This is a genomic window from Xanthomonas bonasiae (assembly GCF_017163705.1).
Classification (GTDB): Bacteria; Pseudomonadota; Gammaproteobacteria; order Xanthomonadales; family Xanthomonadaceae; genus Xanthomonas_A; species Xanthomonas_A bonasiae.
Map to the genome: position 1 here is coordinate 1 of NZ_JAFIWB010000030.1, position 57,671 is coordinate 57,671.

42 protein-coding genes, 1 tRNA gene and 2 pseudogenes (1 of these 45 running past the window's edge) are annotated in these 57,671 nt (G+C 67.3%); 18 read left to right on the forward strand and 27 right to left on the reverse strand.

Annotation, left to right across the window (positions count from 1 at the left end; all coding sequences use genetic code 11):
- From JR064_RS19805 to JR064_RS19825, 5 genes and pseudogenes are all read right to left on the reverse strand, one after another.
- Positions 1-549 (reverse strand): annotated as a pseudogene (locus tag JR064_RS19805) (hemolysin secretion protein D); the annotation flags it as partial.
- Positions 546-2,714 (reverse strand): type I secretion system permease/ATPase, encoded by a 2,169-nt coding sequence (locus JR064_RS19810; RefSeq protein ID WP_206230858.1) that lies wholly within the window; start codon positions 2,712-2,714, stop codon positions 546-548. The gene JR064_RS19810 and the pseudogene JR064_RS19805, both read right to left, overlap by 4 nt.
- A 252-nt stretch (positions 2,715-2,966) precedes the next feature.
- Positions 2,967-3,605: a hypothetical protein gene (locus JR064_RS19815; protein WP_206230859.1), complete on the reverse strand. Its 639-nt coding sequence runs from the start codon at positions 3,603-3,605 to the stop codon at positions 2,967-2,969.
- A 279-nt stretch (positions 3,606-3,884) separates the two neighbouring features.
- On the reverse strand, positions 3,885-4,106 hold the full coding sequence (locus tag JR064_RS19820; protein WP_206230860.1) for a hypothetical protein: 222 nt from the start codon (positions 4,104-4,106) through the stop codon (positions 3,885-3,887).
- A gap of 27 nt (positions 4,107-4,133) precedes the next feature.
- Positions 4,134-4,805: a J domain-containing protein gene (locus tag JR064_RS19825; RefSeq protein ID WP_206230861.1), complete on the reverse strand. Its 672-nt coding sequence runs from the start codon at positions 4,803-4,805 to the stop codon at positions 4,134-4,136.
- A 276-nt stretch (positions 4,806-5,081) separates the two neighbouring features.
- Here JR064_RS19825 and JR064_RS19830 point away from each other — a divergent pair, with 276 nt between their 5' ends.
- On the forward strand, positions 5,082-5,279 hold the full coding sequence (locus tag JR064_RS19830) for a helix-turn-helix domain-containing protein (protein ID WP_225209973.1): 198 nt from the start codon (positions 5,082-5,084) through the stop codon (positions 5,277-5,279).
- 118 nt (positions 5,280-5,397) lie between these two features.
- Here JR064_RS19830 and JR064_RS19835 read toward each other — a convergent pair whose 3' ends face one another.
- Positions 5,398-5,898, reverse strand: a complete 501-nt coding sequence (locus tag JR064_RS19835; RefSeq protein WP_206230862.1) for a JAB domain-containing protein — start codon at positions 5,896-5,898, stop codon at positions 5,398-5,400.
- Positions 5,898-6,854: a DUF932 domain-containing protein gene (locus JR064_RS19840; RefSeq protein ID WP_206230863.1), complete on the reverse strand. Its 957-nt coding sequence runs from the start codon at positions 6,852-6,854 to the stop codon at positions 5,898-5,900. The genes JR064_RS19835 and JR064_RS19840 overlap by 1 nt, the downstream gene beginning before the upstream one ends.
- 672 nt (positions 6,855-7,526) lie before the next feature.
- Here JR064_RS19840 and JR064_RS19845 point away from each other — a divergent pair.
- From JR064_RS19845 to JR064_RS19860, 4 genes are all read left to right on the forward strand, one after another.
- Positions 7,527-8,156 carry an imm11 family protein gene (locus JR064_RS19845; RefSeq protein WP_206230864.1) on the forward strand — a complete coding sequence of 210 codons (630 nt, stop codon included), beginning with the start codon at positions 7,527-7,529 and terminating at the stop codon, positions 8,154-8,156.
- Between the two features lie 322 nt (positions 8,157-8,478).
- Positions 8,479-12,318, forward strand: a complete 3,840-nt coding sequence (locus JR064_RS19850; RefSeq protein WP_206230895.1) for a hypothetical protein — start codon at positions 8,479-8,481, stop codon at positions 12,316-12,318.
- 45 nt (positions 12,319-12,363) lie between these two features.
- Positions 12,364-12,999, forward strand: a complete 636-nt coding sequence (locus JR064_RS19855; RefSeq protein WP_206230865.1) for a hypothetical protein — start codon at positions 12,364-12,366, stop codon at positions 12,997-12,999.
- Positions 13,000-13,099: 100 nt separating this feature from the next.
- A complete protein-coding gene (locus tag JR064_RS19860) occupies positions 13,100-13,525 on the forward strand; it encodes a hypothetical protein (protein WP_206230866.1) in 426 nt (141 codons plus the stop codon).
- Here the strand turns inward: JR064_RS19860 and JR064_RS19865 are convergent.
- Positions 13,509-15,023: an MASE1 domain-containing protein gene (locus JR064_RS19865; RefSeq protein WP_206230867.1), complete on the reverse strand. Its 1,515-nt coding sequence runs from the start codon at positions 15,021-15,023 to the stop codon at positions 13,509-13,511. The two genes, JR064_RS19860 and JR064_RS19865, sit on opposite strands and share 17 nt — an antisense overlap.
- A 138-nt stretch (positions 15,024-15,161) precedes the next feature.
- Here JR064_RS19865 and JR064_RS19870 point away from each other — a divergent pair, with 138 nt between their 5' ends.
- On the forward strand, positions 15,162-15,290 hold the full coding sequence (locus JR064_RS19870) for an IncC plasmid conjugative DNA transfer DtrJ family protein (protein WP_206230868.1): 129 nt from the start codon (positions 15,162-15,164) through the stop codon (positions 15,288-15,290).
- A 113-nt stretch (positions 15,291-15,403) separates the two neighbouring features.
- Here the strand turns inward: JR064_RS19870 and JR064_RS19875 are convergent, their stop codons facing one another.
- Together JR064_RS19875 and JR064_RS19880 are read right to left on the reverse strand one after the other, a co-directional pair.
- Positions 15,404-16,057 carry a hypothetical protein gene (locus tag JR064_RS19875; protein WP_206230869.1) on the reverse strand — a complete coding sequence of 218 codons (654 nt, stop codon included), beginning with the start codon at positions 16,055-16,057 and terminating at the stop codon, positions 15,404-15,406.
- 1,188 nt (positions 16,058-17,245) lie between these two features.
- Complete coding sequence (locus JR064_RS19880; RefSeq protein ID WP_206230870.1) at positions 17,246-18,157, reverse strand: HNH endonuclease; 912 nt, start codon at positions 18,155-18,157, stop codon at positions 17,246-17,248.
- A gap of 345 nt (positions 18,158-18,502) precedes the next feature.
- On the opposite strand from JR064_RS19880, the gene JR064_RS19885 reads away from it, so the two are divergent.
- A complete protein-coding gene (locus tag JR064_RS19885; protein ID WP_206230871.1) occupies positions 18,503-18,712 on the forward strand; it encodes a hypothetical protein in 210 nt (69 codons plus the stop codon).
- Entirely contained in the window at positions 18,709-19,119 is a 411-nt protein-coding gene (locus JR064_RS19890; RefSeq protein ID WP_206230872.1) for a SymE family type I addiction module toxin, read from the forward strand. The genes JR064_RS19885 and JR064_RS19890 overlap by 4 nt, the downstream gene beginning before the upstream one ends.
- A gap of 564 nt (positions 19,120-19,683) precedes the next feature.
- Here JR064_RS19890 and JR064_RS19895 read toward each other — a convergent pair.
- Positions 19,684-19,935 (reverse strand): annotated as a pseudogene (locus JR064_RS19895) (formyltransferase family protein); the annotation flags it as partial.
- Positions 19,936-20,103: 168 nt separating this feature from the next.
- Between JR064_RS19895 and JR064_RS19900 the strand changes: the two are divergent.
- Positions 20,104-21,303, forward strand: a complete 1,200-nt coding sequence (locus tag JR064_RS19900) for a toll/interleukin-1 receptor domain-containing protein (protein ID WP_206230873.1) — start codon at positions 20,104-20,106, stop codon at positions 21,301-21,303.
- Positions 21,304-21,585: 282 nt separating this feature from the next.
- Positions 21,586-23,910: a hypothetical protein gene (locus tag JR064_RS19905; protein ID WP_179567612.1), complete on the forward strand. Its 2,325-nt coding sequence runs from the start codon at positions 21,586-21,588 to the stop codon at positions 23,908-23,910.
- A gap of 416 nt (positions 23,911-24,326) precedes the next feature.
- On the opposite strand, the gene JR064_RS19910 is transcribed toward JR064_RS19905, so the two are convergent.
- The 5 genes from JR064_RS19910 to JR064_RS19930 all read right to left on the reverse strand — a co-directional run bounded on the left by JR064_RS19910 (position 24,327) and on the right by JR064_RS19930 (position 36,291).
- Positions 24,327-24,402 (reverse strand) — tRNA-Ile (locus JR064_RS19910).
- Positions 24,403-24,760: 358 nt separating this feature from the next.
- Entirely contained in the window at positions 24,761-26,947 is a 2,187-nt protein-coding gene (glgB, locus tag JR064_RS19915) for a 1,4-alpha-glucan branching protein GlgB (protein ID WP_206230874.1), read from the reverse strand.
- Positions 26,944-30,303, reverse strand: coding sequence for a maltose alpha-D-glucosyltransferase (gene treS, locus JR064_RS19920; RefSeq protein ID WP_206230875.1), 3,360 nt, complete (start codon positions 30,301-30,303; stop codon positions 26,944-26,946). The genes glgB and treS overlap by 4 nt, the downstream gene beginning before the upstream one ends.
- Positions 30,300-33,431 (reverse strand): maltotransferase domain-containing protein, encoded by a 3,132-nt coding sequence (locus JR064_RS19925; protein WP_206230876.1) that lies wholly within the window; start codon positions 33,429-33,431, stop codon positions 30,300-30,302. The genes treS and JR064_RS19925 overlap by 4 nt, the downstream gene beginning before the upstream one ends.
- 496 nt (positions 33,432-33,927) lie before the next feature.
- Entirely contained in the window at positions 33,928-36,291 is a 2,364-nt protein-coding gene (locus tag JR064_RS19930; protein WP_206230877.1) for a GH92 family glycosyl hydrolase, read from the reverse strand.
- Positions 36,292-36,424: 133 nt separating this feature from the next.
- On the opposite strand from JR064_RS19930, the gene JR064_RS19935 reads away from it, so the two are divergent.
- From JR064_RS19935 to JR064_RS19945, 3 genes are all read left to right on the forward strand, one after another.
- Entirely contained in the window at positions 36,425-37,474 is a 1,050-nt protein-coding gene (locus JR064_RS19935; protein WP_191825144.1) for a LacI family DNA-binding transcriptional regulator, read from the forward strand.
- On the forward strand, positions 37,471-38,775 hold the full coding sequence (locus JR064_RS19940) for a sugar MFS transporter (RefSeq protein ID WP_179567662.1): 1,305 nt from the start codon (positions 37,471-37,473) through the stop codon (positions 38,773-38,775). Before JR064_RS19935 ends, JR064_RS19940 begins: the two co-directional genes overlap by 4 nt.
- 91 nt (positions 38,776-38,866) lie before the next feature.
- Positions 38,867-40,153, forward strand: coding sequence for an AGE family epimerase/isomerase (locus JR064_RS19945; protein ID WP_206230878.1), 1,287 nt, complete (start codon positions 38,867-38,869; stop codon positions 40,151-40,153).
- A 227-nt stretch (positions 40,154-40,380) separates the two neighbouring features.
- Here JR064_RS19945 and rpoD read toward each other — a convergent pair whose 3' ends face one another.
- Both rpoD and dtd read right to left on the reverse strand, forming a co-directional pair.
- Positions 40,381-42,240, reverse strand: coding sequence for an RNA polymerase sigma factor RpoD (rpoD, locus tag JR064_RS19950; protein ID WP_206230879.1), 1,860 nt, complete (start codon positions 42,238-42,240; stop codon positions 40,381-40,383).
- Positions 42,241-42,351: 111 nt separating this feature from the next.
- Positions 42,352-42,792, reverse strand: a complete 441-nt coding sequence (gene dtd, locus JR064_RS19955) for a D-aminoacyl-tRNA deacylase (protein ID WP_206230880.1) — start codon at positions 42,790-42,792, stop codon at positions 42,352-42,354.
- 200 nt (positions 42,793-42,992) lie between these two features.
- On the opposite strand from dtd, the gene JR064_RS19960 reads away from it, so the two are divergent.
- Complete coding sequence (locus JR064_RS19960) at positions 42,993-43,907, forward strand: lauroyl acyltransferase (protein WP_206230881.1); 915 nt, start codon at positions 42,993-42,995, stop codon at positions 43,905-43,907.
- A 25-nt stretch (positions 43,908-43,932) separates the two neighbouring features.
- Here JR064_RS19960 and JR064_RS19965 read toward each other — a convergent pair whose 3' ends face one another.
- A complete protein-coding gene (locus JR064_RS19965; RefSeq protein WP_206230882.1) occupies positions 43,933-44,454 on the reverse strand; it encodes a GNAT family N-acetyltransferase in 522 nt (173 codons plus the stop codon).
- A gap of 310 nt (positions 44,455-44,764) precedes the next feature.
- Between JR064_RS19965 and ribA the strand changes: the two genes are divergently transcribed.
- From ribA to JR064_RS19980, 3 genes are all read left to right on the forward strand, one after another.
- Positions 44,765-45,886: a GTP cyclohydrolase II RibA gene (gene ribA, locus JR064_RS19970; RefSeq protein WP_179567674.1), complete on the forward strand. Its 1,122-nt coding sequence runs from the start codon at positions 44,765-44,767 to the stop codon at positions 45,884-45,886.
- A 181-nt stretch (positions 45,887-46,067) separates the two neighbouring features.
- Complete coding sequence (locus JR064_RS19975) at positions 46,068-46,616, forward strand: PH domain-containing protein (protein WP_206230883.1); 549 nt, start codon at positions 46,068-46,070, stop codon at positions 46,614-46,616.
- On the forward strand, positions 46,613-48,127 hold the full coding sequence (locus JR064_RS19980; protein WP_206230884.1) for a PH domain-containing protein: 1,515 nt from the start codon (positions 46,613-46,615) through the stop codon (positions 48,125-48,127). Before JR064_RS19975 ends, JR064_RS19980 begins: the two co-directional genes overlap by 4 nt.
- 31 nt (positions 48,128-48,158) lie before the next feature.
- Here JR064_RS19980 and JR064_RS19985 read toward each other — a convergent pair whose 3' ends face one another.
- From JR064_RS19985 to def, 8 genes are all read right to left on the reverse strand, one after another.
- Positions 48,159-49,193, reverse strand: coding sequence for a CDP-glycerol glycerophosphotransferase family protein (locus JR064_RS19985; RefSeq protein ID WP_206230885.1), 1,035 nt, complete (start codon positions 49,191-49,193; stop codon positions 48,159-48,161).
- Positions 49,193-50,026, reverse strand: coding sequence for a glycosyltransferase family 2 protein (locus JR064_RS19990; protein ID WP_206230886.1), 834 nt, complete (start codon positions 50,024-50,026; stop codon positions 49,193-49,195). The genes JR064_RS19985 and JR064_RS19990 overlap by 1 nt, the downstream gene beginning before the upstream one ends.
- Positions 50,027-50,110: 84 nt before the next feature.
- Positions 50,111-51,409, reverse strand: a complete 1,299-nt coding sequence (locus tag JR064_RS19995; RefSeq protein ID WP_206230887.1) for an O-antigen ligase family protein — start codon at positions 51,407-51,409, stop codon at positions 50,111-50,113.
- A 53-nt stretch (positions 51,410-51,462) separates the two neighbouring features.
- A complete protein-coding gene (locus JR064_RS20000) occupies positions 51,463-52,500 on the reverse strand; it encodes a glycosyltransferase (RefSeq protein WP_206230888.1) in 1,038 nt (345 codons plus the stop codon).
- A 58-nt stretch (positions 52,501-52,558) separates the two neighbouring features.
- The gene (locus JR064_RS20005; protein ID WP_191825136.1) at positions 52,559-54,274 is read right to left on the reverse strand and encodes an ArnT family glycosyltransferase; all 1,716 of its coding nucleotides are present in this window, start codon (positions 54,272-54,274) and stop codon (positions 52,559-52,561) included.
- Between the two features lie 25 nt (positions 54,275-54,299).
- On the reverse strand, positions 54,300-55,640 hold the full coding sequence (gene rsmB, locus JR064_RS20010) for a 16S rRNA (cytosine(967)-C(5))-methyltransferase RsmB (RefSeq protein ID WP_206230889.1): 1,341 nt from the start codon (positions 55,638-55,640) through the stop codon (positions 54,300-54,302).
- Between the two features lie 16 nt (positions 55,641-55,656).
- Positions 55,657-56,580, reverse strand: a complete 924-nt coding sequence (gene fmt, locus JR064_RS20015; RefSeq protein ID WP_206230890.1) for a methionyl-tRNA formyltransferase — start codon at positions 56,578-56,580, stop codon at positions 55,657-55,659.
- 114 nt (positions 56,581-56,694) lie between these two features.
- Positions 56,695-57,207, reverse strand: a complete 513-nt coding sequence (gene def / locus JR064_RS20020) for a peptide deformylase (RefSeq protein WP_206230891.1) — start codon at positions 57,205-57,207, stop codon at positions 56,695-56,697.
- Positions 57,208-57,344: 137 nt separating this feature from the next.
- Here def and JR064_RS20025 point away from each other — a divergent pair, with 137 nt between their 5' ends.
- Positions 57,345-57,671: the 5' portion of a LysM peptidoglycan-binding domain-containing protein gene (locus JR064_RS20025; RefSeq protein ID WP_206230892.1), read on the forward strand. Its footprint extends 810 nt past the window's final position; 327 of the gene's 1,137 nt are visible here — the first part of the coding sequence; its start codon is at positions 57,345-57,347; its stop codon lies off the right edge, out of view.

Here is a 57,671-nt window from a genome sequence, read left to right on the forward strand (position 1 = left end):
CTGCTCGGCGGCGAAGCGTCCGGCCGGCACGTCCGCTGCCGAGGCCAAACGCGGGGCCAGACCGCTGTCGATGGCAATGGCCAGGGCGGTCAGGCGCAACGCCGCCAGACGCGCCTCGATCAGCGTCTCGCCAGCCTGGGTCAACTCGGCGCCCGTGGTGGTGGCATCCAGCTCGATCAGCGCTTCGCCGGCCATCACCCGCTGGCCATCGCGCACCAGAATGCGCCGCACAACGGCCGTCTCGGCCGGCTGGATGATCTTGGTACGCGAATCGGCGACGGTCTTGCCCGGCGCCACTGCGACGATGTCCAGTTTGCCTAGGCATGCCCAGAGCAGGGCGATACAGAAGAACGCGACGATGGTCCGCATCGTCCAGCGCACCGTGGGCGAGACCGGAGTCTCGATCAGCTCCAGGTGGGCCGGCAGGAATGCCCGCTCGTCGTCGCTGCGCTCGGGCGAGTCCAGCTCGCGGCGCGAGGCCCAGGCGGAGCGAAACACGCCCACGTAGCGCTGCGCGAATGCACGGACCCCCTCGATGACGTGCTTCATGCCACCCCCGCCTGCAACCGGTGTAGCCGTGCGTAATGCCCGTCTGGGCGGTCGACCAGTTCGGCATGGGTGCCGGTCTCGACGATCTGCCCCTTCTCCACCACCACGATCCGGTTCGCGCGCCGCACCGTCGATAGCCGATGGGCGATGATCAACACGGTGCGGCCCTTGCAGATGGAGTGCATGTTGGCCATCACCGCATGCTCGGACTCGTAGTCCAGTGCGCTGGTGGCCTCGTCGAGGATCAGGATGCGCGGATCGGTGATCAGCGCCCGGGCGATGGCGATGCGCTGGCGCTGCCCGCCGGAAAGGCCGGTGCCGTGTTCGCCCACCGAGGTGTCGTAGCCTTCGGACAATTCGGTGATGAAGTCGTGCGCGCCCGCCAGCTTCGCGGCGCGGATGACCCGCTCCAGCGGCATCCCGGGATCGGCCAGCGCGATGTTCTCGCGGATGCTGCGGTTGAACAGGAAGTTCTCCTGCAGCACGACGCCGAGCTGGCGGCGCAGCCAAGCCGGATCGGCCAGGGCCAGATCATGGCCGTCGATCAGCACGCGGCCGCGCTCGGGGGTGTAGAGCCGCTGCACCAGCTTGGTCAGCGTGCTCTTGCCCGAGCCGGAGCGCCCGACGATCCCGATCACCTCACCGGGCTTGATGTCCAACTCGACGCCGGCCAGGACCTCCGGCGCCTCCGGACGGTAGCGGAAGTGCACGCGTTCGAAACCGATCCGGCCCTGGATGGGCGGCAGCGCCATCTTGCTGCCGGGCAGCTCGGTACGCGTGTTGAGGATGTCACCCAGCCGCTCGACCGAGATGCCGACCTGCTGGAAGTCCTGCCACAGCTGTGCCAGGCGGATGATCGGGGCCGACACCTGGCCGGAAAGCATGTTGAAGGCAATCAGCTGGCCCAGCGAAAGCCTGCCGTCGATCACCAATTTGGCGCCAAAGAAGAGGATCGCCACGCCCACCAGCTTCTGCACCAGTTGCACGCTTTGCTGGCCGATGGTTGCCACGCGGGTCACGCCGAAGCCGGCGCTGACATAGCCGGCCAGCTGGTTGTCCCAGGTGCGCGTTGCGCGTGGATCGACCGCCATAGCCTTGACGGTGCCGATGCCGCTGACGGTCTCAACCAGGAACGACTGGTTGTCCGCACCGCGCGCGAACTTGTCCTGCAGGCGCTTGCGCAGCACCGGCGTGATCGCGCCGGAGATCAGCGCGTACAACGGCAACGAAATCACCACCACCAAGGTCAGCCAGCCGCTGTACCAGAACATCACCGCCAGGAAGACCACGGTGAACAGCAGGTCCAGTACTGAGGTCAGTGCCTGCCCGGTCAGGAAACTTCGGATGTTCTCCAGCTCGCGCACGCGGGCGATGGTGTCGCCGACGCGCCGCGACTCGAAGTACGCCAGCGGCAGCGCCAATACGTGACGAAACAAACGCGCCCCCAGCTCCACGTCGATCTTGCTGCTGGTGTGGGCGAAGACGTAGGTGCGCAGCCCCGTCAGCACCACCTCGAACACCGCCATGCAGACCAGGCCGATGGCGATCACGTCCAGGGTGGTGAGGCCGTTGTGGACCAGCACCTTGTCCATCACCACCTGGAAGAACAGGGGCGTGACCAGCGCGAACAACTGGATGAAGAGCGAGACGACGAACACTTCCAGCAGCATCCGCCGGTACTTGACGATGGCCGGGATGAACCAGGTGAAGTCGAACTTGGCCAGTTGGCCCAGCACCGACGCGCGCGAGGCGACCTGCAGCAGGCGCCCGCCATACCGACGCTCCAACTCCTCCACTGCAATCTGGCGCGGACGCCGCTCGGCGAGATCGTGGATCAGCGCCTGGTCGCCTTGAATGCGGGCAATCAGAAAGGCTTCGCCCGTCGTTCCCCAAGCCAGCGCTGGAAAGTTCGCCATGGACAGGCGACCGGCCGGCACCCGGGAGATCTTGGCTTTCAGGCCAAGCTTGCGGGCAGCCAATAGCAGAGTGACTTCGTCGAAGGCCTCTCCGCTCCTGCCGAACTCATGGGCAAGCTGGGACGCATCGGCAGCGATTCCATGGAACTGCGCCAACAGCACAAGGCCACGCAACGCCAGATCCGGCGGCGGATCTGCCGCAGGCACTTCTTCCCCAACGAGCGCTAACGCGACTCCCCCCTGTTGCATAACGTCCCTGCTATGCGGCCCTCAATGGCCTTGATGGCGCGGAGCATTGCGGGAAGTTCACGTAATGTCAACAGTCTTGCCGATCCCGGGGGAACGCCGGAGGGTCCCCCGCCTACCCGCACTTTGACTCGGCCGACTCGCGACCTCATCGCTCGTCCCCTCTTATGTGCATACCACCTGTTGACCGAAGAAAAAGAGAGGCCACCATAGGAGGAGAGCCTAAGGCTCTCCTCCTATGGTGGCAGTTTGGGACTAGGATCGCGGCTGCACCTGTATCCATTTTCCGTTGTGAACCACGTATGCAGCCTCTTCCTCGGTCGAAGGGCAGCAATCCGGATCATTCGGCCCCTGGACCAACACCTTCAGGCGAACCATGCCATCCCGTACATCCATGCCTTGAATCGCGTTTCCGAAGCCGCCAACTGGTTGGTTATCCATGAGCTTCAGTCGTTCCGCTTCCCGCGAAAAGACAGCCAGGTAGGTTGTATGGCCATTGCCACCGCCGGCTCCCTCCAAGGTGTACAACACCACGACCTCAGGCCGACCATCGCCTGTGAGATCTTCGACAGCCGATTTACGGGCGTCCTTATATTCGCTTGCGCCACCGTCCTTCACCGCCTGCTCGGTGATCATCGCGGCGATGACCTCCTCGTCGGGCACTGCAGGCGCCACGGGAACCGTAGATGCAGCTTCCGCTGGCTTGGCACCAGCAACAACCTGTTCCTGCTTGGCACATTGGACCTTCTCGGCTTCCGCGCGGGACAGGCCCGCGGGCACCGCACAGCCTGCCAGATTGATCTCGCCAGCACTGGTTGGTGCCCCTTCTTTGTTGCACCCCGCAAGTGCCAGTGCGGTGATCAGGATAGTCGATGCGATATGGATTTGCTTCATGTCAGTTCCTTGATTGTTTTCTGCATTGTTGTGCCGCGTCGGCGAGTCGATCGGGGAAGTCCGGAGGTGGGTAACCACGTTCCTCGATGGCGACCAGTCCCTTCTCTCCGTACCTTTCCTGTAACTCATCGATGGCACACGTGCACGTGGACCGAGAGGCACCACTGCCTACACAGCTGGCGATGAACTGATCGCGCACCTTGTCCAGCTTGCTGCTGCAGCCGCCCACGAGGAGCAGGACCACGAGCCACACTGCTGCGTTATTCACCACTCTCCGGTTCATCTGCGCCCCCTGGACCTGAGCGAGAGGACGGACAGGATCACCAACAGCCAGATGACGCCGCTCAGCAGCTTCCCGAAGGACGGGAACACGACGGCGGGCCATACCAGCGCCTGCCCCAGGTTGTAGAAGAACCCCTTGTAGGCGTACTGCCCCCAGATATCGAAGCAAATCGCAGCTATCAGCACCGTTGCACCGTAGATTCCAACCAAATACTTCATCACCGCTCCTTCTTGATGGATTTTTGTTCAAGCAGATTCCTGCAGGTATCGGGTGACGGCCTTGAACAACGTTCTAAGATCGTCCCGGTTTGGTATGTTCAATTCGGCGTACCGTTCGCCGTTGATGTAGACGTACTTGCCTTCGGCAGTAATCTCCTCCAGGCATCCCAACAGCCGGGTATCAACCGGCTGAAACGCGCCCTTGAACCGGATCTCTGATTCCGTCATCAGGATTCCTTCCCTTGCGCCGCCAAACAGCGTGTCGTCGATCAGGGCCACGACGTCTTTGGGACGGATCCCTTCGCCATAGCTGTCGATCGCACCACCAAGCTTCTTTCTTGGAATGTGCGGGGACACGAACACTCTTTCGAAGGGTTCATCGTCGAACACCAGGTGTCCCAGAGCCTCCTTTAGGCTTGGGGCGGGCGCCGCGTCCGGACGCCGCGGATGTGCTGCGGATCCGGAGGCCTGGGACTGGCGGACATGGTCGAACAGAGCGCGCTCCGCCGGATCCTTGAGTATCGCGTAAGCCCCGATGACCTCCTGCATCCTGCTGGTGGCCCAGGCCTGGGTTTCCCCATCTGCATTGGCGTAGCGATCCGGGTGGTACTGGCTTCGCCGACCCCGGTATGCCAGCTCGATCTCTTCCGGCCCGGCATTGGGACGGATCCCGAGTACTTCGTAGTAGTCCTTCCCCAATTTAGATCTCCTACTTCTCTTCGATTTGAACGCGCCAATGTGCGCAAGCCCGGGGCGGCCGCCACTCACCGCCCCCGTCCAGGAAGGCAGATGTCGGCATCACGCGGGCAGGAGTCGCTTTTTTCATTCATCCCCCTTGCTTTTGATCTGCCACCCAGATGGCCTGGCACTGCCAAACCCGGCTCCAGCGCGGAATTATGCTAATCGTAGTATGTCGAATAGTAGTATTCAAACCGAGACCATCCCGCGATGGCTCGGGCAGCTCACGAAACTCGGTTGGTCACCGTCTTTGCCGGCAACGTCCGGCGATTGAGGAAGGAGCGCGGGCTGTCGCAGGAAGAGCTTGCCGAGGCTGCAGGCGTCCACAGGACCTACATCGGCATGCTTGAGCGTGGCGAGAAGAATGTGACGATCTACAACATCGAGCGCATCGCACTGGCGCTCCGGGTTCGCCCCGGGTCACTTCTTGACTGACGTCAATCCTGTGGCCGGCCCCTTGGGGCTCGGCCACTGCTCATGAAACAGGACGAGTCGATGCCCGGCCTTTGCCGGGCGTACCATGCCGAGACCGGCCCCAAAGCGGATACCAGCCCTACAGCAATCCCTGGGCAGCCATCGAGACCGCCTGATCGGCGGTGACCACGAAGTGGTCCAGCAACCGGATATCCACCAGCCGCAGGACGTTCTTCAACTGTGCTGTGACCGCCCGATCAGCTGCGGAGACCTCGGCAAGGCCGCTGGGGTGGTTGTGGGCCACCATGACTGCTGCCGCGTTCAAGACCAGCGCGCGCTGGACCACGATGCGTGGATGCACCTCCGCCCCGTCCAACGAGCCGGAGAACAACCGCTCCACCGCGACCAGCCTGTGCCGGGTATCCAGAAAGGCCACCTCGAAATGCTCCCGAACCTCGTCGCCCAGCCGCAATCGGAAGAACCGCCCGCACGTGCCGGGATCGTTCATCAGCATGTCGGACTTGTTGGCCCGGTTCTCAAGGATGCGCAGCGCACGAGCGATCACCTTGTCCTGGCGAACACGGTCTGGTTCATCGCCTGACGTGCCGGCCGATGGCGTTTGATCCATTGGTGTCGTCATCAGGCCACCAGCGTCATCATTTCGTCCCAGGCCCGTTGCTTGATCGCCGCCCCTTGACCGAACCAGGCCGCGTCGCGGCGGTGATCGTCGCTGCGCGCGCGGCGATGGTGATCGATGAACTCGGTCACGCTGTTGAGCAAGCCCCAGGCCGTACCGCGGCTTGAGGCCATCAGTGCACCGCGCCCACCGCCCTCGTACAGAGAGCGCACGTTGGCCAACGCTTGCTCGTTCACTACCGCGGCCTTGCCGTCAGGTGCGGCGTAGGTCAGCACCCGGCGCAGCAGCACTTCCACCGAGTCCGGATCCACCGGTCTCTCCACCAGTGCCTTCATCCGGGCCACGAACCCATCCCAGGACGAGACGGTGATGCCCAACTGGCGCTTCACCACGTCCGGGTCGAACTGGCTGCGGTGCGGCACCTTGATGGCTCCGGATGCGTTGCCCAGTGCGATGGACAGGGTGTTGTTGCAGACCACCCGGACCGACGTGAACTGCGCCGTGGTCGCCAACGTGCCGTCGCAGGCGGTAGCCAGCAGCAGGTAGCCATTTACCTTGTCCCGTCCTTTCAGCGTCGCGCTCTGTCCAGTCCGGGCCAGCGCCCAAAACTTGCGGCCCTCGCGCAGCACCCCTGCCGTTTCCAGTTCGAAGCCGTTGCTGGAGGTCAGATCCCGATAAAACTCCAGGATCTGGCCCGGCTGCACGACCTGGAAGCGCTTGGACACCACCGACAGGGGCAAACGCGTATCCGAGCGGTAAAGCACCTTCTGCTCCGGGAAGGCATGGATCACGCCAAGGTTGTGGCTACCCGCAACGTAGCGCACCTCCGCCTCCTCTATCTTCCAGTCCATGCCCGCCTGACGCTTCCATACGTCGATGGGCTGCCGCGGTGCCAGCCGGTTACCCAAGCCGTGCCAGGGTATCTCTCCGGCGTAGGCCATCGTTTCGATCAAGTGCATTTCTGTCTCCTCGTTGTTGACGGCACAAACGCACAAGGCCCGGACGATGCCGGGCCTTGTGCGAGGTGCCAAGGTGGGTTGGGGATCAGTCGAACGAATCGACGAGGTCACCACATCTGCTGCATGCAGTGCTCGCCGTGCATTTCATGACACCAGCAAGAACAGCCGTAGCCACGACCATCACGCAATAGATCAGCTCGACCTTGCTCCTCATGCTCATTTGCTCCTGCAAGGACGCTACCGGCGCAGCGTCATACGCGAAGCCGGTACCAACCAGCTTCAAGGAGGTGATATGGGTTTGAAATTTCGTCGAATCGCGGGCTTATAAGGATCGCCCAGCAGATCCAGATCTGCGCCAGCATCATGGTTTGTTGCCCATGGGACGAGCAACGACAGCGACTTCCCAAGCTTGGCCCCAGCGGCGCCCGAATGGCTTCGATCATCCTGAACCCGGGGCTTTCTCACCGGCGACCCACAGAGCTTCGCGGAGAAGTACCGGATCACGGCGCTGGCTCAGTGCAAGTGAGGCCGTCAGACTTTTCCTAATGCGCATCGCCACTTGAACTGGCATCCTAGGCACGCTCACCCAACTTCCTAGCGATAGTTGAATGGCCGACGATGGAGAGAAACGGTCGATTGCTCGGCCCATGCAAGGAACCGGCTGAAACTCAAATGACAACCCAAAACAAACCAGAGAAGGGCGAGTTCTACATCCTTCAACCAGACATGCGAGGCGGTGGTCGGGGGCATGGCGTGGAGTTCGTGAATGAAAAGGCCGTGCCGTTTCCAGCCTATCTGAGCAGCCCCCCGGAAAGCGGCGGACTGGCCATGCTGCAGGAAGCACCGCGCTTGCGCTACGACCATCGGATGGGCGACATGCCGCGCGACCTGGACAGTGGATTCAAGGACTATTGGCTGGTGTCTGAGCCGCTTAAACAGGTGTTCCAAGCGGTGGACCCCGAAGGGTTTGCATTCGTGCCGTGTGAGTTCCTGTTGGAAGATGGTTCGCATGCGCCGCCGCATTACCTGTGCGAGGTGGTCAGGATGCTGGATGCGATCGACGAGGCAGCATCAACGGTCAAGGTCCTGACGGGATATCCGAACGGGAAGTATTACAGCATTGCTGGCGGCGCCGACTTTGCATTCAAGAAAGAAGTGATTGGATCCGCGCACGTCTTCCGGACGCCCTATACGGCGGATGCTTTTTGTGACCAGGTCTTGCGTGATGCCTTGCTTGACAGTGGTTTCGGCAAATCGCCAAGGACGCGCGGCGTTCGGCTCATAGACGCCGCCGGTTGCTGACTCGTGTTGCCCCTCGAGTGCTTGGGAGTCGCAAGACGTGCCATCCACTAGTGTCATCCTGCAGAGCCATCACGTCCTTGAGCAGAGCCTTTTCCGCCAACATGTCTTGCTCAAGACGTTGGTCGAACATGGACTGATCGACCAAGACGCATCGGTCAACCGCCTGTATCTGCCAGTGGATGGCGAGCTAGCCGACGATCTCGAAACCTCGCCGCACCGAGGGAGGACGCGTAGTTCTTATACGGATGGAATCACCCGCAATCTGGACGATATCCGAAATTCTCCCGACGGCCGTGCTGCGCTGAACAGCGATCCCGCCGCGCTGAGGCGCGTGGCCGCCCAGGTCAATGAACTGCAGGACACCCTCAAGATTGCCCTGATCAACGGCGATGCCTACACGACGACGCCGGACAGGCTGACCAAGGACGAGGCCAACGCGCAGAATCGCAGGACGCTTTCCGACCTCGATCAATACCGTGCCGAACACGCGGATCAGTTGAAGACACTTCGTTCGATGGGTGCCGTCGAATCCGAATGGGCTGCGATCACGCACTCGGAGCACCGGATCGTGAAGGTAATCGGGGCTGCGCGCACCGGCTCGGCCAATCTGGTCGCCGCGCCAGGCGAACCTGCCGCCAGGGAGATCGCCGGCCGCGCGGAGTTCCGCATGGCGGTGACGCACGCCGAACAAGCGGGGAACGTGAGTTTGTCCGCGCCGAATGCCGTGTTGGTCAAGCAGGTGCTGGGGGACGATCTGCCAGGCATCGGTGGCGTTCCGCGAGGCGCCTACCACCTGGCGGGCGCCACACTGAACACGTACAAGCCCTTGTCGCAACGCGGCTTCGCCACCGTCGAACTCCTGGCGGGCGACCACTCGGCCGGCCAACTGCTGCGCGGTGCCGGGCTGCTCGCCAGCGCCGCGGACACCGCTATCACTGCGCGCCGTGCCGGCGAACTGTACGGCCAGGACAACCCGCTCGCGGCCCAATCGGAACTGGCCCACTTCGCAGGCCGCAACGCAGGCGGCTGGGCCGGCGGCACCGCAGCTGCCTATGCACTCGGAAGCTCCGGCGCCGGGCCGATGGTATTGATCGCGGCCGACGCGTACTTCATGAGCAAGGCCGGGGAAAAAGCCGCCGACCTGCTGGACAACCGCCAGATCTACCAACAGACGGACCGCGATGGGACGCACTGGTCGTTCGACGGCCGCGCCTGGTCGCGCGAGGGCATGGCCGACACCACCCCTGACGGGGTGAACAATCCGACCGCCATGCCGATCATGGCCAGCTACGAGAAGGCGCGCGAGCTGAACTACCTCGCCACCAACGCCGCGGCGGCGCTGGCGCTCAAGGATGCGCCGGAACCGGACGATCCCTGCCGCCTGCCGGCCAACGACAGCGACCTCCCCAGCCTGGCCCCGGCAGACTGGACGCGCAGCGCAGCCGATGGTCAGTGGCATCGCCAGGCCAAGATCGGCGTCTCTGGTGCCAACGACCGCGGCATCTACCAGTCGGAAACCGCGTCGCCGCCGCGGGCGGCCGAGCTGGACGCCCAGGCCGCGGCCGTCGTCGCGCGCAACGTCGCCAACAGTCCCGGCGCCATCGCCGCGCGCTATGAACTGGCCTACCACCGCAGCGGCTGGGCCGCTGATGGCTATCCGATGTCGCCGGCCGTGCAACGGGCATTGCCCGATCCGGATGCCTTGACCACCTCGAACGGCCAGCAGTACCGCCGCGATGCAGAGGGACACTGGTCCGCCGATGGCGTCCCCGCCGATGGCAATCGGGCACTGGAGCTGGACACCGCACGGGCGATGCTGCAACCGGCCCTGGCCGAACACGCTCAGGCCCTGGCAGCCATCCGGCAGTCGCCACCCTCGCCGCAGGCCGTGCAAGCCGAGCACACGCTCTACCGGTACCGCATCGCCGGAACGGAACTCCATCCGGACTGGCGCGAGGCCATCGATCTCGCCACCCAGCGCACACGCGAGTCGCAAGGACTCTCCGGCGATGGCGCGCTGCAGCTGCAGCGCGGCCCCGGTGGGGTATTCGGTGCCGACAGCCCGATCGCCCATCTCCAGCGCGGCGCCGACGGGGTGGATCGCATCGCGGCAGTCACCAGCACCGAGGACATCCGGCTGGCGCTGCAAGAGGTGCGGGCGCACCAGCCAGCCCTACCGACCTCCGACACTCCGGCGTCGCGGCTGGCGTCGACGGCGCGCACCTCCGACGGGTCGGCCGACTCGGATGGCGCGTCCTCCAACCCGTCTTCCAGCCCGCAGCATGCGCTCGACATGCAGGCACAGACCCAGGCGGCAAGCGCCGCGCAGCAACGCCAGGAGCGCGAACAGCAGGAGCGCCAGGCCCAAGAGCAGCAGGCCGGGCAGGCGCGCGAGCACGCACTGGCCCAGGCGTCCCACGAGGAACAAGCGCATGCGGCCCAGGCGCTTGAGGCGCATACCGCGCTCGACCGTCAAAGCCGGGACCTGCAGCAGCGCGAACAACAAGAACGCCAGACGCAGGAAATCCAGCAACGCACGCAGGAACAGCGCCAGGCCCAGGAAGCCCAGCAGCGCGAGCATGAGCAACGCGAGGCCCAGGAAACGCAACAGCGCGAACGGGAGCAACGCCAGGCCGAAACCGACCAACAGCGTGAGCAGGAACAGCGTCCCACCCAGGATGCGTTGCCGCGCGAGCAGGAACGACGCCAGGCCGAGGCCGCGCCGGCAGCGCCGGCAGCGCAGGAGCAGCGACAGGCCCAGGAAGCCTTTCCGCACGGGCAGGCGCCGCGCCCGTCGCAGGACGCCATGCCGCTGCCGCACGGACCGGAGCGGCGCCAGGCCAATAACGCGCTGCCGCCCGGGCAGGAACAGCGACACGTCCAGGATGCCCAGTCGCGCACCCAGGAGCCACTTGGTGCCCAGGAGCGCTTCGCCCAAGACACCGACGAGCAACCGGCGCCGTCTCGGCAACCCCAGGAGGCCGAGGCATTTTCGCAAGGTACGCACGAACACCAAGCCCAGGAAGGTCGCGCACAAGATGCACAGCATCCGGCAGCGCCGGTGATCGCGCACGCATCGGCCATGCACCCCACCGATGCGCAGGAGCCACCCGAGCAGCGCTTGCCGAGCGCACATGCGTCGGCCCTGCACGAGGACGCGCCACTGCAACGGCGCGATGAGGCCTTGGAAGCGCCTGTGCAGGAGCGACACGCCCAGGCCACGGAGACAGCGTTGGATGCGTCGATGGCCCTGCCGCTCGCTGCGGAGCGCACCGAAGACCCGCGCATGCCAACGCTCCCGATGCCACCATCGGACAGGCCAGTGGCCGACCACGGACTCGCACTCGCGTCTTCCTCGGGAACGCGCGGTGCCGACCGCGCCAGCGGCGGCATCGAAGGCGACGAAACCGCCCGCGAGCAGCGCCGCGATGCACCAGCGGATGGACAGAATGCGCGCGCCGCTCCTGTGCCGGAGGAAAGAGCCGAAACCTGGGAGGAGACGCTGCAAACGATGCGCGCACTCCGGATACAGCTCGAAAAAGACCTCCAGCAGGAAAAGCGCCTGGAACAGGAAAGGCAGGAGCGTAGGGAGCGGGGAGACGATCGTCCCCTCGCAGACCTTGATGCTCGCCGTCAGCAGGATGCGCGCGCCCCTGCACCAACCGAGCACGCGGCGTCCGAGCCGCAGCCCGCCACGGCGCGGCGCGATGCCGCCCCTGCCACGGCGCAAAGGCCCGGCGAGCCGGACGATCCCCACCTGCCCCAGCGCAAGGAGATCACTAGCGACCGCGACGTGGACGATCTACTGCACGCCATCGATTCCAGGAACGACGCCGCGATCGAGCAGGCCTTGAACCGGATCTCCAACAGTCCCCTCACCCATGCCCTGCTGCAACAGGGCCATGAGCACCTGGAGGCCAAGGCCATGCAGGAAGCGACTGAACAGGTCACGGCGATGCAGTCGCTGGGATTGGATACGTCGGCCGAAGTGCAGACCAGCCGTGGTCCGGTGATGGTGATGACCCTGCCGCAGTTCGCCAGCGGGCCGATGATGCAAGGTGGCGCACCGGGAGGGGGTGGGGGCGGCGGTGATGGAGGGGGCGGCGGTGGTGGAGGCAGTGGCGGCGGTGGTGGGGGAGGAGGCGGTGGAGGCGGCGGGTAATCGCAGCCCGATCCTGCGGTGAGTGGAATTTTCAAGAGGGACACGATGGATACGCCAAGCACGCCTGCGCTACCGGAAAGCGGAACTTCCACCGAGGCGCTGCAAGAAACGATCAAGGCCATGGCGGCATTGATCGCAACGATGCAAGTACGGGAACAAAGCCTGCAAGACCAGATCTCCCGGCAGCTGCAGGTGCTCAATGGCGCGGTCGGCAACGCCGACCGGAGCGTCAATCGCGTGGTGGAGAATGCGCTGCCGCGACTGACGCAATTGACGCAACAGGCGCTCTCGGTAGCGCTGGATCCGGCGGCCGAGCGATTCGATCGCACGCTGACCGCTGCGCACCAGACGCTGCAGCAAGCCACCCAGCGCTACGCGCAAGCGCAGCAATCCCTGGAAGCCACGGCGATGCGCCGCATGTGGATGGGATCCATTGCCATGCTGGGGGCGGCCGTCATGGGATTGTGCAGCGTGGGGTACGTGCTCTACAGCGCCAAGGCGACACTGGCCGAGGCCGAACAACGCCGGGCGGAAATAGCGTACCTGGATCGCGTCGCACGGGCCGACCTGGTGCCCTGCGGCGAAGACAGACTCTGCGCCGACTTCGAGAAGAAGGGGCAGCGCTACGGCAACCAAGGCCAATATCGGGTCATCACCCTGCGCCAATCCAATTCACACTGAGCCACTGCGCTTGTCAACCGCGCCGAAGCGCGGACCACGTACCGTGGTCGTGCCTGAACTGCAGGCGGACATTCCCCAGCAGGGGAAAAGGAACAGTGTGATGGAGATGAAAGCAAAGACCCTGGCATTGGTTGTCGTCGTCGCAGGAGCGGCCCTGTCCTTCCAGGCCCATGCGCAATCGTGCTGCCCCTCGGGTGGGCACGGCGTGCCGGCGGCCACCGGGCTGGGTGAAAGCGCGCCCCGCGCGGCCAACCTCGCCACCGATTCGGCGTGGCGTATCTACGAGTTCCAACGCGACGGCGTGACCTATCTGCAGATCAACGACGCCACCGGCGTGGTACGGGCCGCGGTCGGGCGCATCAATGAGACCTTGTGGGTGCTTCCCATGGGCAAGGACGTGGCCCGCGTGTCGCTGTCGGCCACGCCTGCCGTCCCGGGGCGCGTGGTCTACCAGACCGGGGATTTCGTTGTCTGGTTGCGATCGGATGCGAAGGGCGATGCCTGGGTGGTCACTTCGCCAGATTGATCCCGACGCCTACGCGCTCGGAGACGAGAAAGCTCAAGGCCAACGCGTGGTGGCGCCGACAGGTGCCGCCATGCGTCTTGAGCCGAACCGACAGCTCCCGATCGGACTCAGGATGTTCACGCCGCACGGCGTTGAGCACGGACGCATCGGCGGTGATGCGCACGACGATCCCCTGCATGCCCCGCACCCGCCATACCCGGGCCTGGATCAGGTGGGTTCGCGCAACGGGCAACGTCTCCACGGCGTTGAGCACGCAGCGATAGGCCACCAGCTGCAGTCCCAGCGAAAGCTTGCAGGGATCGCCGCGCATCCGCCAGCGGAACTTCGTGTTGCACAGATTGGCGAAGCTAACCGAGCGCAACGTGTGGTACAGGCCATGCGTCTCGATGCCCAGCGGATAGAGCGCCGTGACGTACTCATCGAGCAGTTGCGCCTGGATAACCCCGGTGCGCGTCATCTGCATCGCCGCCGCGTGGTGCCCCTGGGAGCGCAGGTACTCCACGACGTCCCTGCGCATCCGATTGATCTGCACGGTGAGATCTGTGTAGTCGACCACCCGTTTGCGCAGGGTGCGCTCGGCAGACAGGTAGCCGGCCTGTGCGAATTCCAGTGCCTGCTCCCGCACCCGCCCGAAATCGCGCACTTGCCGGTAGGCGGCAGAGATGCGCGAGCCGAACGCAAACAGGCCGGTGGCGGCGACCGCGAGCAGTATCTGTACGGCGAAAGCCTGTGGGTCGTGCACGCCGGCTTCGACGGTCTTGGGCAGCGACAGGGCCACCGCGACGTTGGCCAGTACCACGCCCAGTGCCGCACCGCGCCATCCATGGCGCAGGGTGAGCGCGATGGCGGGCACGACCAGCAGCACCCTCAGGAACTGCCGCAGCACGGTGTCGCCGATGAGGGTGATAGCGACGAACAGAAGCGCCACCACCGCGACGGACGCCAGGCCTTCGTGCAGCAGATGGGACGGACGGCGCAAGGCTTCGTCGCGCCGCAGCCAAAGGAGCGCCGGCAGGATGAACATCAAGGTGCCCAAGTAGTCGCCCAGCCAGTACCTAATCAGGGTGTCGATCGGCGCCGGCTCCGATGGGCCGCCCAGCGCAGCATTGAGCGCCATGTTGCACAACGTGCTCCACAAGGCCGTCACCAGCGCGACCGGCAGCAGCCACTGGTCCTTGCGCATCAAATCGGGGATATGCAAGCGCGCCGTGACGGGAAGCAGCGAGACCGCGGGCATCAAGAGGAACGGGCTCAGGTAGGCCCAGGTGGTGCTGGCACCCCAGTTATCGACCCTCGGCACGCGCAGCACCAGCAGGGCCGCGACGTCACCCGCCAGCAACCAGGGCCATCGCCGCGCAGGCAGGAAGAGCAGGCTCGCAACGCGCAATCCAGCCGGCAGATACCACTGATCCACGGAGCATCGCCAAGCCAGCAGGAACGCGGCGCAGTAGCCCGCGCTCAGCAAGGCGCCTTTGGCAATGTCTTTTACAGCGGCCATTCGACCATCCGTGGCGTGTCAGAGTCACTGTACAAGCCGCGCGCGCTGCAGCAGTAGACATTTCCCCTCCCATGCGCATGAAAGCCACATACAGACTGTGCTCGGAAAAATCGCGCAACACTACGTCGAGGGGCGCGCTTGGTTGGATGGGCGACCTACCTGACCTTGCCGGTCAGCATGCATCCGGTGACGATCCTGCTGCCCAGCGCGGTGCTGCTCGGGGTGGCGATGGACATCGCCACGGGTAGCTTCAAGAAGTACCCCTGAGCGCTGGCGTCACTTCTCCACGCGTAGCGGCCTTCAATGCGGTGACCTGTGGCTGGTGAATCAGCAGCCGCAGATCCCACCGATTCGGTGCCCTCAGCGCTCGCGAGCGCAACCTATTCCGCCATGCCGGCTACGGACGCCAGGTGCGCACCATAGAACTCCATGTTGACGACGACGAACGTCGGTTCCTCGATGACTTGGTACGCGAAGATCTCTTGGTGTGTTCCCGACCTGGGCAGCGCCTTGAACTTCAGGTCTGCCCATACCCGAAATCCTTCGACCAATGACGAGAATTCGGAGTCGGCCTCAGGACCGATGGGAATAAAAAGCGGCCAGACCGCCAAGTCGCCCAAGAGCTTTCGCCGATGGCCGTGGTGAAGGAAATAGAGTGCGCGCGCCATCTTTTCCAGGCACGTGCTCACGAGTTCGAACTCAAGCAGGAAGTCGCCGTCTATCGCCAGCACCTCGCCCTCCCACCGAAAACCGAAGCGGTGCAGATTCCTGCTGCGTTTCTGCGCTAGTCTGACGGCCCCCCTGGCCACGCTACGCCTGACCTCTTCCGGAGTATCCGAGGCGATCGCTCCAAGGAGGAACTTCAGGTACTCGTCCGCTTTCGAGGTGGCCTCGTTGTGCGCTTTGCACGAGGGCACTGTCATCAATTGGGACCAGTCGCCTTCTTTCGGGAACAGGCATTTCGGCGGAACATGTTCGCGTCCAGTAGCTGCAGCATCGCAGTGGTAGCAGGTGCCGGTCTCAAGACGTGCCATGTGGGCTCCTTGCAATTCTACAGATCGACATGCAGTGGAACTGAAACCAACTTTCGCGGCAGGATGGGCCGCCAATGCGGAGGCCGCCGCCCCACCCTGGCGCCGGCGCGGCAACTCGTTTTTTCAATAGCTTGTTGACGACGGATGCCATCGAGCCATTCCTCAGATCGGCTAAATCGACCAGCGCGATCTTGATCTGCAGGCCACCGCGCCGGTGCGGTCGGCGCCATCTGTCTACGAATCGAGACATAAGCCGACTTGGCGCCTGCCCGCTTTCACCTGGGGCCTGACCACGGAGGCTTCACCGCTCAAGACTCCAAAGGCCCAGGCCGAAATTTCGAGGAGCCCTTCTTGCCCTTGTGCAGATAGAACAGCACCGACTCAAGCACTGCAGAACCTCGATGGATCGACCGCTCCGGAGTACAGCAATGTCTTTTGCAGCGGCCATTCGACCATCCGTGGCTCATGTCAAAGCCGCTTTACAAGTAGTGCGCGCTACAGGAGTAGACCTTTGGTTTTTCCCTAGGCATCCCGGCGGTTTCTGGAAAATCTGCCGGTTCCGTCAATGTGCGCTGGAGGATCGCATGGGCCACGGTGGGGACAAGGAGCCGTCGCAGATCAACCGCGACGAACATCAATCACTGCCATCGACTTTTCCAACCTGGGCATGCCGGGATATTCAGTTAGAATTTGTAAAAGTTCAACTCAGTAGAGCCAGGTGGCATCAAGAATGAACACGCCGTGCGGACGCGGCAAAGATTTCGACCCGGAGGGATGCCGCCCTCAACCAGGCTCGGAAATTTCCGTTGGGACAATCCGGGTAAAGGTACGCGCGTGACGGACATGACTGTCCAAGATGCCAGCCCAATGAGCCGATTTCTCAGAATGGCAGTCGTGGCAGGCGTCGAGAGCGCGGTCCGAATCCACATCGATCGTGGAGATAACCTCAACGCGCGCGACGAGAAATGGCAAACGCCTCTGATGCTGAGCCCCCCCGACCTTAATTCCTACAAATCAAAAGCTTGTGGCGGATTGTTTTCGAAAAACCGCGCACATGGCGCTATTTCGGCGGTTACCATACCTACGAGGAACGCAGAACGTGTGCGTGCTTTTGCAAACCAAAGGTGCCGCAATATATTACTTACTGACAGTAAAACTCGGGTATAGCTCACGATCAGATTCATATCCCTAATGCTTGAAGCGATTTTGCCTGTGCCATTCCAGATAGGTTTGATGCGGTCGCAATTTTGAAATCCCAGGAAGGATAAGGCGACGATCTCTGACGATCAGTCTGTCGATTTCGCCAGGAACTCCGTGTGGCGATACAAGAATTTCATAGTCTGGCGAAATCGAGATCAGGCCACGATCGAATAGCCAATGGGCGGTTCCTGTGAGCGCGATGCCGTTACGCACTGTGTCTGGGCCGTTCGCTTCGACTGGGCAAATGTGCGCTGCCTGTACTTCTGGCCTGCCGCCCCCATTAATGAGCCGCAAGCCGGTAACCGAGCAGGTGTTCTCGTATGCATTCCTGACATGTCTACGAAATGCCACGTCTCGGAACGCTCTGTTTGTCAGTCTCTGAACAACACTTCTCTCTGCATAGAGGGGCACTTCGCCTTCACTGATCCTGTCCCCTGTCGAATCGATCGCGGCGTCCTGAGGCTCCCACGCCTCGGTAGGCGTGGACATGCCTAATCTGATGATCGCATCGAATTCCTCGGGGCTGATGCTGCGTGCGGACCGTCCGAACGCCCCCTTGTTTGTTGATCCGTCATCCTTCTTCAGCATGGATTCGTAGTAATGACCGTTCTGGGAGAACGGCACCGCGCGATCAAATTCGATGAACTCTCCTAGGCGGGCATAGAAGTGCCCTTGGCGCATCTTGTCTGGATCGACGGAGAGCACGCGTGCGCAAGCAAAATACGCGCTGCGTCCGGTCGCGCTGTTCGCACCGGAAGTCCGCCTAGGTTCGTAGTAGATGATCAGATCGCCAATTGCTGCCTCGACTACACGAAGATAGGTTGAAGGAAAGTGGTAGCGCTCCTCGATCCTATCGTCGTATGCGGAACTTTCGGATGCAGTAAAAACAGCATGGGTCATGGTCATCCTCGCTACACACCAGGTTACCAACTTGGTGTGTGGAGATGGTAAGTCAAAGCTGCCCTAGGCAATGCCTTTGGTGATTGACAACCCGTCTGATCCAGAGGCAAGCTGTTAAGCAAGGAGCGTCGAAACTCCTCTAAGAGCGGTACCCACCTCCGACAAGCCGGTGGGTTTTTTGTGCCCGATCTTCGGGCGCTAGCCGATGCGATGCCTGCGTCGGGAGGGCGGCTAATACAACACCCTTCGCGGAAATACGCCCGCCGGCTCTTAGCGGTTTCGAACCTCCCGACATCCCGTCGCCCTGGGCGACGGGTCTTTATCTTGTCCAAGGAGGGCGTTGCTATGCACACAGCACCATCCCCGCCGGCCCGCGCGCCGGGTTACCTTTTGCCGGCCGCCGCGCACGGTTTTCTTTGCGAGGTCGGCGACGCGCTGGGCCGGATGGCCACGCTGCCGTACAGCCTGCGCCACCTGTCCGACCGCATCAACGCCGCCCTGCACCAATGCACCGCACCGGCCTGGTCCAGCCACAACCGTCGGGAGGCGCTATGAGCCGCCGCCCCGCAGCCGACACGCCCACGGCCGCAGCGGCCCGCCCCTCGCGCCGCCGCGCACCGCGGGTGCAATGGGTCTGCGTGGACCCGCCGCCCACGCCGGCGCCCACCGAGGAGGAGTTGCGCGCCGGGCTGCTCGAGGACATCAACGAGGCCACGCTCCGCCGCTGCCGCCCACGCGTCCCACGCCAGCCCACCCACTGCACCGTCGGCGTCGATCACTATCCCAGCAAGCAACGCCACACCGGTGACCGCCGCGTCCCAGTCCTACGCCTGAGCGGCCTGTGGCTGGAACAACTGGGCTTTGCCATCGGCAGCAAGGTGCAGGTGACCGTCCGCGCTGGCGAGGTCGTGGTATCAGTGGTCGACGCGAATGCCGTAGATGGGCAACGCGATGATCCTTGAAACCTCAGGGACGAAGGCCGTTCATCCCCCGGTGGTCCCACCCTAGGCCGGCCACATGCACGATACGCGGCCGGACGTCCCAGCGCACGTTCCACTACTTCCTGGCCGCATGCCAAAGCACTCACACGCGTGGCACAGCAGGCGGCGATCGCGATGTCGATCTTCGTTGTCCAGGAAGATCACGCAACGGTTGAAACTACGCTCGACGATATACTCTGTGATGCCTAGAAGCGCCGATTTTCGTTGCTGGCTCAGGGGCGGTGACAGAGCAACTGCCAAATGCTGACTCAAGAACAGGAGCCAGGTTCACTCTAACTTCGGCTTATTTTCAAGAGCAAACAAACATCCTGTTCTTGTAAGCATAAATTGTCCGCGATCTAAAGGCATAAGATGTCCGCCAAGGACCTACCCACGCCCGTCCACCATGCATTGCCGTATTGCCATGCATTTCCGGCTAGCAGGATGCAGGCATCACGCCCTCAGCTGCGCTACAGGCGCGCTAGACCCGCCAATCAAGCCAGGGAACTTGCGGGCGTAAGCGGCACCCTCCTCCGGTTGCTTTCACGGCAGAGGGGTCAGGCCGGCGTGCAGCACGCCCAGGCCTTCGGCCAGCACGGTGGCTAGGCGGTCGCGCAGCTGGTCCGGTCTCCCGCTGGCCGATCGCGGTGATCTGCGCCAGCAGCCCAGGGCGGTGTCCAGTCCGGCTTCCATCTGCTTCAGACACACGCCAGTCTCGGCGTTGCCGGCCTCGATGGCGCGCTGGATCGGCGCAGCGCCACGCCAACGCGGCACGGACGACTCTGCAACGTCATGGCAAGCGCAACGCGCAGGCGCTCCGGGACCGAAGCTGTCATGTATCAGCGCGGGATGCCGCCGGCCGTCCCTCGGGACGCCTGAAATCCTCGCCGGAAAGCCGGGATGTCCCGCGTATGGATTGGTCCTCCTGTTTCAGGCACGATCTGCTCACGGAGGACGGATATGGTCATGAAGTTCAACGGGAAGCCGTTCAAGGCCGATGACTTCCAGAAGGCGTTGCACAAGGCCGCCGCAAAGCTGGTGGACGACCACCTGCGCGAACGGGTGGCTTCTGTTCGCGATCCGGAAACCGGGCGGTTCGCCACCGTGATCGTCGACGGCGAGCACTTAGACGACATGAGTTTGCGCATCGAGGGGACACCTGCCGTCCTGGATCAAGTGCGCCAGGATCTTAACGTGGAGGCCGATGTGGAGGATAACGAACGCGACCAGACCGGCGCAGAAATTCCGCCGAAAGTCTTCCTAAGCTTCGGCTGGGAGGATCACGACCTGGCAAGACGAATTGCGGAAGCCTTGCAGCGAAATGGCATATCGACGTGGTGGTCGGAGTGGGAGATCATGATGGGCGATAGCCTGCGTCGCAAGATCGACCAGGGTATTGGCGACTGCACGCACTTCATCGTCCTGCTGACTCCTACATCGATCAGCCGGCCCTGGGTGCAGGAAGAGATGGATGCGGGCTTCGTCCAGAAGCTCGGCCGGGGCGCCAAGTTCATCGGCCTGCGCCATGGACTGGAGGCATCCCGGCTGCCGCCGCTGCTGGCCGGCTCGCTTTCGCCCGAGATAGACCGGGAGCTAACCCAAATCCAGCAGTTGATCAACGACATCCATGGCATCTCGCGAAAGCCTGCTTTAGGGCGAGCCCCTGCCCAGACTTTGCTGCCGAAGACCCGCTACACGTCGGCGGCGATGGCGATCGCCGAGTACTTCGTCAAGAAAAGCCACAACGGGGAGTTCGGCGACGTCAGCGACGACGAGGAGTGCATCGCACAACACACTTCGTTGTCCCGCGAAGACGTCACCGACGCGCTCTACGAACTGCGGCGCTGGCTCAAGATCGACTACGGCACGGTGATTGTCCGGGATACGTTCTATGCCGAATTCGACCGCTACTGGAAGCCTTGGAACCCGGCCGAGGATGCACTTAGGCTCGCTGCGGATACCGTCAACGATGCCAGCTTTCCCAGGGCGCCCGATCAGATCGGCCAGCGCTACGGATGGGAGCCGCGGCGCCTAAACCCGGCCATGGCCTATCTCGAAGAGCGTGAGGCCGTGCAGTTGTCGAAAGCTCTTGCGACCAGCCCCTACATCTGCTTCGAGATTCGGCGCAACGACGCGACCAGGCGCTTCGTCCGCAGCCGCGTCTGAAGCGACAGCATGCAGGAACTTATGGGCCTTTGCGCCGCCCCCGCAGGCGGCCGGGCTCCGGGTTTCGCGCGGCCAGCGACGCCTGGATCAAGAGCCGTTTTTTCCCGAAGGATTGCTGCGGAGCTCGAAAGTTCCACCAGCAACTTGCCGCGCTCCAGAACGTACGGGGAAGCGAATCCGGGGAGCGCGCACAACAACGCCAACACCAGTCAAGTATCGTCCTGCACTGAAGTAAACCGACAATATCCAAATAATGATGTAGACGAACCGAACAAGGAGAACATGGCCGACACCGTACGAGTCAATCTGTGCTACCGGCCCTTGCGCATCGGCTGGGCGGTTCGCGCGGACGACCTGGAGGGGTTTCGAAGGGCGGTACGCTACTCCCACGTCCTCTGGGGTGGACGCTTCAATCCAATTCTGATCGTCGACAACGAGGAGGAAGCCCGGCAACAGGTCGAGCTATTCCGTCTGGATGTCGTTTGGCCGCTGGGCGACAGCCTGGAAGTCCGAGAGTTCGCCGAGCGCTTTCCCCACCTGAAGCCCTCGTTCCACGGCGGCTCTATCTTCGTCAAACAAGCGCGGTGGCGAAACTTCTCGAGGGTGCTCGATATCTTCAACACCGCTGCGCATTGGCACAACAAGCCCGAGTGGACCCAGTTCAAGGATATGGGTCTGTGCAAGTACGAGTGGCAAGGCGACGATCCGCTGGCGGACGTGTTCTTGATGCAGTTCGGCAGGTATCCGGACGTTGAGGAAGTCGGCGTCGACTACGCAGCGATGGTCGAGGAACTGCTGGACCCGATCACGGTAGCGCTGCAGCAGGACGCGGCGATACCTGGCGATTTCCTGCGGCGCCCGAGCCTGTCATCGGTGTGTAGATTCGCGATTGGGCGTCACTACACGGTGCGCCCCGGCTGGGAAACGCCCGGCTTCTTTATCGGCGACGCAGGCGATCTTGAGGACCTCATCTGTTACTGGAACATCCGCGCCTGCGACGTCCCCCTGTGGTTTCTCGACACCGCCCACCTTGATCGCTACGCAGGTCTGATACCGCAGATGGAGGCCATCATCCAGGAGATGGCGCAACACAGCATGGACGCGGACGCGGGCCTGGGCGTTTGGTCACGCGGCGATGCCGCGCAAGTCGACCAACTGTTCGAGAACAGGCGGCTGATCGTGCACAGCGTCGGGGAGGGATTCTGGTCCGGAAGCGCGGTCGTACCACCGGTCATGCGCCTTGGAGAAGCGTCGACGCTGGGCGTCATCGGAAGCGAACGCGGCGTGCCACGCGTGAGCTTCGCGCTGACAGAGAAGCCCTACCACGGACACCCGCATTACATGCATCAGCACCTCGTTGCCTCTGTGTCGCTGATCGGCGGCCTCTTCGGCGATCAACAGCACACGTTCCATGTTCCATACGTTCCGGAGCTCAATCATTTCTACGCCCGGACCATGCATTTCGAGCACGATAAGCTGCGCGTCGAGCCGGAGCAGGTCGGGCTCATCATCGATGCCGCCGATCACGATGCGTTTCTCAACGCAATGCCAGTCGCTGAACTGATCAGACGCATCTTCGCGTTGGCGGGTTACAACAGCACGCTGAGCAACAGCGGACGCATCGCCCGACAGCTGCTGACGCAACTGGGAGGCCTGCAGGGCGCGCGCGTATTCAAGATTCCTGGAGCCAGGGAGTTGTTGAGGTCCTTCGGCCCCCGGGCGACGTTCTCCAGGGAGGTTGCGCTTGCGACGATTTCGGGAAAGACCAGCGAGGAACTGAGGGGCACGTTCGGCGCGCACGTCGATCTCTTCCTCGGGCCACGCCCGATCGAGCAGAAGCTGACGCCTCCTCACGTCTTCGCGGCCATGGTGGACGCGGGACTGTTCAGGATCGGCGTCGACCTGGATTGCCCGCAATGCGGAATGAGGAGCTGGGTCGCGCTCGACGTACTCAAGCAGCAGATCAGCTGTGAACTGTGCGGTCACGACTATGACGCGACTGGCCAACTGTTGGCCAGCGAGTGGCGTTTCCGGCGCTCAGGCGTGCTGGGTGCGGAGCGCAACGCACAAGGGGCTATTCCCGTGGTGCTGACGCTGCAGCAGCTGGATGCAAACCTGGACCGGGCGTTCAGTTCCTGCGTCTACTCTCCCTCGATCGACCTGAAGCCCCGCAACGACCCGCAACATCCTGACTGCGAGGTCGACTTCGTGTGGGTGCAGATGAATACCTATCCGAAGCGCACCTCCGTCATCCTCGGCGAATGCAAGGACCGTGGCCGCATCGAACCGGATGAGTTCCGGCGCGACGTCGAAAATCTGCGCCGCATCGCCGATGCCTTCCCATCGGATCGATTCCAGACTTACGTGGCGTACATCAAGCTCGCGCCGTTCACGAAAGAGGAGATCGCGATCGCCAGCGTGTTGAACGACGAGCATCGACGCCGGGTGATTTTGCTCTCTGCCCGTGAACTGGAGCCCTACCACCTGTTCGAACGTGTCAAAGCCGAACATGGCATCGGCATTCGGGCACACTCATGCGAGGAACTGGCGCTGATCACCCACCAGCTCTACTTCACCGACGTTGCCGGCGATACGGTCGAGCCCTAGCAGCTGCCCTTGCGTGCGTATCGCAGTTTCTTCGAAAGCCGCGGCACTGCCTTGGCGATGGTCGCAATCTGGAAAGCGCTAGCCGTATCCATTCGGAAGATCGCCGGTCCATAGAGTCATTTCATAGCCTTCATGGTCAAGGATCCTCATTGTCCGAAGCTCTGGTGACTTCTAGAATGTGTGAGAGCTCGTGCAGCACCGCGATGGGCACCGCGCTCTCTCCAAGCCAAGTGACATCAGAACGCTTGCGTATATGCTCTAAGCCCTCAAGCCCCGCTATTTCAATGGCACCGTATTCGCTGGCTTCGCCTCTCAGCCTGAAAGGAAGTAAGGCCGTACAAGAGTGGGGTCAGGCTCACTTCCAACGTCCGCTCATCTTGAAGAGCAGACAACATGCAATCGCTTTTGCATGTTTGTGGTGGGCCCACCAGGATTCGAACCTGGAACCAAAGGATTATGAGTCCTCTGCTCTAACCGTTGAGCTATAGGCCCGGATGCGTCCGGAGCGGGCGGGCGATGCGTCGGCCGCCGGCTTGGCGCCTCTGGCGTGCATGCAGAGGAAGGCGCCGAGGCGGGCGTGAGTTTAGCGTCCAGGGAGGCGTCGTGTCTTCCTGGGCTGTCGGTGCGTGTGCAACCGCCGGCTTGCTTGCGTGTTGGCTACCTAGGGCAAATGGCAAGGCGGCCCTTGATTGGGATGCCCCCGGCAATCCGCAATGGAAGAGCATCAGCTCTGATGGTGAGCCGGGAACGCCCGTCGGGACTGAAGTCCCTCCCACAACAGCCTGCTTTTCCACAACAGCGCCGCATCGACGGCCGATGCGACGCCGCTAGCCGCGGAAGCTCCCTCCCCTTAATCCTCCAACCCCAACACCAGCACCCCCAGCGGCGGGATGGTCAGCGACAGCGAGGCCGGGTGGCCATGGGCGCCGACGTTCTCGGTGCGCACGCTGCCGCCGTTGCCGGTGTTGCTGCCGCCGTAGATCTCGGCGTCGGAGTTCAGCAGTTCGCGCCAGCGGCCGCCGCGGGGCACGCCGATGCGGTAGCCGTGGTGCACCAGCGGGGTGAGGTTGGCCACCACCAGCAGCGGGGCGTCGCTGCCCTGGGCGGTGCGCAGGTAGGCGAACAGGCTGTTGCCGGCGTCGTCGCCGATGACCCAGGCGAAGCCGTCGGGGGTGTCGTCGCGGGCGTGCAGCGCGGGGTGTTCGGCGTACAGGCGGTTGAGGTCGCGGACCAGGCGCTGGATGCCGCGGTGGCGTGGGTCGTCGAGCAGGTGCCAGGGCAGCGCGGCGTCGTGGTTCCACTCGGTGGGCTGGGCGATTTCGCAGCCCATGAACAGCAGCTTGCGCCCGGGGTGGGTGTACATGTAGCCCAGGTAGGCGCGCAGGTTGGCGAAGCGCTGCCAGTCGTCGCCGGGCATGCGCCCGAGCAGGGAGCGTTTGCCGTGCACCACTTCGTCGTGGGAGATCGGCAGCATGAAGCGCTCGGAATACGCGTAGACCATGCTGAAGGTCAGTTCGCCGTGGTGGTAGCGGCGGTAGATGGGGTCCAGTTCGATGTAGTGCAGGCTGTCGTGCATCCAGCCCATGTTCCACTTGTAGTTGAAGCCCAGGCCGCCGTGCGCGAGATCGGCGGTGACGCCCGGCCAGGCGGTGGATTCCTCGGCGATGGTGATGGCGCCCGGGGCGTGTTCGGCCACGACCTGGTTGAGCCGGCGCAGGAAGGCGATGGTCTCGTAGTTCTCGCGGCCGCCGTGGATGTTGGGCACCCACTCGCCGGCATCGCGGCTGTAGTCGCGGTAGAGCATGGAGGCCACGGCGTCCACGCGCAGGCCGTCGACGTGGTAGCGCTGCAGGAATTCCAGGGCGCTGGCGATCAGGAAGCCGGAGACTTCGCGCCGGCCGTGGTTGTAGATGAGCGTGTTCCAGTCGCGGTGGAAGCCTTCGCGCGGGTCGGCGTGTTCGTACAGCGAGGTGCCGTCGAAATGGGCCAGGCCGTGGGCGTCGGTGGGGAAATGCGCCGGCACCCAGTCGACGATGACGCCGATGTCCTCGCGGTGGCAGCGGTCGACGAAGCGGGCGAAGCCGTCGGGCGAGCCGAAGCGCGCGGTGGGCGCGAACAGGCCCAGCGGCTGGTAGCCCCAGGAGCCGCCGAACGGGTGCTCGGTGACCGGCATCAGTTCGATATGGGTGAAGCCCATGTCGGCGACATAGGGAATCAGGCGGTCGGCCAGCGCATCCCAGTCGAGCATGCTGCCGTCGTCGGCATGCATCCACGAGCCGGCGTGGATCTCGTACACGCTCAATGGCGCGTTCGGGCTGTGGCGTCGCGCGCGCGACGCCATCCAGGCCTCGTCGCGCCACTGGTACGGGGTGGGATCGGCCACGATCGAGGCGGTGCCGGGCGCCAGTTCGGCGCTGCGCGCGACCGGGTCGGCCTTGGCCGGCAGGTCTTCGCCGCGCGGGCCGCGCAGGGCGTACTTGTAGTGCGCGCCCACGTCGACGCCGGGCACGAACAGTTCCCACACACCGGCCTGGTGGCGCAGCCGCATCGGGTGGCGGCGCGCGTCCCAGCTGTTGAAATCGCCGATCACCGCGGCGCGCGTGGCGTTCGGCGCCCACACCGCGAAACGGGTGCCGCGCACGCCATCGACCTCGACCGCGTTGGCGCCCAGCGCATCGGCCAGCTGCAGATGGTGGCCTTCGCTGATCAGGTGCAGGTCGAAATCGCTGAGCTGCGGGCCGAACGCGTAGGCGTCCTCGGTGACCTGCTCGCCGCCGGGCCAGCGGATGCGCAGGCGGTAGCGGCCGTCGTCGGGCAGCGGCGCGGAGAAGAAACCGGGGCTGGGGCCTTCCTGCAGCGGCACCTCGCGGCCGTCTTCGAGCAATGCCGCCACGGCTTCGGCGCCGGGCAGGTAGCTGCGCAGCACGCGCGTGTCGCCGATGCGGTGCGCACCGAGCACGGCGAACGGGTCGCCGTGGCGGGCATTGGCGAACGCGCGCAGCGTCGCCTCGTCCCAGGTGTGGCCGACATCACTCATCGCATCGCCTCCTGTGGCGCGGGAAAGCGGTCGAGTATGCGCAGCAGTCCCTGTATCGGCACCATGATCCAGGCCGGGCGGTTGGCGGCCTCGTAGCGAATTTCATAACTGGCCTTCTCGATCAGGAACAACAGGGTGGTGGTCTCGAAGGCGGCTGGCGCCACCCACGGATGCGGGCTGGCGTCGAGCACCTGGCGGTAGGCGGCCAGGAAGGTGGCGCTGGCGCGGCTGCGGAACGCGGACAGGAAGGCGTCCAGCGCGGTGTCCAGGCCGACGCCGGCGCGTGCGGCGGTGCCTTCTTCGCCCCGTGCCGACACTTCGCTGGCGTAGTCGAGCGAGCGCAGGAAGCCGGCCACGTCGTGCAGCGGGCTGGCCTTGGCGCGGCGTTCGTCCAGGGACCTGGCCGGTTCGCCTTCGAAGTCGATCAGCACAACGTCGTCGAACGCGACCAGGATCTGGCCGAGGTGGAAATCGCCATGCACGCGGGTCAGCAGCGCGCCGTCGAGCAGGGCCGGGGCCTGTTGCAACCAGGCGTCCAGGCGCGGACGTTCGGCCAGCAACGCGTCCATCGCGGCGCGCTCGGCGCCATCCTCGCTGCCGTCGCGATGCGCGGACAACGTGTCCCACATCGCCTGCACTTCGTGCTCCACACCCGCAACCACCTGCCGTGCGGCTGCGGCATCCACCGGCTGCGGCGCGAACGCGGCGGCATCGGTCGGCTGGGCCAGCACGTCGTGCAGCTCGGCCAGGCGCCGGCCGACGACGGCGGCGAAGGCGTCGTAGCCGGCCACGCTCTCGTCGCGCGCGGCCTCGTCCTGGGCGGCGGCGTATTCCTCGGCGCCGCGCGCCAGATGATCCAGGGTCCAGCGCCAGGCGTCGCCCTGGTTGCGCACGAAGCCCTGCAGCAAGGCCAAGGTGGTTTCCACGCCCTGCGCATCGACGCGGGTGACGTGGCCGAACAAGGGTGCGGCGTTGGCGTAGCCGATCTCGGTCAGGCGCGCGCCGAGTTCGATCTCTGGGTTGGCACCGGCGGAAACGCGGCGCAGCAGCTTGAACACTGCCTTGTCGCCGACGATCAGCGAGCTGTTGCTCTGCTCGGCCGACAGCCAGCGGATCTCGGCGTCGTCGGCGATCTCGACCGCGGCCAGTGCCGGCGTCGGGCAGAAGCGGATCTGTTCCGGCGCGGCATCGGCGCCGGCATGGGTCTCGCCCTCGACCGACAGCACCGCGCCCTCGCGCAATGCGGCAAGCGTGGTGCGGGTCAGCGATTTCAGCGCGAAGCCGTCGGTGAGGTAGCCGACTTCGCGGCCGTGCCGCACCCGTGCCAGCGCCAGCTGTTCGGCCAGCACGCTGGGCTGCTCGCGGTCCCAGACGATGCCCAGCGGCAGCATGTAGCGCTCGTATTCGCCATGCTCCAGCTCCGCTTCGATCTCCAGCATGGTCAACGCGTCGGTGCCGGGCAGCGGGGTGCGGCGGGCGATGCGCACGCTGCGCAGCGCGCGGTCCTTGGCCGCGAACCAGCGCCGCGTGGACAGCCATGCCGGCAGGATGTCGCGCTCCAGTGTGCCCAGGTGCGGCAGCAGCGCATCGGCATCGACCGCGCCGCGCAGCACCAGGGTCTGGTAGTCGGGCAGCGGCATCGGTGCGGGCACGTGCCAGTCCGGCAGCGTGGCGTTGCCGACCAGCTGGAACGCGTAGAAGCCGAACGCCGGCACGGTGAGCAGGTAGGTCAGGCGCCCGATCGGCGGGAAGCTGCCGCCGCCGATGATGTCCACCGGCACCCGGCCTTCGAACTCGGATAGGTCCAGCTCCACCGCCTGCAGCGTGTGCGAGAGGTTGGCCACGCACAGCACGGTCTCGTCCTCGTGGCAGCGCAGGTAGGCGAGCAGGCGGCGGTTGCCCGGATACAGGAAGCGCAGCGTGCCGCGGCCGAAGGCGCGGTAGCGCTTGCGCACCGACAGGATGCGCCGGGTCCAGGTCAGCAGCGAATGCTGGTCGCGCTGCTGCGCTTCGACGTTGACCGCCTGGAAGCCGTACAGCGGATCCATGATCGGCGGCAGCACCAGCGCGGCCGGGTCGGCGCGCGAGAAGCCGCCGTTGCGGTCGATCGACCACTGCATCGGCGTGCGCACGCCGTCGCGGTCGCCGAGGTGGATGTTGTCGCCCATGCCGATCTCGTCGCCGTAGTACAGCACCGGCGTGCCGGGCATGCTCAGCAGCAAGGAGGTCATCAGTTCGATGCGGCGGCGGTCGCGCTCCAGCAGCGGCGCCAGGCGCCGGCGGATGCCCAGGTTGATGCGCGCGCGGCGGTCGGCGGCGTAGGTCTGCCACAGGTAGTCGCGCTCGGAGTCGGTGACCATTTCCAGGGTCAGCTCGTCGTGGTTGCGCAGGAAGATCGCCCACTGGCAGCTCTCCGGGATTTCCGGGGTCTGGCGCATGATGTCGGTGATCGGGAAACGGTCTTCGCGCGCGATGGCCATGTACATGCGCGGCATCAGCGGGAAATGGAACGCCATGTGGCATTCGTCGGCGTTCTCGCCGAAGTACTGCTGGGTGTCTTCCGGCCACATGTTGGCCTCGGCCAGCAGCATGCGGTCCGGATACTCGGCGTCCAGCGTGGCGCGGATGCGGCGCAGGATGGCGTGGGTCTCGGGCAGGTTCTCGTTGGAGGTGCCGTCGCGCTCGATCAGGTACGGCACCGCGTCCAGGCGCAGCCCGTCCACACCCAGGTCGAGCCAGAAGCGCATCACTTCCAGCACCGCTTCCAGCACGGCCGGGTTGTCGAAGTTCAGGTCCGGCTGGTGCGAGTAGAAGCGATGCCAGAAGTACTGCCCGGCGACCGGGTCCCAGGTCCAGTTGGAGTTCTCGGTATCGCAGAAGATGATGCGGGTGCCGGCGTAGTCCTGGTCGCTGTCGGACCACACGTAGAAGTCGCGCTCCGGCGAACCGGCCGGCGCGTTGCGCGCGCGCTGGAACCAGGCATGCTGGTCGGAGGTGTGGTTGATCACCAGCTCGGTGACGATGCGGATGCCGCGCGCGTGCGCTTGCGCGACCAGCCGTTCGAAGTCGGCGATGCTGCCGTAGTCCGGATGCACCGCCATGTATTCGGCGATGTCGTAGCCGTCGTCGCGGCGCGGACTGGGATAGAACGGCAGCAGCCAGATGGTGTCCACGCCGAGATCGGCGATGTAGTCGAGCTTGGAGATCAGGCCGGGGAAATCGCCGATGCCGTCGTCGTTGGAGTCGAAGAACGACTTCACGTGCACCTGGTAGATGATCGCGTCCTTGTACCAGAGCGCGTCGCGCACCAGCGGGCTTGCCTCGCTGTCGGCGGACAATGGAACTGCAGCATTCATGAAGTGGCTCCGGCGCGGATACGCCATAGGGAAAACGGCCGCGACGGATCGAGGCGAATGGTTTGCTGCTTGCCGTGCCAGGCGAAGGCATGGCCGTCCCACAGGTCCTGCACGGCGACGCTGGCGTGGTCGGGCAGGCCCAGTTCCCACAGCGGCACTTCGATCTGCGCTTCCTGCGCGGCATGCGGGTCCAGGCTGATCGCCACCAGCACCAGGCTGCGGCTGCGCGCCAGATGCGCTTCATCGAGGAACTTGCCGAAGTACAGCACCTGGTCGTTATGCGCGAGATAGAAGCGCGTGCCCAGGTGCGACTGCAGTTCCGGGTGCTGGCGGCGCAGCAGGTTCAGGCGGGTGATCTCGTCGACGATGTCGCCGGGCGCGCGCTCGGGCCACACGCGCAGCTGGTACTTCTCCGAATCCAGGTATTCCTCCTTGCCCGGCGCCAGCGGCGTGGCCTCGCACAACTCGAAGCCCTGGTACATGCCCCACAGGCCAGACAGCGTGGTCGCCAGCGCGGCGCGGATCAGGTGGCCGCCGCGGCCGCTCTGCTGCAGGAACACCGGGTTGATGTCCGGCGTGTTGACGAAGAAATGCGGTCGGAAGCATTCGCGCGGAATGCCGGTGTTGAGTTCTTCGATGTAGGCCTGCAGCTCGGCCTTGTGCTGGCGCCAGGTGAAGTAGGTGTAGGACTGCGAGAAGCCGACCTTGGCCAGCCGGTACATCGGCTTGGGCCGGGTGAAGGCTTCGGACAGGAACACCACCTGCGGATGGCGGCCGCGCACTTCGGCGATCAGCCATTCCCAGAACGGGAACGGTTTGGTGTGCGGGTTGTCGACCCGGAACAGGTTGGCGCCTTCGTTGACCCAGAACAGCACCGCGTCGCGCAACGCGTTCCACAGTTCGGGCACCGCGCCGCTGGCGTAGAAATCGACGTTGACGATGTCCTGGTATTTCTTCGGCGGATTCTCCGCGTACGGGATCGAACCGTCGGCGCGCCAGGTGAACCAGTCCGGATGCTCGCGCAGCCACGGATGGTCCGGCGCGCACTGGATCGCGAAATCCAGCGCCAGTTCCAGGCCCTGCGCGGCGGCCGCGGCGCGCAGCCGGCGGAAGCCGTCCAGCCCGCCAAGTTCGGCGTGGACCTCGGTGTGCCCGCCTTCGGCCGAGCCGATCGCGTATGGGCTGCCGGGTTCGCCGGGTTGCGCGGTGACCGCGTTGTTGCGGCCCTTGCGGTTCTTCTCGCCGATCGGATGGATCGGCGGCATGTACAGCACGTCGAAGCCCATCGCGCGGATATGCGGCAGGCGCTTGATGACGTCGTCGAAGGTGCCGTGGCGCGCGAGGTCGCCGCTCTGCGACCGCGGGAACAGCTCGTACCAGCTGGAGAAATGCGCGCCGCGGCGCTCGGCCTCGACGCGGAAGGTCATCGGGTATTCGGTGCGGAACGGCTTGTCGTCGGCGCGCGCCATCGCTTCGGCGGTGCCGGGTTCCAGCAGGATCTCCGCGCGCGCAGCGGGATCCTCGCTGCGGGTGATCCGGGCGAGGATCGCCTTCAGCCTTGAGTTCAAGGCGCCACGGCTGCGCGCGCGTGCCGCCTCGACCTGAGCCAGCGCTTCCTGCACGTCCACCGGCAGCAGCGTGCCGGCGGCGCGCTTCTTTTCCAGGTCGGCATGGGTGGTGGCGAAGATGTCGCGCCAGGCTTCGATGCGGAATTCGTAACGGCCCAACCGCTCCAGCGGGAACTCGCCGCGCCAGCGGTCGTTGCCCAGCGCGCGCATCGGCGCAGTGGACCAGGTGCGTGCGTCGGCGGCGCGCCACAGCAATGCCACCGCGATGCGGTCGTGGCCGTCGCAGAACGCGTCGGCTTCCACGCAGATGCGGTCGCCGACGGTGCGCTTGACCGGGAAGCGGCCGTCGTCCACCGAGGGCGTCACCGCTTCGATGCAGATCCGCGCCGCAGCGGCGGCGACATCGGCCGGCGTGCGGGCGCGGGCGGCGGCCAGCACCGGACGCGCCGGCACGCTGCGATAGACGCGCACTTCGCCCGCTTCCAGGGTGCCGCCCTGGTCGCCCTGGATCGGCTCGCCCTGATCGCTGAGCAAGCTTTCGCTGTCGCCGAGCAGGCGCAGCAGCGCCGATCCAGGTACCGGCAGCAGATGGTCGCGGTCGCTGTTGAGCAGCACCAGCCACGGCGCGGCGCCGAGCGGTTCCACCGCGATTGCGGTCAGCGCGCCGTCGCGCAGCAATGGGCGCAAGCGTAGATCTTGTCCGGCAGCGGCCGGGGTAGCCTGCGCGTCATCGGCATCGGTGTCGGCCGGCGCTGGCAAGGCGGTGAGTTCGGCGATCGCCCATGCATCGCCGAACGCGGATGCCAGGCGGGCGCGTTGCGCGCGCTGCAACGGCGGCTGCGCTTCGGACGGCGCATCGGGATCGATGGTGGCGACGACGCGACGCGCCAGGCTGCGCAGCGCCACGTCTTCGTCGAAGAACCAGCTGCCGCGTCCGTCCCACCAGGCCAGCGACGAGAACGCCGCATCGAAGCCGGCGCCCTGCAGCCCGCGCAAGGACTCCAGGCCCAGGCCAGGCGTCCAGGCCACGAATTTCGCGTCGGGCACGTCCGCCTGCACATCGGCGATCAAGCTGCGCCACAGCGTGGCCGGCACGCGCTGCGGCTGCAGCACGCGGAATCCGGCCACGCCGCTGCGCAGCCAGTCGCGCACACGCACGCTCCACCACTGCGCCAGTCCCGCGCCCTCTTCGGCGTAGGCGAAGCGGCCCTGGGCGATTTCCGGCGTACCGCGCTGCGTGCGCGGATCCGGCAGCGCCGAGGTGCGCGCGCGGAACCAGTGCGGATGTTGCTGCAGCAGGCCGCTGCCGCCGCCGATCTCGTCGATGCGCAGATCGACCAACAGGTTCAGGCCGTGCTTCTGCGCCAGCGCCAGCCACTGCTGCAGCTGTGCGACGCCGGCGGCATCGTCGCTGGCCGGGTCCGTCAGCCGCCCTTGCGGGTCCTGCGCGAACGGATTGGGCAGTACGACATGATCGCAACCATTGGCCTGCGCGGCGGCCATGGCCGTCTCCAGCGTGGCCGCGTCGTGCGTAAGGGGGGACAGCAGGCAGACATGCATTCGGATATCCCGTTCGGCGTAATGAGGAGTGCACAATCCAGACCGCAGCGATCGCCATCGGCGGCACGGATCGGCCGTCGCACAAGACGGAGACGGAATGCACCTGCACGATGTGCCGCATCCGCAATCGGATTCGACGCCGGGGCGCCAATGCCGCTCGATGCCATGCGACTGGCCCCACAAGACCACAGGGGATGCCAATGGAATGTGTTCATGGCATTAAATAAACGCATACGCCGGCTGGCCGCGGACGCTCGCCAAGCGGCCGTGCGCAGCGCGCGCGGCTCCGCGGCGCGGGGTTTGCGCAGGAATCTTCACTGCGGGCGCGGCGCTGCCGACGCCTTGGCGTCATCGTCCGTTCACGCGCTTACGACGGCTTGCAGACGCGGGCGGGCATCTTCGCCAAGCGCGAAGACGCGGGCGTGACGCTGGTTGCCGCCATGTTTCGGGGAGATCGGCGTCGCGGCGACCGCTGCCGCGACGATACAGCGCTCGCCTATTCGCTCATCGAATAGGCGCGCTCGGCCGCGCCCGCAGCCCAGGTCTTGTTCGGCTCCGCCTGCAGGGTGAAGCGCAGCTCGCCGCCGGCCATGATCTCCTCGTGGCGCAGGAACGCGCGGTCCAGCGGGCGGCCGTTGAGGGTGACGCTGCCGATGTACGGATGCGCGTCGTCCAGGCCCTCGGCGACCACGCTGAAGCGCTTGCCGTTAGGCAGCGCCAGGGTGGCGTGCGGCAGGAACGGGCGGCCGATGATGTATTGGTTGCTGGCCGGCGCCACCGGGTAGAAGCCCAGCGCGGTGAACACGTACCAGGCCGACATCTGCCCCAGGTCGTCGTTGCCGGCCAGGCCGTCGGGACGCGCCGCGTACTGGCTGCGCATGATCTGCTGCAGCCGCGCCTGGGTGCGCCACGGCTGCCCGGCGTACGCATACAGATAGGCGACGTGGTGGCTGGGTTCGTTGCCGTGCGCGTACCAGCCGATCAGCCCGGTGATGTCTTCCATGTGTTCGAACACCTTGGGATCGACCTTGGCCTCGAACACCTGGTCCAGCCGTGCCAGCAGCTTGTCTTCGCCGCCGTGCGCGCGGGCCAGGCCGGCCACGTCCTGCGGCACGTACCAGGAATACTGCCAGGCATTGCCTTCGGTGTAGTCGCTGCCGTAGCCGCTGGCGCTGGGATCGAACGGTTCGCGGAAGCTGCCGTCGCGCTTGCGCGCGCGCATGAAGCCGGTGCTGGCGTCGAAGGCGTGCTGCCAGTTGCCGGCGCGCTTGCCGAATTCGCTGGCCACCTCGCTGCGCCCCATCGCCTGCGCCATGCGTGCGATGGTCCAGTCGTCGAACGCGTACTCCAGGGTCTTGGACGCGGCCTCGCCTTCCTCGTCGATCGGCACGTAGCCCAGTTCGCGGTACTGGGCGATACCGTCGTACGGGCCGTAGTCGGCGCTGGCGACCATCGCCTCCAGCGCGGCGTTGGTGTCGTAGCCGCGGATGCCCTTCATGTAGGCGTCGGCGATCACCGGCACGGCGTGGTAGCCGATCATGCACCAGGTTTCCAGGCCCTGGAACGACCACACCGGCAGCACGCCATACGGGCTGTTTTTGCGATGCGCGAGCAGCGAGTTGACGATGTCGTTGGTGCGTTGCGGCGGCTGCACCAGGGTCAGCAAGGGGTGCAGCGCGCGGTAGGTGTCCCACAGCGAGAACGTGGAGTAGTTGGTGTAGCCCTGCGCCTGGTGCACGGCGTTGTCCGGCCCGCGATAGCGGCCGTCGCTGTCCATGAACAGCGTGGGGCCGAGCAGGCTGTGGTACAGCGCGGTGTAGAACTGGGTGCGCTGCTGCGGCGGCGCGTCCACCTCCACCGCGCCCAAGGCCTGCGCCCACTGCGCGCGCGCGGCGCGGCGCACGCCGTCGAAGTCCCAGCCCGGCACCTCGGCGTCGAGGTTGGCGATGGCGCTGTCCTCGCTGACCGGCGAGATCGACACCTTCACCAGCAGCGGTTCGCGCGTGGCCTGGCCGAAGTCGAAGCTGGCCACCAGCTGGCGGCCTTCGATCTGCGCGCGCTGCGTGGGGTCGGTGTCGCCCGGCGGCGGGAAGCCCCTGTACGGGATGTCCTGCTCGGTGTTGTGCAAGGCATGGCCGCGCAGCGGCTGCGAGAAGCGCAGCGCGAAGTACAGCTGCCGCCCCGGCGCCCAGCCGCGCGTCTCGCGGAAGCCGGTGACGGTACCGTCGGCGCGCACGCGCAGCCGCGACCAGCTGATCTTGCCCGGGTAGTCGTACATGCTGGTGCGCAGGTCCAGCAGCACGTGCGCCGGCTGGCCCTTGGGGAAGGTGTAGCGGTGCACGCCGGCGCGCGCGCTGGCGGTGAGTTCGGCGCGCACCTTGTAGTCGTCCAGGGTCACCGCGTAGTAGCCGGGCTCGGCGCGTTCGTCGTCGTGGCGGAAGCGCGAGCTGTAGCCGCTGCCGGGTGTGTCCGGATCGCCGCGCTCCAGCCGCACCGCGCCGCTGATCGGCATCAACAGCACGTCGCCCAGGTCGGAATGGCCGGTGCCGGAGAAGTGCGTGTGCGAGAAGCCGACCAGGCTGCGGTCGTCGTAGCGGTAGCCGGCGGCCCAGCCGTAGGCGTCCTTGCGCGGCTGGATGCGCGTGTCCGGGCTCAGCTGGACCATGCCGAACGGCACCGTGGCGCCGGGATAGGTGTGGCCTTCGCCGCCGGTGCCGATGAACGGGTCCACCGCGGCGACGGCGCGCTCGCCGGGGCTGGCGGCACTGGCCAAGGCCTGCTTGGTGGCGGCGTGCGCCGCCGGCCAGACGGCGGCGAGCAGCAGCGCGACGGCCGCGCGCTGAGTCCAGGTGTTGGGCATTGCGTCTTTCCCCGGTCGAATCGGTCCAAGAAACGGATACCACAAAAGCCGTCCTGCATTTTGCTGCACTGCAAAATGCGCAGCGGATCACGACGGCGCAGGATGGGCGGCCTTTTGAACCGGTCTAATCGCCGTGCCGTCGTCCCCCGCCGACAAACGCGTCACCGTGTCCGACATCGCCGCCGCCTGCGGCGTGTCGCGGGCGACCGTGTCGCTGGTGCTGCGCAACAGCCCGCTGGTGCATGCGGACACGCGCGCGCGGGTGGCGGCGGAGATCGCGCGGCAGGGCTACGTGTACCACCGCGGCGCGGCCAGCCTGCGCGGGCGCGCCTCCAATGCGGTGGCGCTGGTGGTCAACGACCTGGCCAATCCGTTCTTCGCCGAATTCGCCGGCGGGGTGGACGCGGCGCTGGCCGAGGCCGGCTACGTGATGCTGATGGGCAGCACCGGCGAATCGCCGGAGCGCCAGCACAGCGTGCTGGCCTCGCTGATCGAACACCAGCCGGCGGCGCTGATCCTGTCGCCGACCGAGAACACTGACGCGGCGCGGCTGCGCCAGTTGCTCGGCACGCGGCTGCCGGTGCTGCTGTTCAACCGCGCGCTGGACGGCGACTGGCCGCTGCTGGCGCTGGACAACCGCCGCGGCGCACGCCTGGCCACCGAGCACCTGCTGGCGCTGGGCCACCGCGCGATCGCGTTCTTCGGCGGCCACCGCCAGTCCAGTTCCTGCGCCGAACGCCGCGCCGGCTACCGCGACGCGCTGGCCGCCGCCGGCATCGCCGCCGACCCGGCCTGGCTGATCGAATGCGCGCCGACCCGGCTGGACGCCGCGCGCCAGGCCGGCGCGCTGTGCGTGCGCGATCCCTTGCCGACCGCGCTGGTCTGCTACAACGACGTGGTCGCGCTGGGCCTGGCCAGCGGCCTGGCCGAACGCGGCCGCCACGCCGGCCGCGACTACGCGCTGATCGGCTTCGACGACATCGCCGAAGCCGCCGTCGCCACCCCGCCGCTGTCCACCGTCGCGGTCGCCCCGCGCGAACGCGGCATGCAGGCCGCGCAGCTGGTGCTGGACGCGCTGCGCCAGCAACGGTCACTGCCTGCCCTTACCATCGCCCCGTCCCGGCTGTGCCTGCGTGCCAGCAGCCGGGTCGCCCTATCGCCCGTCCCCGGAGTCGCTGCATGAGCCGTCGTCCGCTGTCCAACACTGCCGCCATCGCGGTGGTCAGCATGATCTTCTTCACCTGGGGCGGGTTGACCAGCCTCAACGATGTGCTGATCCCGCATCTGAAAGCCGTGTTCCAGATGAACTACGCGCAGTCGATGCTGATCCAGTTCACCTTCTTCGGCGCGTACTTCCTGATGTCGCTGCCGGCCGGTGCGGTGGTGGCGCGAACCGGCTACAAGGCCAGCATCGTGATCGGCCTGGTGGTCGCGGCGATCGGCGCGGCGATGTTCTATCCGGCGGCGCGGCTGCCGTCGTATCCGCTGTTCCTGACCGCGCTGTTCGTGCTGGCCAGCGGCATCACCCTGCTGCAGGTGGCGGCCAATCCGTACATCAGCCTGATCGGCGAACCGAGCAAGGCGCCGAGCCGGCTCAACTTCGCGCAGGCGCTGAATTCGCTGGGCACCACGGTGTTCCCGCTACTGATCGGTCCGCTGATCCTGGCCACCGCGGTGCTGTCGGCCGACAAGATCGCCGCGATGAGCGCGCTCGAACAGGCGGCCTATCGCGGCGCGCAGGCGCAATCGGTACAGGTGCCATACCTGTTGCTGGCCGGCGGCCTGTTGCTGCTGGCGGTGTTCGTGCTGGTGATGCGCATTCCCTCGCTGCGCGAAGACGACGCCGGCAGCGCCGAGTCGCATCACAGCTTCGGCGATGCGCTGCGCCAGTCGCACCTGCTATGGGGCGTGGTGGCGATCTTCATGTACGTCGGCGCGGAAGTGTCGATCGGCAGCTTCCTGATCAACTACATCTCCGGCCCGACCACCGGCGGCCTGACCGAAGCCACCGCCAGCCGCTACCTGGCGTTCTACTGGGGCGGCGCGATGGTCGGCCGCTTCGCCGGCGCCGCGCTGCTGCAGGTGATCCCGGCGCGCAAGCTGCTGGCCGCGTTCGCCGGCGTCGCCTCGCTGCTGCTGATCGTGACCATGATCAGCACCGGCCACGTGGCGATGTGGAGCGTGATCGCGATCGGCCTGTTCAACTCGATCATGTTCCCGACCATCTTCACCGTGGCCATCGAGCGCCTGGGCCCGCTGACCAGCAAGGCCTCGAGCCTGCTGATCATGGGCATCGTCGGCGGCGCGCTGGTGCCGCTGGCGCAGGGCGCGCTGGCCGACGTGGTCGGCATCCAGCACGCCTTCGTGATCCCGCTGCTGTGCTACGCCTATATCCTCTGGTACGGCCTGCGCGGCTCGCGGCTGTCGGCCAATCTGCCGGCCGAGGCGCCTGGCGCCAAGCCGGTGGCGCGCGCGATGCATTGATGCGCGAAACGGGCGCGGCGGCGCGTTGCCGTCGCGCCCTGCGCGTGCCCGTCCCTCCCCTTCCCCCACTCACATGGCTCCTAGCGACCGCATGAACCTGCCTGCCACGCCCCTGCCCGACTTCGCCGATGCCGCCGTGCTGCGCGCGCATATCGCCGACACCATGGCCTTCTACCATCCGCGCGCGATCGATCCGGCCGGCGGCTTCTTCCACTATTTCCGCGACGACGGCAGCGTGTACGACGCCGGTCACCGTCACCTGGTCAGCAGCACCCGCTTCGTCTTCAACTACGCGATGGCGGCGAACGAATTCGCCGATTCGCCGCTGGCCGCCGAGTACCTGGACGCCGCGCGCCACGGCCTGCGCTACCTGCGCGAGGTGCACCGCGATACCGCCAGCGGCGGCTACGTGTGGACCCTGCGCGACGGCGTCGCCGAGGACCGCACCCAGCACGCCTACGGCGCGGCCTTCGTGCTGCTGGCCTATTCCACCGCGAAGAAGGCCGGCCTCGACACCGACGCCTGGATGGACGAGACCTGGCAGTTGCTGGAAACCCGCTACTGGGACGCCGCCGCCGGCCTGTACCGCGACGAGGCCACGCCCGACTGGCAGTTCTCCAGCTACCGCGGGCAGAACGCCAACATGCACCTGTGCGAGGCGCTGATCGCCGCCTACGAGGCCAGCGCCGAGCCGCGCTACCTGCAGCGCGCGCTGCTGCTCGCCGACAACATCACCCGCCGCCAGGCCGCGCTGGCCGGCGGCCTGGTGTGGGAGCACTACGACGCGAACTGGCGGGTGGACTGGGACTACAACCGCGACAATCCCAAGCACCTGTTCCGGCCGTGGGGCTTCCAGCCCGGCCACCAGGTCGAATGGTCGAAGCTGCTGGTGCTGCTGCACGGCCATCTGCAGGCCGCCGAGGGCAGCGCGCCGGACTGGCTGCTGCCGACCGCGCGCCACCTGTTCGACACCGCGCTGGCGCACGGCTGGGACGCGCAGCACGGCGGCATCGTCTATGGCTTCGCCTCCGGCACCGAGGCCACGCCGGAAGTCGGCGTGCCAGACGTGGCGCGACACCCGACCTACTTCTGCGACGACGACAAGTATTTCTGGGTGCAGGCCGAAGCGATCGCCGCCGCCGCGCGGCTGCTGGCCGCCAGCGGCGATGCGTCCTACCGCAGCGCTTACGACACGTTGTGGACGTATTCGTGGGAGCACCTGGTCGACCACCGCTACGGCGCCTGGTTCCGCATCCTCAGCCGCGACAACCGCAGCTACAGCGACGAGAAGAGCCCGGCCGGCAAGACCGACTACCACACCATGGGCGCCTGCCACGATGTGCTGGCGGTGATGCGCAGCAGCCGGGCGTTCGCATAACGCGGATGCGGCATGCACAGGGGGCGCCGGCGATGCGGCGCCCCCTGCTCCCTGTAGGAGCGGCTTCAGCCGCGACAGGATGTTACCGGTGAGACCCGGTCGCGGCTGAAGCCGCTCCTACAGGGGGCGCACGCGGAGCCGTTCGATATGGCGAACGGCGCAGCTCTCCATCCACAAAAAAGCCCCGCACATGGCGGGGCTTTTTCGTTGCCGCGAACCACGCTCGATCAGTCGATATCGAGGAAGCTGCGCAGCTGCTCGGAACGGCTCGGGTGACGCAGCTTGCGCAACGCCTTGGCCTCTATCTGGCGGATGCGCTCGCGGGTGACATCGAACTGCTTGCCGACTTCCTCGAGGGTGTGGTCGGTGTTCATGTCGATGCCGAAGCGCATGCGCAGCACCTTGGCCTCGCGCGGGGTCAGCCCGGCGAGCACGTCGCGCACGGTCTCGGACAGGTTGATGTTGGTGGTGTTCTCGATCGGGGACTCCACGTTGGTGTCCTCGATGAAGTCGCCCAGATGCGAATCCTCGTCGTCGCCGATCGGGGTTTCCATCGAGATCGGCTCCTTGGCGATCTTCATCACCTTGCGGATCTTGTCCTCCGGCATGTCCATTTCCTTGGCCAGCTCCTCCGGCGTGGCCTCGCGACCGTACTGCTGGAGCATCTGCCGGGAAATGCGGTTCAACTTGTTGATCGTCTCGATCATGTGCACCGGGATACGGATGGTGCGCGCCTGATCGGCGATCGAACGGGTGATGGCCTGGCGGATCCACCAGGTCGCATACGTGGAGAACTTGTAGCCGCGGCGGTATTCGAACTTGTCCACCGCCTTCATCAGGCCGATGTTGCCTTCCTGGATCAGGTCGAGGAACTGCAGGCCGCGGTTGGTGTACTTCTTGGCGATCGAGATCACCAGGCGCAGGTTGGCCTCGACCATTTCCTTCTTGGCCTTGCGCGCCTTGGCTTCGCCATAGGCCATCGCGCGGCTGATTTCCTTCAGCTCGGTCAGGCTCAGGTAGGTCGCCTGCTCCACCGCCACGGTGGCTTCCTGCTCGGCGACGATCTGGTCCTTGACGTCGCGCAGCGCCGAGGACCACTTCTGCTTGCGCTTCAGTGCGTCGTCGACCCAGGCCACGTTGGTCTGGTTGCCTTCCCAGGAACGGATGAAGTCCTTGCGCGGCATGCGCGCCACGTGCGTGGCCAGGTGCAGCACGCGACGCTCGTGGTCCTTGACCTGGGCCATGGTGTCGCGCAGCTTGCGCACCAGCACGTCGGTCAGCGGCAGCGGCAGCTTCAAGGTGACGAACACCTCGGCGATGTCGGTGCGCAGCTTGGTGACCAGCTTGTGCTCGGCGCCGTTCTTGGCGTGCGCCTTCTTGAACTTGGCGTATTCGGTGGCCAGCACCTCCATGCGCCGCGCGACTTCGGCCGGGTCCGGACCGGTCGGGCCGGCCTCTTCCTCGGCGGCTTCGACTTCCTCGTCGTCGTCGTCGTCGCTGGCATCGGCGGCGCTGTCGTCGTCGCTGGCGACCACGACCGGCGCCGGCTCTTCCTCGATCAGGTCGTTGAAGCCGACCACGATCTCGGCCAGGCGCTTCTTGCCTTCCTTGTGCTGTTCGTAGTCCTCGATCAGGGTCTCCACCGCCAGCGGGAACGCGCCCAGCGCGGCCTGGACCTGGCTGAGGCCTTCCTCGATGCGCTTGGCGATGGCGATTTCGCCTTCGCGGGTCAGCAGCTCGACCGTGCCCATCTCGCGCATGTACATGCGCACCGGGTCGGTGGTGCGACCACCTTCGGTGTCGAGCGCGGTCAGCGCCGCGGCGGCTTCTTCGGCCGCGGTGTCGTCGACTTCGCGGTTGCCGGTGTTGCCGTCGTTGAGCAGCAGGGTCTCGGCGTCGGGAGCGACTTCATGGACGTCGATGCCCATGCCGTTGATCATGCTGATGATGTCTTCGATCTGCTCCGGATCGACAAGGTCGTCGGGCAGATGGTCATTGACTTCGGCGTAGGTCAGATAGCCCTGTTCCAGGCCCTTGCTGATCAGTAGCTTGATGTCGGATTGCTGGGCAGGACGTTCGTTGGCCATGAGTGCTCGCGCCACCGGCAGGTAGATGAATGAGTGAACCTAGCATTATAACAGCCCGGACCGCCGCTTGCCGGACAAGGAGCTGAATCGCTCCGCCAGGAGCGCCCCGGCCTAGGGCCGGAGCAGGAAAGTGACCGGGCCGTCGTTGACCAGGCTGACGATCATATGGGCACCGAAGCGCCCGCTTTCCACCCCGGGGGCGTGCCGTTCCCGGCAGATTTCCAGCAATCGGTTGAAGCCGCGTTCAGCCTCGGCCGGCGGCGCGGCGGTGGTGAAGCTGGGGCGCATCCCTGAGCCCGTGTCCGCGGCCAGGGTGAACTGGCTGACCAGCAGCAGGCCGCCGCCGGTGTCGCGCAGCGAGCGGTTCATGCGCCCATTGTCGTCGGCGAACACGCGGTAGCCGAGCAGGCGCTCGGCCATACGCTGGAACTTGGCCTCGTCGTCGCCAGGCTCCACCGCGACCAGCGCCAGCAGGCCGGGGCCGATCCGGCCGACCACCGCATCGTCGACGCGGACTTCGGCTTGGCTGACGCGCTGGATCAGGGAGAGCATGGGCTGGATTCGGGATTCGGGATTCGGGATTCGGAAGCATCAGGGTTCGGCGCGGCGCTGTCATCCCGCCGGCATCATCGCCGAGTCGCGGCGCTCGACGGAAGCCGCGATAGACCGCAAGCCGGCCGATCCGTGATGCCGATCGGGTCATCCGGGCGCAGTCGACCTGGCACGGCCGGCCGAGCGGATAAACTGGCGCGATGAAACCCGCAACGCTCGCCACCGTTCTGTACCGCTGCGCCGCCGCCGTGGCGCGCCTGCCCTGGCCGTGGCTGCGGCGCCTGGCCGACGGCCTGGCCGGCCTGTGGCTGCGCCTGGACGCGCGCGAAAGCCGGGTCACCCGCCGCAACCTGGAGCTGGCCTATCCGGAGTTGCTGCCGAGCGAGCGCATCGCGCTGCACCGCGACGTGCTGCGCTCCACCGCGCGACAGGCGTTCGAGACCCTGGTGCTGTGGACCCGGCCGCCGGCGCAGAACCTGGCGCGGCTGCGCCAGCGCCACGGCCAGGACCTGTACGACGCCGCGCTGGCGACGGGCCGCGGGGTGATCGTGGCGGCGCCGCACTTCGGCAACTGGGAACTGCTCAACCAGTGGCTGGCCTCGCGCGGCGACATCGCCATCGTCTACCGCGCGCCGGCCTCCGACGTCGGCGATGCCTTCCTGCAACTGGTGCGCAGCGGCGACAACGTGCGCCAGGTGCGCGCCGAAGGCCCTGCGGTGCGGCAGCTGTTCAAGGTGCTCAAGGACGGCGGCGCGGTCGGCATTCTTCCCGACCAGCAACCCAAGGCCGGCGACGGCGTGTTCGCGCCGTTCTTCGGCGTGCCGGCGCTGACCATGACCCTGGTCAACCGGCTGGCCGAACGCACCGGCGCGATCGTGCTGTTCGCGTGGTGCGAGCGGGTCGGCAACGACCTGGAGTTCGCGCTGCAGGTGCAGCCGGCGCCGGAGGCGATCGCCGACCCGGACCCGCTGCGCGCCGCGACCGCATTGAACGAGGGCGTGGAACGGGTGGCGCGCCGCGACCCGGCGCAGTACCAGTGGACCTACAAGCGCTACACGCTGCGTCCGGATCCGGCCGAAGCCAACCCCTACGCCACGGCCAGGCACCCGCACTAGCGGTGTCGCGCCTCCCGCGCAGCGGCTAGTCGTCGTGCGGGTCCGCCGGCGTGGCGAGGATGCGCTGGTAGAAGGCCAGATCCAGCCAGCGCCCGAACTTGAACCCGGCCTCGCGCACGGTGCCGGCATGCACGAACCCCAATTGCTCGTGCAGCGCGATGCTGCCGGCGTTGCTGGCGTCGATGCCGCCCACCAGCACGTGCACGCCGCGCACCTGCGCCGCCTCGACCAGGGCCAGCAGCAGGCGCCGCCCCAGGCCCTTGCCGCGATGGTCGCGGTGCACGTAGACCGAATGCTCGACGCTGTACTTGAACGCCGGCCAGGCGCGGAACGTGCCGTAACTGGCGAAACCGAGCAGGCTGCCGGCCGCATCCTCGACCCCGATCACCGGGAAACCGCCGGCGCGCTTGGCCGCGAACCAGCCGGCCATGCTCTCCGGCGGGCGCGGCCGGTAGTCGTACAGGGCGGTGGAATGGACGATGGCCTCGTTGAATATCTCCAGGATCGCGCCGGCATGGCGCTGTTCGGTGCATTCGACGAGGTGCATGCGCAGGTCCTGGAGAACGGGTCCGGCGTAGTAGAAATCAATCGGCCGCGCTTGAACATGCCCACCCCGCTTGCCGGGCGCTTGCGGCCGCGATTGCGTGAGTGACCGCGCGCCGGCCAGCGGTTGCATGCGCCGCATGGCGGCACGGCGCACAGTGCGTTCCATCCTGCGGATGCTGGCGGCGCGGCCAAACCACGCGACAATGGCCGCCCGGGCACGCCGCCCCACCCGCTCCCATGCGGCGCGACCGCGGCGCGCCGTCGCCGACCAGCCTTGAAGCGGCGCCGGAGATCCCCATTTGGAGTCGTGCATGACCAGCCCCGTCCCCACCTCCGCGCACCCCTTCGGCGATCCCGCCGCGATCCGCAGCGAGCGCGCGGCCTCGGAGCTGCGTGCCGGCCGCCCGGTGGTCATCGAGCACCATGGCCAGGCGCGCGCGGTGCTGGCGCTGGACAGCAGCACCGCGCAGTCCTACCTGAGCTTCGCCCAGGCGGCGGCGCAACGGCATTACCTGTTCCTGACCCCGACCCGCGCGCAGGTGCTGGGCCTGGCCGCGCCGCAGGGCGCGCGCATCGCCCTGGCCGGCCAGTCCTACGACGCGCTGGCGGCGCTGGCCTACCTGCGCGACGGCACGCTGCCGGCGCACTGGCTGCCGGGCGATGCGCTGGATGCCGGCGCGGTGGAGATCGCGCGCCTGGGCCTGCTGTTGCCGGCGATGATCGCGGTGGACCTGGGCGCGGACAGCAGCGCTTTCCAGGGCTGTCAGTCGCTGCAGCTGGACGACCTGGAACACGGCTGCGCGACCACCACCGCCGGCAGCTACGAACTGGTGACCCGCACGCAGGTGCCGCTGCGCGATCTCGGCAGCAGCGAATTCGTGGTGTTCCGCGGCGGCGTGGCGCAGCGCGACCAGGTCGCGATCGTGATCGGCCAGCCCGACCTGTCCGCGCCGGTGCCGGTGCGGGTGCACTCCTCCTGCCTCACCGGCGACCTGTTCGGCTCGCTGAAGTGCGACTGCGGCGACCAGCTGCGGCATGGCCTGGCCAAGCTCAAGGAGCTCGGCGGCGGCGTGCTGCTGTACCTGGACCAGGAAGGCCGCGGCACCGGCATCGCCACCAAGATGCGCGCCTATGGCTACCAGCACGACGGGCTGGACACCATCGACGCCGATGCGCAGCTGGGGTTCGGCGCCGACGAGCGCCGCTACGGCGGCGCGGTGGCGATGCTGCGCGGGCTCGGCATCCAGCGCGTGCGCCTGCTGACCAACAATCCCTCCAAGGCCGAGCGCCTGCGCGCGGCCGGCATCGAGGTGGTCGAACGCATCCCGATCACCGGCGCGATCACCGCCGAGAACGAGGGCTATCTGCGCACCAAGGCCGCCCGTGCCGGCCATGCGCTGGATGTGGACGCACTGATCCACGCCGCGCGCTGAGCCGCGCCGGCGCAGCACCGGCGGCGACGACAGCGGCGCACGCCGAACGACCGGGCGTGCTGCGGATAGGGTTTCCACGCCGCGCGCCCGCGCACGAAGCACGCCGGGCGCCGCCCGCGTTACGATCGGGACCTACGCGGCGCGCGTGCGCAGTGCCCGCCCATCGCTTCGAGAGCCCGCCGTGACCGCACCGCCGTCCCTGGACCCTTCCGCCGCCGCGCTTGGCGCCGACCCTCAGGCCGCCATCGCGTTCGCGCCTGCGGACGCCTGGCTGCCGCTGCCGCTGCGCGGTGCCTGGCTGGCCGCGCTCGGCGGCGGCTGCATCCTGGGCCTGTGCGTGCTGATCGGCGCGGCGATCTTCGGTTTCTCGCTGCACAGCCGCCAGGCCTTGCTCATCGGTGCCGGCGCCGCGGCGCTCGGCGCGCTGTTCGGCGCCTGCATCGGCTTCGTGCGCCATCGCCGGATCCGCTGGCGGCTGAACGCGCAGGGCCTGGACCTGCGCCGCGGGCGGCTGTGGCAGAGCGAAGTGCACGTTCCGATCTCGCGCGTGCAGCATCTGGACCTGCGCCGCGGCCCGCTGGAGCGCCTGGCGCGCCTGGCCACCCTGGTGGTGCACACCGCAGGTACCCGGCACAACGCGGTCGCCGTGCCCGGCCTGGACCAGGCCGACGCCGAGCGCCTGCGCGAACGCCTGGCGCACCAGCTCGACCACGACGACGACGCGCTGTGAGCGCCGCCCTGGACGCCGAGGACACCGCGGTCCGGCGCCTGCATCCGTGGTCGTGGCTGTTCGTGCTGCTGCAGCACCTCCGGCATTTCCTGCTGCCGCTGCTGGCGCTGCTGGTGTTCGGCGGGCGCGACGGCCGCAACGACCATGTTGACCAGCTGATGATGCTGCTGGTGGGCAGCGCGCTGATCGCGGTGTCGCTGCTGCGCTACCTCACCTACCAGTACCGCATCGGCCGCGACAGCCTGAGCATCCGCAGCGGCTGGCTGGAACGCAGCCTGCGCGAGATCCCGTTCGCGCGCATCCACAACGTGGTCGTGCACCAGTCGCTGCTGCATCGGCTGTTCGGCGTGGCCGAAGTGCGGCTGGAATCGGCCGGCGGGACCAAGCCGGAAGCGCAGATGCGGGTGCTGCGGCTGGACCAGGCGCTGGCGCTGGAGCGGCAGATCCGCCATCGCGCGCATGCCACCGAGACCGCGCCCGCGGCGGCGGACGCAGCGCCGGCTAGCGACGTGCTGTTGGCGCTGCCCACCTCGGAAGTGCTGCGCCAGGGGCTGATCTCCAACCGCGGCATGGTGGTGGTGATCACCGCGTTCGGCGCCACCTATCACCTGTTTCCCGAGCGCATGGTCTCCAATGCGATCGAGCACTACGGGCGGCAGTTGTTCGGCTATGCCAGCCACCTGCAACTGGGCTGGATGGCCGGCGCGGTCAGCGTGGCGCTGATGCTGGCGACGCTGCTGCTGGTCATGCGCGTGCTGTCGATGGCGCTGGCGCTGCTGCAGTACCACGGCTTCCGGCTCAGCGAGAGCGAGCGCCGGCTGACCGTGGAGCGCGGCCTGCTGACGCGGCTGCGCAGCAGCGTGGCGCGGCGCCGGATCCAGGCCTGGACGCTGCACGAAGGCGTGCTGCAACGCCTGCTGCGGCGGCGCAGCCTGCACATCGACACCGCGGTGATGGATGGGCACGGCGAGGAGGGCCGCGCGCTGAAGGAATTGGCGCCGCTGGCGACGCCGGCCGCGTGCGACGCGCTGCTGCACCGGCTGCTGCCGCAGATCGCGTGGCCGCCGCCGCACTGGCAGGGGATCGCCACGCGCTGCTGGTGGCGGTTATGCCTGCCGGCGCTATGCCTGGTGCCGCTGCTGTGCGCCGGCCTGTGGCGGCCGGTCGGCGCCTGGGCCGCGCTGGCGCTGCTGTGGCTGCCGTGGTCGGCGTTCAAGGCCTGGCGCCAGGCGCAACGCATGGGATATGCCGTGGACGCACGCTACGTGGCGGTGCGCGGCGGCTGGTGGACGCGCTGGTGGCGACTGGCCGAGATCGACAAGCTGCAGGCGCTGCAGCTGACCCGCTCGCCGCTGGACCGCTGCTGCGGCACCGCCACGCTGTGGCTGGACACCGCCGGCGCCCGCCATGGCGAGCCGCTGTTGCGGGTGCGTCTGCTGCCCGAGGCCGAAGCGCAGGCGCTGTACCTGCAACTGAGCCGCGCGCTGGCGCGGCGCCGGCTGCGCTGGTAGCGGCGAGCGCGGTACCCGGCCACGCGCCGGATCAACGCGCGCCGCGCCCCCAGTAGCCGATGCGCCGGCGGATCTTCAGCTTGCGCCAGAAATTCCACGGCTTGCGCCTGGGATTGCGTCCACCCTCGGCGACGAAGTCGTCGATCGCGCGCAGCACGCGCTCGCTGGACTGCCCGTCGCGGTAGGGATGCAGGCCATCGGCGAAGTCGCGGATCGCCGCCATCAGTTCCGGCGGCCGCGCCAGCGCGCGGCGGATCGCCGGCTCGAACTGCGCGGGGTCGTCGATGTCGATCAGCTGCGGGCCCGGGCGCCGGTTCTTGAACGTCACCACCGGCTTGTAGGTGAGCAGGAACTCGTTGAGCGCCGAGGAGGTGTCCGAGCACATCAGGTCCACCTGCGGGAACAGCTCCAGGATGTTGTCGTTGTCGGCGAAGCGCAGGTAGTCGTTCTCCAGCGCGCGATAGCGCGCCACCATCTGCCGGTCCATCTTCGGATGGAAGGTCACGATCCAGCGCCATTCGCCCGTGCGCGACAGCCGCGCGACCTCGTCGTGGAGGATGCCGGCCGCGCTCCACGACGGCGAGAACGTGGAGTGGTACAGGATCACCGGCGGTTGCCGCACCGGTGCCAGCTCGGCGCCGATCTCGCGCATGAACGGGTCGATCTTGGGGAAGCCGGTTTCCTTCACCGCGAAGTGGCCGAGCCTGCGCGCCAGCGCGCCGAACGCGGCGGTGTCGCGCGGGCCGGTGGTGCAGTACAGGTCGAAGAAACCGCGGACATAGATGTGCCGCGGCTTGCCGGCGTCGAAGCCGTGGAAGGTCTCGACCTTCACCCCGGGAAAGAAGTGCGGCACCGCGTTGCTGGAGGTGATCACCGCATACGGATTCCACGCCAGCACTTCCTCCACGGTCGCCAGGTGGCGCTCGTCGGCGCTCAGATCGGCGGCGCCGGGACCGTCGAAGAACCACGCCGCCTGGTCGCCGCGCGCGCGGATCGCGGCCTGCAACGGGCGCAGGATCGCCAGCGCATAGCGTTCGGATCCGTACAGCAGGTAATGCTTGCTCATCAGTGCTCCAGATCGTGCCGTTGCAGCTGCGCCCGCGCCTGCTCCACCGAGGCCGGGTTGACCTGCATCTCGTAGTAGCGCATGCGCTTGTACAGCGCGTAGCTGGCCGCGGTCTGCGCCACCACGAAGCCGCGCCAGCCATCGAGCACCGCCAGGCGCAGCAGGTAATCCTTGAGGAAGGCGCCGACGAACACGAACGGGCTCTGCCACATTCTCACCGGCTTGCGCTTGTCGCGCCAGCCGAGCGCCTTCAGTTCGGCGTAGCGCAGCACCTTGAGCTGCTTGTGCACCAGGGTCGGGTTGTGCAGGTGGTTGAACGGCGGCGCGAACTCGGCGCTGGCGCCGTCGAAGCGCAGCGATTCGTGCACCCGCGCATCGCTCCAGCGCGCGCGGCCGCGGTGGTACAGCCGCGCCAGGCGTTCGCCGACCATCGGCCGGTACCAGCGCATCGGCGCACCCATGTACCAGGTACTGCGGCGCAGCCACACCGCGTCCAGGCGGTCTTCGGCCAGGAGTTGCGGCAGCCGCGCCAGGCATTCGGCGCGCAGCGCGTCGGACAGGAATTCGTCGGCGTCCAGCACCAGGATCCAGTCGTGCGCGGCCTGGGTGGAGGCGAAGTTGCGCTGCGCGCCGAAGCCCAGCCAGGCCTGCTCGACCACGCGCGCGCCGTGCGCGCGGGCGATCGCCGCCGTGTCGTCGCTGCTGCCGCAGTCCACCACCAGCTTGTCGGCGGCGAACGGCACGCTGTCCAGGCAGCGCGCGATGTTGGCGGCTTCGTTGTAGGTCATCACCACCAGGCTGAGCGGCAAGGTGGTCGCGGCGGCGTCGGCCATGGCGCTCTGTATCCGGGGCAGCGGTGCACCCTGCGGTCGCGGCGCGGACGGCGCCGCGCCGGTCGGCGGTGCGGGATCGGCAGTCTACCGGCTTCCGGCAGCGCCTTCAGCGGCGCCGGCACGCGCGCGCGGCGCCTGCGCATCGCAGGCCGCCAGCCCGATCAGCACGCCGACCAGGGACACGTAGAAGCCGGTGGTGACCTGATGCGCGAACATCGACTGGGTCATGCCGCACAGGATGTAGGCGGCCACCACCATGATCCCGGTCGCGGCCGGGCCATGGAACTCGCGCCGCGGCCGCCGCCGGTACAGGCGCAGCAGCAGCCACAGCGGCACGCCGTAGACCAGCAGGATCAGCACGGTGCCGGGCAGGCCCTGGGTCGCGCTCCATTCGGCCAGGTCGTTGTGCGCATGGCCCAGATGGCAGCGCTCCACCCAGGTCTTGCTGCGGCAATCGGGCAGGCGCAGCATCGCGTTGTCGAAACGGCCCACGCCGACCCCGACCAGCGGATGCTCGACGAAGGTCGCCGCCGCCACCTGCAGCCGTTCGATGCGCGCCCCCGCCGAGGAATCGCTGTCGCCGCGCTCGTAGCGCTGCACGTCGTGGTGCAGTTCGGCCAGGCGGGTCTGCCGGGTCAGCGCCGGCACGCTCAGCACCAGCATCGCCGCCAGCGCCGCGATCGCGCCCAGGATCGCCAGGCGCATGGCGCCGCTGCGCCAGCGCACGCACAGCGCGGTGGCGACCAGCAGCAGCAACATGCCCAGCCACACGCCGCGGCTACCCGTGAGCAGGATGGTGGCGCAGCCGGCGGCGAGCGCCACCAGCGTCCATGGCCAGCGCCCGGGCGGGCGGCAGAACACCGCCACCACCAGCAGCACCAGCACCACGTCGGCGAGCACGATCGCGTTGGTCCAGCCCTCGGCACGCGGCTGGCCCTGCAGCACCTGCACGATCGCCAGCACCAGGGTGGCGAAGATGCCCAGCAGCGCGCCCCACCACAGCCCCTGCCGCGGTGGGCGCAGCGCGTAGACCCACAGCGCGGTCCAGGGCAGCACCAGAAAGCGGGTGCGGTTGTCGATGTCCTTCAGCGCCTGGCCGAAGTACAGCAGGGAGAACACCGACAGCACGATCACCAGCAGCGCCAGCACGGTCAGCCAGCGCAGCGAGGGCTGCAGGCCGGATGCGGCGCGGCGCATGCGGCCCAGCGCCAGCAGGCTGCTCGCCAGCAACAGCAGGCCGAACGGCAGCAGCCCGCCCGGCATGCTGACCACCAGGGCCGGCAGGCACAGCAGGCCCAGCGCGGCGCTCCACTCGGCCAACCTGTGGCGATGGGATGCGGCCGGCGGCCGCGCAGCATGGTGCGACGGGGCTTCTTCGGTCATCTAGGCGAGAACGGACGGGGGGACAGTGGGGGGCGATGATCCAAGTACGACCCCTAACCCGACCTGACCTGCACGCGGCCGGTCCCCGCCGGCGCCGACGTGGCCGGCGGCGGCGCATCGCCGAGCAGATCGGCCACCACCGCCTGCAGGCGCTCGCCGAACTCCTGCTGGCGCGACTCGAAGAACGTGCGCGCGGCAGTGCCCAGCGCATCGCATTGCATCGGCGCCAGGGCCAGCGCCTGCGCCATGGCCCGCTCGATGCCGGCCGCGTCGATGCGGTAGCGCACGCCGAAATTGTCCTCGCGCTCGCCGACCGGCTCGATCAGCACGCCGCGCTCGGCGGTCACCAGTTCGTTCATCGGCGCGCCGTTGGTGGTGATCACCACCGCACCGACGCTCAGCGCTTCCATGATGTAGTGGCCGAAGCCCTCGACCTCGGACGGGCACAGGTGGAAGCGATGCGCGTTCTGCAGCCGGCGCAGTTCATGCTGGTCCAGGTAGCCGGTCAGGTAGTCGATGTTCTCGGCATCGATCGGGCGCGATTTCTTCGCGCTCTGCACCACCGTCAGCCGCGGCCATTCCGGGTGCCGCGCCCAGGTCTGCAGCAGCACCGCGGTGCCCTTGGCCGAACTGCGCCCGGCCACATGCAGGCAGGCGCGCTCGCGCGGCACCTCCGGGCGGTAGCAGTCGTCGCTGCAGAAACCGATGAACGCGGTCGCCGGACCCAACGCGGCAAAGCGCTGCTCTGCCTGCCAGGTCTTGCACAGCACACGTTCGAAACGCGGCAGCCAGCGCAGCCACTTGCGGCGAAACCATTCCGGATTGGGCACCAGCGCGTTGCGCCTGCCGGCGCCCAGGCAGCGCGGATAGACCCGCTCCAGGAAAATCTGCAGGTCGGCGCGGCCGCGCAACAGGCTGCGCAGGGCCAGGCGCAGTTCGCGCAGGTGGTTGGCCAAACGCACGGTGCCGAAGCCGAGCACCTCCACCCGATAGCGGCCGCTGCTGCGCAGCGCCTCGGCGACCACCTGCAGGTCGCGGCTCAGGCCGCCGCCGTTGTCGCGGCTGATGACCCGGATCAGGCGCAGCGGCATGCCACGCCTCCCGCCCGCGCGGCGCCCAGATCGAGACCGACGCAGGCGCGGCCGCGGCTCACTCGAAGCGGTCCTTGTCCTGCTCGCGCAAGCGGTCGCGGTCGCCGGTGGTGACCGTGCAACGGCCGTGCACGGCGGCGGCCGGCACCAGCCACCAGTTGCGGCGGTTGGATACGCCGGCCAGGGTGCTGGCGCGGCGATCGACGCAGCCGAGCATCGCCGCCTCCTGCACCAGCAGCCAGCGCCGCTGCGGCGCCTGCGCCTGCCAGGCCACGCCGCGGCGCAACTGCTCGTCCCACGGCACCACGAAACCGAAGGTGGTGGCGGCGCGGTCGGCCATCAGCAGGTTCTGTTCCTTCCAGGCCACCAGGCCCAGTTCCGCGTCCGGCCCGATGCGGCGGCCGGCCGCCTCCATGACCCCGCGCGCGGAACTGGACGTGTTGATCAGCGGATACACCAGCAGCCCCACCAGCACCCACAGCATGCTCAGCGTGGACACCATCGCCAGCTCCGGACGCCGCCGCGCGAACACCGCCAGGCTGGCCACACCCCACAGGCCGAGCGCCAACAGGATCCAGGCCAGCGCCTGCACGGTCTGCAGATCGACGCCGCGCTGCTCCATCATCTGCGCGCGGAACCCGTGCCCGGCCAGGATCGCCGCGCCGACGCCGCCCAGCGCCACGGTCAGCACCACGGTGAACGCCAACAGCAGGCGCTTGACCCCGGTCTTGCGCAGCAGCCCCGGGATCAGCGGCGCCATCGCCAGGCACAGCATCGGCAGCGCCGGCAGGATGTAGACGTCGCGCTTGCCGGTGGGAATGGAGAAGAACAGTACGATCAGCGCCCACCACGCCAGCGGCAGCAGGTAGCGCGGATCGCGCCGGCGCAGGCGCCGCGCCCAGGCCGGGATCGCCCACGGCAAGGCCAGCAGCAGCGGCAGCCACATGCTCGGCATCACCCCGAAGAAGTAGAACGGCCCGTGCGGGTGATCCCAGGACCTGGCGTAGCGCCCGGCGGTCTGCCGGAACAGGATGTCGTCGAGGTAGGCGCGGTATTCGGGCTGATGCGCCGACAGCGCCGTGGTCACCATCGGCACCAGCCAGATCGACACCGCGCCCAGGAACGCCAGCGGCCCCAGCCAGAAGCGCGGATTGCGCGCGCCGATCCTGACCCCGCGCCACTGCGCCAGCGATGCCGCCGCGGCCGGCAGCAGCATCAGCAGCGCCAGCGCGCCCACGCCCTTGGTGATCGTGCCCAGGCCGGCGGCGAACCAGCCCAGTGCCCACATCCGCCAGTCGGGTCCGCGCAGCACGTGGCGCAACAGGCCGTAGTTGGCCAGGGTGATGTAGAACACCACCAGCGGATCGATCTGCGCCTTCTTTGCCTGGTAGGTGAAGTGGAACGCGAACAGCAGCGCATACGCCGCATACATGCCGACCCGGCGCGTCCACAGGCGCCGGCCCAGGTCGTAGACGCAGGCCAGCGTGCCCAGCCCGGCCAGCAGCGACGGCAGCAGGAACGCCACCCGCCAGTTGCCGAACAACGTGTAGAACGACGCCTGCAGCCACATCAGCATCGGCGGCTTGTCCGAGTACAGCTCGGTGCCGCGGTGCGGGAACAGCCAGTTGCCGCTGTCCACCATCTGCTTGGCGACCAGCGCGAAGCGCGGCTCGTCGGCCGGGTGCGGATCGCGCAGGCCGAGGCCCGCGCCGAGCACCAGCAGCGCAAGCAGGGCCAGCAACCAGAATTCTCGGGACGCGCGGGTCTTCAGCATGGGACGGGATGATACCGGGGCCGGTTCACGCCGTCTTGCGCAGCCGCGCATAGAAGAACCCGTCGCGGTCCTGCTCGCCGGGCAGGCGCTGGCGGCCGCCGCCGGACGCGTGGCCGCAGGCGGCGCCGGGGTCCTCGGCCATGGCGTCGGCGGTGCGCGCCAGGAACGCCTGCAGCTGGCGCGCGTTCTCGTCCTTCAGCAGGGAACAGGTGGCGTAGACCAGCACCCCGCCCGGCCGCAGCACCTGCCAGCCGGCATCCAGCAACCGCGCCTGCAGCGCCTGCAGCGCGACCACGTCCTCGCGCCGCCGGTGCAGCAGCACGTCGGGCTGGCGGCGCACGATGCCGGTGGCCGAGCACGGCGCGTCGAGCAGCACCGCATCGAACGCCTCGCCATCCCACCAGCTGTCCGGCTGCGCCGCATCGGCCGCCTGCAGCAGCGCCTGCGCGCCGGCACCGGTGCGGTCGAAGGTCTCGCGCACCCGCGCCAGGCGCCGCGGGTCCACGTCCAGCGCGGTCAGGCGCAGCGTCGGGTCGCGCTCGAGCAGGTGCGCGGACTTGCCGCCTGGCGCTGCGCACGCATCAAGCACGCGCGCGCCCGGCGCCGGCGCCAGCACGTCGGCGACCTGCTGCGCCGAGCCGTCCTGCACCGACACCCAGCCGTCGGCGAAGCCGGGCAAGGCGCTCATCGCCACCGATTCGGCCAGGCGGATCGCATCGGCCAGGTCCGGCACCGGCTGCGCGCCGATGCCAGCGTCGGCCAGCAACTGCAGATAGGCGTCGCGCGTGCTGCGCTGGCGGTTCACCCGCAGCCACAGCGGCGCCGCCTGCTGGCTGGCGGCGAAGATCGCTTCAGCCTGTTCCGGCCAGTCGGCGTGCAGCGCATCGCGCAGCCACAGCGGCCAGCCGGCGTCGGCGGCCACCGCCGGCAGCCCATCGCGCAGCGCGCGGCGCAGCAAGGCGTTGACCATGCCGGCCTGGCGCGGCCGGTCCAGCGCCCGTGCCGCCTCCACCGTCGCCGACAGCGCCGCGTGCGGCGCCAACCCCAGCACGTCGAGCTGGGCGAAGCCGGCCATCAGCAGCGTGCGCAGTTCGGCGTCGCGCTGCGGCAACTGCTTCTGCAGCCACAGCCGCAGCGCGGCCTCGTAGGCCGGGCGCCGGCGCAGCACGGCGAAGCAGATCGCCTCGACCAGGGCGCGATCGCGCGGATCGGGCAGCGCCGGCAGCGCGGTGGCCAGCTCGGCCTTCAGCGAACGGCCGCGGTCGATCACCGCGCTCAGTACGCGGGCGGCGACGACGCGGGGCGCAACGCCCGGCGGCGGCGGCGGCGGCGCGGCGGCAGGCGGCGCGGCAGGCGGCTGCGTCATGGGCGGTCGCGCTGGTTCAGGCCAGCACCGGCAGGTCGCGCCGGGCATTGAGGTAGTCGGCCGCGGTGATCGCCTTGCCGCCTTCGCGCTGCAGCACGCGCAGGCGCAACGCGCCCTGGCCGCAGGCGATGTCGATGCCTTGCCTGGAGGCGGCCAGCACCGTGCCCGGCGGCTGCGCATGCTCCAGCTCCAGCGCCACCGCGCCGTGGATGCGCACGCGCTCGCCGGCCAGCACCGCTTCGGTGACCGGCCACGGATTGAACGCACGCACCCGCAGCGCCAGCTGCGCCGCCGGCTGCTGCCAGTCCAGCCGCGCCTGCGCCTTGTCCAGCTTGTGCGCGTAGGTGACGCCGGCGTCCGGCTGCGGCTGCGGCACCGGGCGGATGCCGGCGCGCAGCAGGCCCAGGCCGTCGGCCAGCACCTGCGCGCCGAGCGCGGCCAGCCGGTCGTGCAGCTGCCCGCCGGTCTCGCTGTCGCCGATCGGGGTGCGCTGCGACATCAGCACCGGGCCGGTGTCCAGGCCCGCTTCCATCTGCATCAGGCACACCCCGGTTTCGCTGTCGCCGGCCTCGATCGCGCGCTGGATCGGCGCGGCGCCGCGCCAGCGCGGCAGCAGCGAGGCGTGCACGTTCCAGCAGCCATGGGTCGGGATCGCCAGCACCGCCTTGGGCAGGATCAGGCCGTAGGCCACCACCACCATTAGGTCGGGTTGCAGCGCGCGCAGGGTCTGCAGCGCCTCCGGCGAGCGCAAGGTCTCCGGCTGCAGCACCGGAATGCCGCGCGCGACCGCCTCCAGCTTCACCGGCGACGGCGTCAGCCCACGGCCGCGCCCGGCGGGCCGGTCCGGCTGGGTATAGACCGCGACCACTTCATGGCGCTGCGCAGCCGCGCGCAACGACGGCACGGCGAAGTCCGGCGTACCGGCGAAGACGATTTTCATTGGGCGGGGATTCGGGATTGGGAATTAGGGATTCGCAACGGCAGGGTTCGGCGACCGGAAGGGAATCCGACTCGCGCTTACGAATCCCCAATCTCCAATCCCGAATCCCGGCCTTCAGGCCACGTGCTTGCGCGCCTTGGCCAGCTTCTTGCGCACCATCTCGCGCTTGAGCGGGGAGAGGTAGTCGACGAACAGCTTGCCGTCCAGGTGGTCCATCTCGTGCTGCACGCACACTGCCAGCACGCCGTCGGCGGACAGTTCCTGCGGCTGGCCGTGGCGGTCCAGGTAGCGCACGACGATGCTGTCGGCACGGGTCACGTCGGCATAGATGCCGGGCACCGACAGGCAGCCTTCCTGGTACACCTGCTCGCCGTCGCGCTGCACGATCTGCGGGTTGATGAACACCTGCGGGGTGTTCTTCTCCTCGCTGACGTCGATGACCATGACGCGCTGGTGCACGTCCACCTGGCTCGCGGCCAGGCCGATGCCGGGGGCCTCGTACATGGTCTCGAACATGTCGTCGAGCAGGCGCTGGAACGCCGGCGCGGTCACGTCGGCAGGGTCGACCGGCACCGCCTTGGTGCGCAGGCGGGGATCGGGGAATTCGAGGATGGGAAGCAGGGCCATAGCGGTACCCAGATGGGGGCGCCGGAAAATTCGGCAAGACGTGGCAATTCTACCCCGTTCTGGCGCGAACGCTTGCGCCGCGCCCAGGGTTCTGGACTATAGTGCGCGGACCTGTTGGGGAATCAGGCTCCGCACTCATGTTCAAACGACTCCGTACGGTCGTCGCCGTGGCGATGCTTACCGTAGCGACCTATGCCGCTTCCGCGAGCATGGCTGCCGAACACCCTGACACCTACGTGGTGCGCAAGGGCGACACGCTGTGGGACATCGCCGGGCGCTTCCTCGGCAAGCCGTGGCTGTGGCCGGAAATCTGGCAGGCCAACCCGCAGGTGCAGAACCCGCATCTGATCTACCCCGGCGACGTGCTCAGCCTGGCCTACCTGGACCGGGTGGCGCGCGCCACGGTCAAGCCGGGCCCGCGCCAGGACGCGCCAATCGACGCGATCCCGCTGTCCGACGTCGAG

What these genes read in the sequence shown, in the direction of transcription:
- JR064_RS19810 (WP_206230858.1), bottom strand. Translation starts at nt 2,714, where the DNA reads ATGCAACAGGGGGGAGTCGCGTTAGCGCTCGTTGGGGAAGAAGTGCCT.
- JR064_RS19815 (WP_206230859.1), bottom strand. Translation starts at nt 3,605, where the DNA reads ATGAAGCAAATCCATATCGCATCGACTATCCTGATCACCGCACTGGCA.
- JR064_RS19820 (WP_206230860.1), bottom strand. Translation starts at nt 4,106, where the DNA reads ATGAAGTATTTGGTTGGAATCTACGGTGCAACGGTGCTGATAGCTGCG.
- JR064_RS19835 (WP_206230862.1), bottom strand. Translation starts at nt 5,898, where the DNA reads ATGACGACACCAATGGATCAAACGCCATCGGCCGGCACGTCAGGCGAT.
- JR064_RS19840 (WP_206230863.1), bottom strand. Translation starts at nt 6,854, where the DNA reads ATGCACTTGATCGAAACGATGGCCTACGCCGGAGAGATACCCTGGCAC.
- JR064_RS19845 (WP_206230864.1), top strand. Translation starts at nt 7,527, where the DNA reads ATGACAACCCAAAACAAACCAGAGAAGGGCGAGTTCTACATCCTTCAA.
- JR064_RS19855 (WP_206230865.1), top strand. Translation starts at nt 12,364, where the DNA reads ATGGATACGCCAAGCACGCCTGCGCTACCGGAAAGCGGAACTTCCACC.
- JR064_RS19860 (WP_206230866.1), top strand. Translation starts at nt 13,100, where the DNA reads ATGGAGATGAAAGCAAAGACCCTGGCATTGGTTGTCGTCGTCGCAGGA.
- JR064_RS19865 (WP_206230867.1), bottom strand. Translation starts at nt 15,023, where the DNA reads ATGGCCGCTGTAAAAGACATTGCCAAAGGCGCCTTGCTGAGCGCGGGC.
- JR064_RS19875 (WP_206230869.1), bottom strand. Translation starts at nt 16,057, where the DNA reads ATGGCACGTCTTGAGACCGGCACCTGCTACCACTGCGATGCTGCAGCT.
- JR064_RS19880 (WP_206230870.1), bottom strand. Translation starts at nt 18,157, where the DNA reads ATGACCCATGCTGTTTTTACTGCATCCGAAAGTTCCGCATACGACGAT.
- JR064_RS19885 (WP_206230871.1), top strand. Translation starts at nt 18,503, where the DNA reads ATGCACACAGCACCATCCCCGCCGGCCCGCGCGCCGGGTTACCTTTTG.
- JR064_RS19890 (WP_206230872.1), top strand. Translation starts at nt 18,709, where the DNA reads ATGAGCCGCCGCCCCGCAGCCGACACGCCCACGGCCGCAGCGGCCCGC.
- JR064_RS19900 (WP_206230873.1), top strand. Translation starts at nt 20,104, where the DNA reads ATGAAGTTCAACGGGAAGCCGTTCAAGGCCGATGACTTCCAGAAGGCG.
- JR064_RS19905 (WP_179567612.1), top strand. Translation starts at nt 21,586, where the DNA reads ATGGCCGACACCGTACGAGTCAATCTGTGCTACCGGCCCTTGCGCATC.
- glgB (WP_206230874.1), bottom strand. Translation starts at nt 26,947, where the DNA reads ATGAGTGATGTCGGCCACACCTGGGACGAGGCGACGCTGCGCGCGTTC.
- treS (WP_206230875.1), bottom strand. Translation starts at nt 30,303, where the DNA reads ATGAATGCTGCAGTTCCATTGTCCGCCGACAGCGAGGCAAGCCCGCTG.
- JR064_RS19925 (WP_206230876.1), bottom strand. Translation starts at nt 33,431, where the DNA reads ATGCATGTCTGCCTGCTGTCCCCCCTTACGCACGACGCGGCCACGCTG.
- JR064_RS19930 (WP_206230877.1), bottom strand. Translation starts at nt 36,291, where the DNA reads ATGCCCAACACCTGGACTCAGCGCGCGGCCGTCGCGCTGCTGCTCGCC.
- JR064_RS19940 (WP_179567662.1), top strand. Translation starts at nt 37,471, where the DNA reads ATGAGCCGTCGTCCGCTGTCCAACACTGCCGCCATCGCGGTGGTCAGC.
- JR064_RS19945 (WP_206230878.1), top strand. Translation starts at nt 38,867, where the DNA reads ATGAACCTGCCTGCCACGCCCCTGCCCGACTTCGCCGATGCCGCCGTG.
- rpoD (WP_206230879.1), bottom strand. Translation starts at nt 42,240, where the DNA reads ATGGCCAACGAACGTCCTGCCCAGCAATCCGACATCAAGCTACTGATC.
- dtd (WP_206230880.1), bottom strand. Translation starts at nt 42,792, where the DNA reads ATGCTCTCCCTGATCCAGCGCGTCAGCCAAGCCGAAGTCCGCGTCGAC.
- JR064_RS19960 (WP_206230881.1), top strand. Translation starts at nt 42,993, where the DNA reads ATGAAACCCGCAACGCTCGCCACCGTTCTGTACCGCTGCGCCGCCGCC.
- JR064_RS19965 (WP_206230882.1), bottom strand. Translation starts at nt 44,454, where the DNA reads ATGCACCTCGTCGAATGCACCGAACAGCGCCATGCCGGCGCGATCCTG.
- ribA (WP_179567674.1), top strand. Translation starts at nt 44,765, where the DNA reads ATGACCAGCCCCGTCCCCACCTCCGCGCACCCCTTCGGCGATCCCGCC.
- JR064_RS19985 (WP_206230885.1), bottom strand. Translation starts at nt 49,193, where the DNA reads ATGAGCAAGCATTACCTGCTGTACGGATCCGAACGCTATGCGCTGGCG.
- JR064_RS19990 (WP_206230886.1), bottom strand. Translation starts at nt 50,026, where the DNA reads ATGGCCGACGCCGCCGCGACCACCTTGCCGCTCAGCCTGGTGGTGATG.
- JR064_RS19995 (WP_206230887.1), bottom strand. Translation starts at nt 51,409, where the DNA reads ATGACCGAAGAAGCCCCGTCGCACCATGCTGCGCGGCCGCCGGCCGCA.
- JR064_RS20000 (WP_206230888.1), bottom strand. Translation starts at nt 52,500, where the DNA reads ATGCCGCTGCGCCTGATCCGGGTCATCAGCCGCGACAACGGCGGCGGC.
- JR064_RS20005 (WP_191825136.1), bottom strand. Translation starts at nt 54,274, where the DNA reads ATGCTGAAGACCCGCGCGTCCCGAGAATTCTGGTTGCTGGCCCTGCTT.
- rsmB (WP_206230889.1), bottom strand. Translation starts at nt 55,640, where the DNA reads ATGACGCAGCCGCCTGCCGCGCCGCCTGCCGCCGCGCCGCCGCCGCCG.
- fmt (WP_206230890.1), bottom strand. Translation starts at nt 56,580, where the DNA reads ATGAAAATCGTCTTCGCCGGTACGCCGGACTTCGCCGTGCCGTCGTTG.
- def (WP_206230891.1), bottom strand. Translation starts at nt 57,207, where the DNA reads ATGGCCCTGCTTCCCATCCTCGAATTCCCCGATCCCCGCCTGCGCACC.